Below are 54,966 nucleotides of genomic sequence, written 5' to 3'. Positions count from 1 at the left end.
GGCCGCTGGGGCCAGCCGCAGGACGTGGCCAACGCCTGCCTGTTCCTCAGCTCGGATCTGGCCAGCTATATCAGCGGCACGGTTCTGGCCGTGGATGGGGCACTTTATCAGCGCGGATCGGGCAAGTTCGGCCAGATGATGGGCGATATGCTGCGGAGTATGAAAAAGGGGTGAGCCGCAACTCACCCCTTGCAGTTCAGTTGGTAGTTTCCAGCCCAACCGGCTTTCCAACAACAGTGAAATGCAGGCCGTCCGGGTCCAACAGTTCGGATGCAACGCGGTTCACGTCTTCCAGTGTGACCGCGTTCACCTTGTCATTGCGGGTGGCGATATAATCGATGGGCAATCCTTCCATCTGCATCCCCACCATGATCCCGGCAATCTGCCCGTTGCCATCAAAGCGCAGCGGATAAGCGCCAGTCAGATAGGTCTTGGCATCGTCCAGTTCCTTCTGCGTCACCCCTTCGGTGGCAGCATGCGCCCATTCGTTGCGAATAACCTCTATCGCCTCGGCAATGCGGTCATTGGCCGATGACACCGACCCCAGGTAAACCGAGGCCAGATCCTTGGGCACAAGATAGGTTCCAACCCCATAGGTCAGGCCACGCTTTTCGCGCACCTCCTGCATCAGACGGCTTTCGAACCCGCCACCGCCCAGGATGTGGTTCAGGATATAGGCGGCAAAGAAATCAGGATCGTCCCGATCTATTCCGGCATGGCCAAACAGCGCCACGGATTGCGGGGTGTCAAACTCGACAACACTGATCCCGCCGGGGATGGTCACGTTGGCCTTGCCCGGGATGGGCTTGCCCGTTTCCGGCAGGTCGGCGAGCAATGTGTCAAGCAATGCGCCCAGTTCTTCGGCCGTGATATCGCCGACGGCCCCCACATAAAGACGATCCTTGGCAAAAACGCTTTCATACGCCGTTACCACATCATCCCGTGTCAGCGCCGAGACGCTTTCGATCGTGCCCTTGCCTTCGGAACCATAAGGGTGATCGCCATAGGCCATCTGGGCAAAGCTGCGGCCTGCAATCTCGTTCGGGTCGGTCTGATCTGATCGCAGCCCGGACAGGATTTGTGCGCGCACACGGTCAACCGCGTCCTGATCAAAGCGTGGTTCGTGAATCGTCTCACGCAGCAGGTCGGCAACCTCATCCCGGTTTTCGGTCAGAAAACGTGCGGAAATCGAAACCGTGTCGTCACCGGCGTTATAGCGGAACGATGCGGCCAGCGCCTCAAGCTCGCGCGCATAGGTCCGCGCGTCCATTTCACCGGACCCTTCCTCGATCAGCCCGCTCATCAGATAGACGGCGCCGCGCTTGTCCGGGTCGTCCAGCGACGTACCGCCACGAAAGCGCAGCTCGAGCGCGGTGAAAGGGATCGAGTGATCCTCGACCAGCCATGCGGTGATCCCGCCGGGTGAGGTCACTTCTTCAATCTCGATCTCGGCCAAGGCAGGCAGAGCAACCAGACAGGCAATCAGCGTTGCGAGAAACCGTTTCATTGCGTTACCTCATCATCGCGCATCAGCCAGCCGGTGACCGACGCCTCGGGTTGCAGAACATCGCGGGCGGCGGCGATGATTTCGTCGCCGGTCACAGCCTGAAGAATATCAGGCCATGCCTGCACGTCCTGTATTGTCAGGCCGCTGGTCAGGGCGCGCCCATAGCGGTTGCCGATCCCGTCCACATTGTCGCGCGCATAGGTCTGCGCGGCCCGCAACTGCATCTTGATGCGGTTCAGATCGTCCTCGTCGACACCTTCGGCAATGAAATCGGCCACGGCCTGGTCCATGGCATCTTCGGCCTCTTGCAGGGAAACCCCTTCGGCGGGAACGACCAGCAGATCGAATGTTGTGTCATCCAGCGACACGTCACGGTAGAACGCCCCGGTATAAACAGCCATTTTCTGATCAAATTGCAGCTTTTCGTTCAGGTAAGAGGTCGTGCTGCCCCCTAGAAGTTCCGCCAACAGAAACAGGGCTGCCGCCTTTTCCTGATCGCCCGGATCGCGTTCCGGCGCCAGGTAACTGCGCTGGATGTAGGGCTGCGCCACGCGAGGGTCCTTGAAAGTCAGACGACGTTCGGCGGTTTGCGGGGGTTCCTGCGACCGGACCCGTTCCGGCAAATCCGCATTGGCGGGAATCACACCGTAATACTGATCGGCCAGAGTGCGAACCTCGGCGGGATCAACGTCTCCGGTGACAACCAGAATGGCGTTATTGGGCGCGTAGTGGGTCTGGTAGAAAGACAGCGCGTCTTCCAGTTCCAGTTCTTCCATCTCGTGCTTCCAGCCGATGATCGGCACGCCATAACGGTGATTGAGGTATTGTGCCGCGCTCATCTGTTCGCCGAACAGGGCGCGCGGGTTGTTTTCGGTGCGCTGGTTGCGTTCCTCAAGGATCACATCGCGCTCGGTCACGATATCCTCATCGCTCAGGCGTATGTTCCGCATACGGTCCGATTCCATGCGCATCATCAACTCAAGCCGGTCGGCGGCGACGCGCTGGAAATAGGCAGTGTAATCATACGAGGTGAACGCGTTATCGTTGCCGCCATTGGCCGCGACGGTAGCCGAGAACTCACCTGGCGCCAAAGTATCTGTGCCCTTGAACAACAGGTGTTCAAGAAAATGCGCGACACCCGACGATCCGATCGGCTCATCCGCCGATCCGGCGCGGTACCAGACCATGTGCTGCACGACAGGCGCGCGATGGTTTTCGACCACGACGACATTCATGCCGTTGTCCAAAGTGAATGTGGTGACCGCTTCTTTCCCGCCCCCGGCAAAAGCCGGGGTGGTGGCGATCAGGGCAGCCGACAAGGCCAGGGCCCGAACCATGGGGCATCCTCCGTTTCGTTTTATAGTATTCAAACTACGGTGGTGCGGCCCGGGTTCAAGCCCGATGACGGAAAGTTAAGAATTATTCATTCGGGGGCGAGGTCGGGGTTTCGACCCCGGCCCGGCGGGCGGCATCGGTTTCCGAATACGGATCGATCGACTGGCGTTCGTAGACCTGATTATAGCGGTCGACGGGGAACAGGCGCAGACCGGTCCAGCGGCCCCGGCGTTTGCGGAACGCGGCATCCTCGGCTTCGACCACTTGCCGTGCATCGGCTGGCACGCCATAACGGCTGGACGCCGTCACAAGCGCTGCATCCGACGACGGCACACCGGCATTGGGGTTCAGGGCGGCGGCATTACCGCCCAGCGCGATCACCGCATCGGCCTGAGGGGTCGGGTCTGTCAGATTTCCACCACCCGGCGTCGGTGCCGGCAGGAACGCGTAATCCTGAGGCTGGGTCAGCGGCTTGACCGGCAATACCGAAAACTCATCCGGACCCTGTCCCGGAGGCGCCAGATCCCGCAGTCCGGGATTCGAACATGCCGCAACCGCAGCGGCAACTGTCAGAACAAATATGGCGCGCGGCATCCGCATTGGTGTCTCCAGCCTGTTTCAGGCGCTTTTATCGCATATCATTCCGCGCGTCACGAGGGCTTTTTGCCGTCAAACAAAACCAGCCCCAGCGCTCCGGCGAATATGAACACATCCGCCAAGTTGAACACAAACGGGTTGTTGATGCCACAGCAGGACATGTTCAGGAAATCCAGAACAAACCCATAAAGAAGCCGGTCGACCACATTCCCAAGCGCTCCGCCGATCAGCATGCCGCCACAGAACAACATGAATTTCGAACGCGTCGAACGACCAAGCCAGACAAGCACACCGATGCAGATCACCACGGACACACCGATCAAAAACCAGCGCGCAGCCTCAGAGTCGCCCTGAAACAGGCCGAAATTGATGCCCCGATTCTCGCCGTATTTGAACACCAGCAGCGGTGGCAGAACATCGATACCGTCGGGCCGTTCAGCCACGCGCAGGACGTGAACGACCAGATATTTGCTGATCTGGTCGATCGCGAAGGCGGCCAAGGCCGCCCAGAGAAGCAGGCGTGACCGCATCAGTGACGGAAATGACGCATACCGGTGAAGACCATCGCCAGACCAGCCTCATCCGCTGCGGCGATCACTTCATCGTCGCGCATGGACCCTCCCGGCTGAATGACGCAGGTCGCGCCCGCTTCGGCGGCTTCCATCAACCCGTCGGGGAAGGGGAAAAACGCATCCGATGCCACGGCGGAACCGATGGTCAGCGGTTGCGGCAAGCCCAGCGTTTCGGCCATACGTTCGGCTTTCTTGGCCGCGATCAGGGCCGAATCCACTCGGCTCATCTGCCCCGCGCCAACACCCACGGTCGCGCCATCCTTGACGTAGACGATGGCGTTGGATTTGACGTGCTTGGCCACTTTCCACGCGAACAACAGGTCACGCATCTGCGCGTCGGTCGGGGCTTTCTTGGTCACGACCTTGAGGTCGTCCATGCCGACAAAGCCGTTATCCTTGTCCTGCACCAACAGCCCGCCGGCCACCTGACGGACGGTTTTGCCACCTTCGGTTACATCCGGCAGCGCCTCGGTCGTAAGCAGGCGCAGGTTTTTCTTGGCGGCAAAAATCGCCTTGGCCTCGTCCGAGGCACCGGGGGCGATTACAACCTCGGTGAAGATGCCCGTAATCTCTTGCGCTGTTTCTTCATCCAGCGGCTGGTTCAGCGCAACAATGCCACCAAAAGCCGAGGTGCGGTCGCAGTCAAATGCCGCCTTGTACGCCTCAAGAAGGGTTGAACCTGTGGCTACACCGCAAGGGTTGGCGTGTTTGATGATGGCGCAAGCCGCGCCTTTCGCCGGATCAAACTCGGCCACCAGCTCAAAAGCCGCATCTGTGTCGTTGATGTTGTTATAGCTCAGTTCCTTGCCCTGATGCTGAACGGCGGTGGCGACGCCGGGGCGGTTGGTGCCGTCCGTATAGAACGCTGCCTGCTGGTGGCTGTTTTCGCCATACCGCAGGGTCTGCTTCAACTCACCGGCAAATGCGCGGCGCTTTGGGGCGTCCAGTTGCAGCGCATCGGCCATCCAGTTCGACACGGCGGCGTCATAAGCCGCTGTTCGTGCATAGGCCTTTTGCGCCAGCCACTGGCGGAAGCCATAGGATGTCTTGCCATAGTTTTCTTCCAGCTGATCCAGCAGGGAGGAATAATCCTCGACATCCACCACCACGTTCACGAAGGCATGGTTTTTGGAGGCCGCGCGGATCATCGCCGGGCCGCCGATGTCGATATTCTCGATACATTCGTCATAACCCGCGCCCTTGGCGACGGTTGCCTCGAACGGGTAGAGGTTCACGACCAGCAGGTCGATGGCACCGATGCCATGTTCCTCCATCGCCGCGACGTGGGTGTCATTGTCGCGCAGCGCCAGCAACCCGCCATGCACCATCGGGTGCAGCGTCTTGACCCGGCCATCCATCATCTCGGGGAACCCGGTAATTTCGCTGACATCGCGCACCTCAAGCCCTGCATCGCGCAGCGCCTTGGCAGTGCCGCCAGTCGACAGCAGTTCGATCCCGCGCTCGGACAGCGCCTTGCCCAGCTCGATCAGCCCGGTCTTGTCGGAAACGGAAAGCAACGCGCGGCGCACGGGGTGAAGGTCGGTCATGGGTCCAAAGGTCCTTTTGGCGTCAGTCAAACTTGGGCTCGTCCCGGTGCGTATCGCGCACGGCATAGGCTGTATCCTGCGCCTTGCTCAGCGTCCACCGGATGCGCGTCGCATACTCCATTGCGCGGCCAGATAGAACGATCTGTTTTGTCGCGCGTGGCTTTAAACGTCCTTTTTCAAGGTAAACACTTGGTTCGACAGATAATTTTCCCACGCCATCATGGCGGAAAACCCAGATCTCGCCGCTTTTGAGCGCCATCGACACTGCCGCCCCGCCCAGATCCAGCGCAGCATCAACGTCAGGATGCAGATGAAAACGGATGTCATAGCCAATGCCCTTGAGGCCCGAGGCGTCCATCGCCCTGTCGAACTGACGCTTGGCCTTGTCGGTTGCGGTCAGCAGAATATCCTCGACCGTCAGCTCACGCCCGTCAAAACGCAATTCGAATGTGCGCGCGTGGGTCAGCCCGAAGACTTTGACATACCCATCATGCCCGGCCATGAAACGGATGCCTTCGAACGCATCTTCAAAATCGACCGGAACGTCCCGCGGCGCGTCGACCAGCGCCTGACTTTCGCGGCCCGGCAACGGGTTGGCCAATCGCGCGCTCGAGAACCCGTCCAGACACAGGGTTGAGTGAGAAGGCGTCGCACGCCCGGCACGGCGCCAATCCAGCCCAAAACTGGCCCCCGATCCACAATTCACGATCAAAGGGCGCCGCCCCGAGGTCAGCTCGAACGCCAGCGTGGATGCGTGCGCGTTGAATGAAGCCGCTCCGGACGGCGGCGCGCTGGCATCCACGATCACTGTGGTGCGCGCTGCGGACAGGCAGGCATAGCCCATTGGCAATTCGGTCGCCGCCTTGTGCTTGACGCCACTTTGCGCAAGCGCCTGTTCCAGCCGCCCTTCGACCCCGCGCCCGCCACCGTGAAACCGCGCCAGCACGCCATCCGCATGGCGCAGACTGCGCAAGGTCGGTGCGATCCGCTTGATCGCATTGGCCTGCGCAACGGGTGTGCCGCGTCCAAGGTCGCTGAGCGCCGCCGACGTCCAGCTGAGCAGCATGAACACTTCAAGCAGCTCTTCCGGGTTGCGTGTTGGAATACCGCCCTGTGCGTCCACCTGCCGGTCACACTCGCCAGCCAAAGCCCGCAGGGCCGGATCGGCCATCTGCTCCAACCCCTCCAGCGCCAATCCGGCTTGCACAAGACCGGCCAGCGCCTCGAAACGCGGCAACCCGGGCGTCGCGGCCTGCCAGCGTTTGGACAGGAACCATGTTTGCTGCGCCAAAGATCGAAAGAACAGTTTGCTTTGCTTTTCATCTGCCCCGCGCAGCAGAAAAAGCGCATGGTTGATCCAGCGCATCACCCGCCGCCCGGTCAGGTCAGGTACCCAGCCGGGGCCCTGCCCGCGGCCATGCGCCTCGATCCAGCCCCAGACCCAGCGCTGCGCTTTTTCTCGTGCGCGCATATCACCGACAGCGGCCAGATCATCCAGCCATGCAAAACCATGGCGTTCCTCGTCAAAGCCAGCGCTGGGGGCAATGACATCCCACAACGCTGTATCGTCTGCCTCGACCAAATAGCCGGCGAACAAGAGATTCCCCGCAACCAGCTGCCGCCCGCGCGCAAACGAACCAACGGTGCGCGGCTGAGGCTGCGCAACAAACCCCGTGGCGGCCTTTTGCCGTTGGCTGAGACGCGCGTAGAAACGGTTCTGCAACCGCATCCACCGACTGGCCATGGTGTCCGAATTTGACATGCGCGTGTTACTCTGCCCCTTGCGCTCTGCTGGCGCTTGAGACCCAACGATAGACCGCGCCGATCGTCAAGTCATCGAAAAGCGTGCACTCAGGCGGATTTGTTCAGGCAGGCGATATAGAACCCGTCCATACCCCCGCGATCGGGCCAGTAGTTGGGCCGTAGACGCAGGCCGCCTTCCTCGGTGATCCAGCTGTCTTCGATGCCGGAGAGCTTCAGTGCCTCGCGATCAACACGCATGTCCGGATACATGCCCAGCGCGTCTTCGATCTGAACCTCGCCCTCATCCGGCAAAAGCGAACAGGTGCAATAGACCAGCCGCCCGCCAGGTTTCAGCAGCGTCCATGCGTGGGCCAGCATCTGCGTCTGCAATTCGATCAATCCGCCAAATTCCGAGCCATCCTTGGCAAAGGGCAAGTCAGGATGCCTGCGGATCGTACCCGTGGCCGAGCAGGGCGCGTCCAGCAAAATCGCGTCGTACCGACCCTGATGGTCCAGCGCGTCACCCACGATGACTTCTGCCGTCAATCCGGTTCGTTCTAGGTTTTCGCGCACGCGTTCCGTGCGCGCCGCGGATACATCCAGCGCCGTCACATCCGAGCCCGCCGCAGCCAGTTGCATGGTTTTACCGCCCGGTGCCGCGCAAAGGTCCAACACCTTTTCACCCGCCTTCGGTGCCAGAACACGTACCGGCAGCGCGGCTGCCGCGTCCTGCACCCACCAATCCCCAGCCTTGTATCCCGGCAAGGCCGAGACCTGACCCGCATCCAGAATACGCACAGACCCGGTAGGCAGCTTTTCGCCCGAAGGGCTTTCCGCCCCCGGCTTCAGGGTAAGGTCCAGTGGTGCGCCCGCGAAATGCGCCTGTTCCATTCCGGCCACCGCTTCGGCACCCCACGCCGCGATCAGCGGGTCTCGCAACCACTCCGGCAGACGCGGGACACGCATTTTCGGCCATGCTTCGGGACCCTCGGACGCGACCTTGCGCAAAACGGCATTCACCAAGCCTTTCAGACGCCCGTGCTTGCGCGAGCGGCTGATGATTTCAACCATGGAGTTCACCACCCCATGCGCAGCTTCCCCGTTGCACAGCTCGACCGCGCCCAGCCGCAGCGCGTTGTGTACGGTCAGGGCGGGTGTTCGGTTCAGGTGGTTGTCCAGCAGACGGTCGGCGCGCTCCAGCCCGCGCAGGGTTTCCGACGCCAACCGCTGCGCGCGCGCGCGATCCTCTGGCCCCAACCGATCCAAAGCGCCCGCGGCCAGGCATTCAGACAACAGGCGGCCTTCGCCCAGAACCTGATCCAACAGATAGATTGCGCTGCGCCGTGCTGCTGTCGCGCTGTTTGTCATGATACCGCCTTCATGTGACCTGTGCCCGCATTGCCATTGGCGGACGCGGGCGTATATCAAGGCTATGCACGGAAAGGAACCCGATGTCATGAGTGACGACCGCAAAGACCTGCCCCCCGCCGCCCAACGCGCACTGGCCGAAGCGGAAGAACGCCGCCAAAAAGCCCGGGCCGAGGCCAGGGAAATGCCCAAGGAACTGGGCGGGCGCGATGGGCTGGACCCCGCCCGTTACGGTGATTGGGAAAAGAAAGGCATCGCCATCGATTTCTAGGCCCTCAGCCGCGCAGCGCCTTCAGAAAATCATCGATCAGGGCGCGCTGTTTTCTGGACTGCGCCCGATCTTCGGGCCATGTCAGCCAATACCCGTCCTTGGTCTGCAGCTCTGGCAGCTCTAACCTGCGCAACCGGCCATCCTTTAGATCACCGGACGCCAGCGGAACCGAGCCCAGCACAATCCCCATTCCGCGCCTTGCCGCCGAAACAGCATGTTCCATCGAATCGAAACTGACATGTGATGGCGCGACGTCCCCGTGCCCGTATTTCCGGTTCCACTCGCGCCAGCCAGGACGCTCGCCGCGCAGATCGATCAGGGGGGCACCCCATTCAACGCCCGGCGCGGCCATCGGCACCAGCACCTCATGCGCGATCAATGCCGCGTCGCGCCCGGCCCACACCCCCCTGCCATAGCGGATTTGCAGCCAGGTGCGTTCCTCGTCCAGCGACGACCGGCGCGCAACCGAGTCGGTCATCACCCGCACCTCGGGGCGCAGATTTCGGAACACAGGCAGGGCTGGTACAACAAGGGCGTGAATGTTTGATGACAACCCGGCGACCCTGAGTTCGCGTGGCGATTTTCCAAACAGATCCTCAGTGTTGCGTTCCAACGCCAGCAGGCTGTCCTGCACGAGCGGCAGATAGCTTTCACCTTCGACCGTCAGCGACACGCCGCGCGCCTCGCGCACAAACAGGGACCGGCCCAGCCACGCCTCAAGATTGCCGATCCTTTGGCTGACAGCGGCCTGCGTCAACCCGAACTCTTTCGCCGCGGCCGAGAACCCGCCAAGCCGCCCGGCGGCTTCGAACACGCGCAACCAATCCAGCGGCGGTAATCCGGTCTTATTCTTAGCCATTAGTTTTTCCAAGCCTCAGCCGAAATAAGGATTAATTGTCGTAATGCCACGAACGGCGTATCTGCTCAACCAAAGCCCGCGCCGAACAGGAGACCCCCAATGCTGCGCACCGCCACCCACGACACCTCGATTGTTACAGTCGCGTTTGATACCGGGACCAAGGCCCGTTTCCACGCCATCTGGCTGCGCGACAACGCGCTGGACGCTGATACCCGCGCACCGGGCAACGGTCAGCGCCTGATTACTATCGGCGATATTCCTGCCGACATTTCGGTCAGTTCAGTCGAGGTGGTCGCGGGTGACCTGCAAGTCACGTTCCAGCCTGAGGGCAAAACCGTTACCTTCCCGGCGGACTGGTTGGCCGAAAACGGCTATGACCGCGATCATGACATTGCGCTGGGTCGCATCGCCCCCGGCATCACGACCTGGGAAAGTGGCATCGCCGCGCCCAGCGGCGATTGGAACGAGGTCCATGCCAGCCCGGCGGCCAAGCGCAATTGGCTGGCCGCTGTGGCCGAGTTCGGCTTTGCCAAGCTGACCGGCGGCCCGACCGAGCCTGAATCGCTGCTGAAGGTCGCTGACCTGTTCGGCTATGTCCGCGAAACCAATTATGGCCCCTATTTCGAGGTGCGGACCGAGGTGAACCCGACAAACCTTGCCTATACCGGGCTTGGCCTTCAGGCGCATACCGACAACCCCTATCGCGACCCGGTGCCGACCTTGCAAATCCTCTATTGTCTGGAAAACTCGGCTGAAGGTGGGGAGTCCATCGTTGTTGACGGCTTCCGCGCCATCGAAAAACTGCGTTACGCAAACCCCGAAGGCTTTGCCCTGCTGGCCGGATATCCGGCGCGGTTCGAATACAAGGGCTCGGACGGGGTCTGTCTGCGGTCGCGCCGCCCGATGATCGAGTTGTCGCCGGATGGCGAGCTGATCGGCATCCGCTTCAACAACCGCTCTTCCGCCCCCTTTGTGGATGTGCCGTTTGACAAGATGGAGGCTTATTACGCCGCCTATCGCCAATTGGGGGATATCATCGACGACCCGGCCATGGGCGTGTCGTTCAAACTGGAACCGGGGGAAAGCTTTATCGTCGACAACACCCGCGTCCTGCACGCGCGGCTTGGCTATTCCGGGGCCGGATCGCGCTGGTTGCAGGGATGTTACGCCGACAAGGACGGGTTGCTGTCCACACTGGCGGCGATGGAGATGGCGCATCCGGAGGCGGCGGAATGAAACCCGATTTCTCGACACTGAACCGGGACAATATCGTTGCCTTCATCGGTGACATCTTTGCGCGCCGCGGCGGTGAAGAATATCTGGGCGAGCCTGTCACCATGGCCCAGCACATGCTGCAAGGCGCCACCATTGCCGAGCAGAACGGGATGCCCGAGGAAATTATCGTGGGCGCCTTGCTGCACGACATCGGCCATTTCACATCCGAGTTCGGCACCTACCACCCGGATGACACCGAAGACCGTCATCATGAGGACGCGGGCGCCGAGGTGTTGGAGCAGTTCTTCCCCTCGGTCATCACCGATTGCTGCCGCTACCACGTGGCGGCCAAGCGGTATCTTTGTGCCACCAAGCCCGAGTATTTCAATCGCCTGTCCGCGGCGTCGGTTCACACGTTGGAACTGCAAGGTGGTCCGATGAGCGCCGAAGAAGTTGCCGTGTTCGAAGCCAACCCGAACCTGAAAGAGATTATTCAGGTCCGCTATCTGGATGAGGCCGGGAAACGCGCCGACATGGAAACACCTGACTTTGCACATTTTGCGCCGATGGTGCAGCGTATGGTCGACAAGCACATGGAGGCCGCATGAACGCCCCGGAATACATCTTTGAAGCCAGCACCAAACCCTCGCTGCCCTGGCACGAGGTTCCCCTGATCCGCGCGACGGACGCCTCGGTCAAAGGCTTTGGGTGTCTGGTCGATGATCCCGAAGGGTTCGAGATCGAGATCACCCGCTGGCCACAGCAGGGCTGGCGGCCGATCGACGAAGGCACCGGCGATGAAGGCGGCTGGGTCGAAGGCACCTTTCGCGGTGAGTGGAAGGGTGACGTGCTTTATGGCGAGAACGAAGCGGTCAATGGTCACTATGTCCTCGGCTGGTCCACCGATCCGCAGCAGGCACAGACAAGCCGCCAAACAGCGCCCCGCGATCAGGTGCTGCTGTGGCACATGAACTATCACCCGGATGGCGGGCAGATGTTCTGGCCGCTCGACAACAAGCCCTTCATCATTCCTGCCGCGTTGCCCGGCGACAACCTGACACCAGAAAAGGTGGTGGCGTTCTGGTGCGACGGTTCGCGCGGGCTGTATATCCATCCCGGTATCTGGCACGAGGGGATATTTCCGGTTGAAGACAACCAGCGGTTCCTCGATCGGCAGGGTGCGGTGCACGCCCGCGTCAGCGCTGATATCGGTCAGGAATTTGGCGTCTACCTCGCCTGCCCGCTGCGCGCCGACAAGATCAGGGCTTTGTGATCAGAGCCCCCCGATGAGCAGATCGGCTACGCGCGATCCAAATCTGCGTAGCCAGCAGGTACGGTACGAAGAATGCGAAGTTCTGAACCTGATCGAAAGGGCCCGAGAAATCAGGCTCTGACCCCAACCCGCCGGTCAACAGATACCAACCCGTATAATGCACACGGTAGAGCCACGACCCCAGCGCCAGCCAGAACAGCCGCAGACCCCATGCCCAATGGCCAGCACGATCCGCGATTACAGCCATGCGCGCCACCATCAGAGCCGCAGTGAACAGGCAGAGCCCATACAAGAAAAACGCTGCAGACATCGTCGGTCCACCGATCGTTCCCCGCAGGGGGATATAGGTCATTCCTGCCAGTCCGGTGATCAAAGCCGACGCAATCAGAGCCACACCCAAGCCGCGGTGAAACCGATTGTATTTCAGCCGAAGCCCTTTCAGCAGCTGCAGCGGCACAAGAGCCACCAACACCGTTCCGGCAAGGATATGCAACATCATCGCCGCATTAGCGACACTCTGGTCATAGGCAAACAAGTAGCTTTTCTGTGCCGCGCTCTCAGACAGCCCGACGCCGATCATGTCAAACCCCTGCGCGACGAAGGGCAGCAGGGTCAGATAGAACAGGACCAGCACCAATCCGGTCATCACACGTGATGTCAGGTTCCCCATACGCCCGAGTGTAACGCCGTCGAGCGGCCCGTCTATGGCTTACAGCCCAAGCACATCCACCATGTCATATTGACCGGGGGATTTGCCCTGCCCCCACAGCGCCGCTTTCAACGCGCCGCGGGCAAAGATGGCGCGGTCGGTGGCCAGATGGCGCAGGACGATGCGTTCTCCGGGGGCGGCGAACAGGACATCATGTTCCCCCACGATGTCGCCGCCGCGAATAGCGTGAAAGCCGATATCACCGCGCTTGCGCGCGCCGGTGATGCCGTCCCGACCCCGGTCGGACACGTCCGACAACTCAACGCCACGCCCTTCGGCTGCGGCCTCTCCCAGCATCAAGGCGGTGCCCGAAGGTGCATCTACCTTGTGATGGTGGTGACCTTCGATGATCTCGATATCGAAATCCTCATCCAGCGCAGCTGCGACCTTTTTGGTCAATTGCACCAGAAGGTTGACGCCAAGGCTCATGTTTCCGGCTCGTACGATCACCGCATGGCGCGACGCGGGTTCCAGTGCTGCGATCTGTTCGTCGGACATGCCGGTGGTGCCGATCACATGCACACAGCGCGCCTGCGCCGCCAGCGCAGCGAATTCCAGTGTCGCTTCGGGCGCGGTGAAGTCGATCACTGCCTGCGCCTGCGCAAAGGCCTCCAGCGGGTCGTCGGTGACGGTAACGCCCAGCGCCTGCCCGCCCATGACCGTGCCCACATCCTGACCGATCCAGTCATGGCCCTTGCGTTCGACCACGCCGACCAGACGCGCCTGATCGCTGTCCGTCACGGTCTTGATCAGCATCTGCCCCATACGGCCCGAAGCCCCTGTGATGACGATCCCCGGAATATGGGTCATTGCGCTGGTCCTTTTCGTTAAGTCGGCTCAAAGCCTCCTACCCGGTTCGCGCCCGCTTGGCAAAGCCCCGCTTTGCGCTTAGATCGGGGATTATGGCAAAGAACAAATTCCATGATGGCCCCGGCCCGTCCCAACGGCAGCTGCGTGTCGGCGAACTGATCCGCCGCACCCTGTCGGAAGTTCTGGCGCGCGGAGATGTCCACGACCCCGACCTGAATCGCATGTCGATCACCGTGGGTGAGGTGCGCACCTCGCCCGATCTGAAGATCGCCACCGCCTATGTGCTGCCCCTTGGCGGCAGAGGGCAGGAGGACGTGATCGAACTTCTGGCCCGCAACAAGGGTGAGCTGCGGCGCATGGTCGGCAAGAAAGTCGGCCTGAAATTCGCGCCCGATCTGCGCTTTCGGCTGGATGACACGTTCGACCGTCTGGACGACACCCGCCGCATGTTCGAACAGGACGCGGTGCGCCGCGATCTGGACGAGTGATCCGCACGTTTGTCACATTGGCGACGCTTCTTTGGGCCGCGCAGGCAGGAGCGGTCACTTGTGAAAAGCTGACCCATGAGGACAAACGTTATACGGTTTGCAACGTCGATGCCGCCAATGAAGATCTGAGGCTGTTTCTTAACGGCGAAGACGGTCAGGTATTGGGGCATTTTTCGTCGGTCAACGAAGTGCTGGCCCCGGAAGGCGAACGGCTGGCCTTTGCGATGAACGCGGGCATGTATCACGACGACCGTTCACCCGTTGGCCATTATGTCGAGGACGGCCAGGAGCAGATGCGTGTGATCACCAACCCCGGCCCCGGCAACTTCGGTTTGCTGCCCAATGGCGTGTTCTGCATCCGCGAAGGCCGGGCGGATGTGTTTGAAACGCTTGAATACGTGGATCAGGCGCCCACCTGCCGCTTTGCCACCCAATCCGGTCCCATGCTGGTGATCGACGGAGAACTGCACCCGCGCTTCCTGCCTGATTCGACCTCGCTTTATGTTCGAAATGGGGTCGGCACCAGTTCCGATGGTACACGGGCGGTGTTTGCGATCTCGGAAGATTACGTCACCTTCCACGAGTTCGGACGTTTGTTCCGCGATGTGCTTGGCACGCCAAACGCGCTGTTTTTCGACGGCAATATCTCGCGGATGTATGAGCGTGCCAGCAACCGCTCGGATTTGGGATTCTCGCTGGGGCCGATTGTCGGTGTGGTCGAAGAAACGCCCGCAAATTGACAGCGGCAGAGTGATCCGCTAACTCGCGCGCCTCAGCAAGATTCAAGGTGCATGATGGGACGCAAACGCAAGGGCCGCGACATTTCCGGCTGGCTGGTGGTGGACAAGCCTGCGGGCATGACCTCGACCGCCGTGGTCAACAAGGTGCGTTGGGCGATGGATGCCAAAAAGGCGGGCCATGCGGGCACGCTGGATCCCGAGGCGACCGGCGTTCTGGCAATTGCCTTGGGCGAGGCGACCAAGACCGTTCCCTATATCACCGATGCCTTAAAAGCCTATACCTTTACCGTGCGACTGGGGCAGGCCACCAACACGGACGATGCCGAGGGCGAAGTGATCGCGCAAAGCGATGCGCGCCCCTCGGATGACGATATCAAACAGGCGCTGACCCCGTTTCTGGGCGATATCATGCAGGTGCCGCCCAAATTCTCGGCGGTGAAGATCGACGGCCAACGCGCCTATAAACTGGCCCGTGATGGGGAGGATGTGGAGCTGAACGCTCGCCCCCTCTGGGTCGAGGAACTGATCCTTGTCGACCGCCCCGACGAAGATCACGTGGTGCTGGAGATGACCTGCGGCAAAGGCGGCTATGTGCGGTCTATCGCCCGCGACCTGGGCGATGCGCTGGGCTGTCACGCCCACGTCAAGGAACTGCGCCGCATCTGGTCCGGCCCGTTCGAGGCCGAGGACGGGTTGAGCATCGAACAGATCGACGAAATGGCGAAAACAGCCGCGTTGGACGAATATCTGCACCCGTTGGAAACCGGCCTGTCCGACCTGCCCGAGCTGAAATGCACCGCCGAGGGGGCAACCCGTCTGCGCAATGGCAATCCGGGCATGGTGCTGGCCTCAGACATTGAATACGGCGACGAGGCCTGGGCATCATTCGACGGCAAGGCCGTGGCCGTTGGCATCTATAAATCCGGTGAATTGCACCCCAGCCGGGTGTTCGTCGACTGAGAGCCGTGTTAGGCGAAGGGCATGATCACCCGTTCCCATACCAAGGGCGACGCGCCCTCGACCGCCATCTATTCCGATTGCGAGAAATACCGCTATAGCCTGACCCGCATCTGGGACCCTGAAGGTCGCAAGGCGCTGTTTGTGATGCTGAACCCGTCAACCGCGACCGAGGTGCAGAACGATCCGACGGTGGAACGCTGTGAACGGCGCGCACGCGCGCTTGGGTTCGGCGCGTTTCAGGTCACGAACATCTTTGCGTGGCGCGACACCGACCCGCGCAAGATGCGGGCTGCCACCGATCCGGTCGGGCCCGAGAATGACGCGGCCATTCTGGACGGTGTGCAATGGGCCGATCAGGTCATCGCGGCCTGGGGCACGCATGGCGCGCATCTGGGGCGCGGCCCTTCGGTGGAAACCCTGTTGCGCGGAACCGGCCAATCGCTGTTCCATCTGGGCCTGACCAAGGACGGTCACCCCAAACATCCGCTTTATATCGCCTATACGCAGCAGCCTGAGCTCTGGTGACAAAGGGTTAACCATTTCAAAGGTTTACCTTTGACCCTGTGACGGGCGATATGGGATATTCCACCCTCGGAGCATCATGCTTTCGGAGGGGTTCCATGTTTCTGGCCGGATTGCTTGGACTGGCCGCCATTGGCGGCGCTGCTTACGCGATGAGCGATTTTCTGATCGAAGAGGACGACACGCCGGATGAAAACCCCGAAGGTGAACCATCAGCCGAGGATGATACCGGTGAGTTTCTGGTCATCGGCGAGGGTGTCGAAGATCCGGAAAGCACCGACACCGAACCTTCGCCGGACAGCGACGAGGCACCCTCCACCGGGACTGTGATCTCGGAATTTGAAGGCGATCTGGTGATTGCCGGTGGCGATGGTTCGGACGTGATTACCGGTCAGGACGGTGTCGATCAGATCAACGGCTATGGCGGGGACGACACGATAAACGGTGCCAAGGGCAACGACGTTCTGCACGGGGGCGACGGCGCGGATGAGATATCGGGCGGGCAGGGAAATGACATCCTGCACGGTGAGGCGGATGACGACCTCTTGTTCGGAGATGACGGGGAGGACGCCCTTTACGGTCACTTTGGTGACGACACACTGGATGGCGGTGCGGGTGAGGACGAACTGTTTGGCGGTCAGGGCGACGACAGGCTGGACGGTGGCGCAGGGGATGATGCGTTGCAGGGCGGGTTCGGGGACGATGTTCTGAACGGGGGCGAAGGTGAGGATACCGTCTTTGGCGGGGATGGAGACGACTTTGTTTTCGGGATCGAAGAGGGGGCCGCCGAAAGGGATTTCCTGAACGGCGGTGCGGGTGACGATACCATTCTGGCAGGCGGCAAAGACGTGGTAACGGGCGGAGACGGGGCCGATGATATCGTGTTGAACCCAGGCGACGATCAGGTGACCGTGATGGGGTTTCAACCCGGCGAAGACAAGCTGCTGGTGACGTGGGAGGATGAGACCGACCCGGCAATCGAGGTTGAGGCCGACGCCGAAAACGCCAACCTGACAAGGGTTTTCATAGATGGCCAGGAAGTTGCGCAGGTATATGGTGCCGAAGGGATGACAGCGGCCGATATTCAGCTGATCACCGAAGCCCAGTTGGCGCAATACGGGCAGATGGCCTGAGCCCGCAGAAACCCTTTGCCATTTGGGTCAATTGCGCTTATACGCGCCCATCCGCATCGGAATCGGTGCGGTTTTCTCCATGGGCCTGTGCTGGACGACATCCCGGCCTGCGCCATCAACTCTAACCTTTCAAAGGAGACCCCGATGTCGATCACTGCCGCTGAAAAAGCACGCGTCATGCAAGAATTCGCAACCAAAGAAGGCGACACCGGTTCGCCTGAAGTACAGGTTGCTATTCTGACCTCGCGTATCAACACCCTGACCGAGCACTTCAAGACCCACAAGAAAGACAACCACGGTCGTCGTGGTCTGCTGAAAATGGTTGCTCAGCGCCGTAAGCTGCTGGACTACCTGAAGGGCAAGGAAGAGGCGCGTTACCAGGACCTGATTAAAAAGCTGGGCATCCGCCGCTAAACGTATTTGTTACGTTTTGTACCGGTTCTGAACCCCGGTTTGTAAGATTTGTACGCCCGCCCAATTGGCGGGCGTCTTTGATTTCGGGTCAGATTGCCTGCCACTTTTTGTAGGTATCGACCGCCAAGGCGGTGTCGATCACGAACATCGCAACTGCGGTTACCATCGCCAGCATCGACAGCCAGAACGACCCGCTTGCCGAGGCGACGGCCAGTGTCATGCCACCGACGCAGGTGGCAATCGCGGCGGCTTTTTCCAGGCCGCTCATGTCGGTCAGAACGATGCCCGCAAGTTTGGTGAACCCGACGGAAGCCTTGGCGACGCCCAGCATTGCCTTCATCATGGCCAGATCGCTGCCCGCCGTTCCGGCCTTGGCGATTGCACCGGCGTGGCGGCTGATCGGACCGCTGCATTTGACAGCAATCCCGGCCCCTGCGCGCGTGACCGTCTTGGTTCCGAGCGCCTGATAAACCCCCAGCGCGGCCATGGCCATCGTGATGATATCGGCAAACGCCTTGGCGGCGGCCCCGATAAAGGTGTTCAGCGCGGCTTTCTTGCGCTTTTTCCTGCTGGTGCCCAGCGGTGCCCCCAAAAGCGGCGTGTCCCCCTGCATCAGGATCAGGCTGTCCGCGGTTTCCTGCACCGAGAACGGCGCGGCATCGACGGGAACCGTAGCGGCTTCGGCCTCGGGTATCGGGTCGGGGGACAGGAACCGCGCCTTGATCTGCGCCTGTTGGTCGGCCGGAAGCGCGCGGATATCGGCCCCTTCGTCTGAGGCATAAAGCTCTTCCCATGCGCTTTCCATGATCGCGGCCACGTCCGCCGCACTTGGTTCGGCGGCGGGGGTTGTCATCAGCGGCATCTTCGGGCCTGCATCAAGGTCGATGTCCTCGACCGCGTCCTCGGGGAGGTTGTCAAGCATCTCGATAAATGACTCGTCGAACACATCAGGGTTGAATGAAATGCCAGAGGCGGAATGGAGCTTCATGGGTAAACCTACTTTCATTAACTTTGACACAATAAGCCTGCACAATAGACGAGTTTTGAAATCTCTCTGTGGTGAACATCACACTTGAACAACCGGTCGCCGCCAACCGGGGGGCGCGGCGTTTCGTGGCCGCAGCAGAACGCGTGTCTGTAGATCAGCCGTTATTCGGGAAGACCGGCCTTTTTCCACCCTTCGCGCCAGCTTTCGGAACAGGTGGGAACGGTAAAGATTGGCAAACTGGTCTGATCCGAGGAAGCGGTGATATCGGGGCGCAACGCTTGCAGGTCGCTTATCGCCGCCTGCGCCGCTGCGGCATCAGACATCTGACCCAAGGCGGCAATAAGCATCAGGTGGCTCATGACAAATCCTGACCGAACGGCCAGAGCTTCACGCGCTGCGGCGGCGGCCTCGTCATACCAGCGCAGTTGAAAAAGCGCCACTTGCCCGGGCGATATGCGCCGCATGGCGCATCGGGTCTTTCGGGCTGAGTTCAATGGCATGTGTTGCGTGTTCCAATGCCTCGTCCGACCGGTTCAACATGCACAGGTTGATGGAGGCGAGCATGTGGACGCTTGCAGCATTGGGGTTTTCGGCCAGTGCCTGTTTGAACGCCGCCCGCGCGCGCGGCAGGTCGCGGGCCAGCATCGAGATTGAATGCGCCGCATAAGCCATGGCAATGCCGTCGGCGCGGTCGCTCATGAGAACGCGTTCTGCCGCGCTGATGGCGGCCCTGGGCCCTTCGCCGATGGGATCGAGCCCCTGAACAAGCCGCTGAATGTGCAGCCAGGCCAGCAACCCTGCGGCAGCGGCGTAATCCGGGTCGCGGTCCAGCGCCAGCGTCGTCAGCCGGATGGCTTCGCGATTGGCGTCATCTGTCAGCAGATGAAAATGCGACTGCGCCTGAAGATAGAGTTCATAGGCTTCGAGGTTTTCGGTCGGCTTGGCGCGGGATCGGTTCGTTTCGGCTTGGCGCAGCGAAGGTTCGATCGCCGTGACGACCTCTTGCGTGACCTTGTCCTGAAGCTCGAAGATATCGTCCAGCACCCCGTCAAAGCGATCGGCCCACAGGTGGCTGCCATTTTCCGCATCGATCAACTGCCCGGTGATCCGGACACGCTGTCCCGCGCGGCGGACGGACCCTTCCAGCACATGCCGAACCCCGAGCGTCAGGCCGACCTGGCGGATATCTGTCGTTTTTCCCTTGAAGATGAAGGACGAGTTGCGGGCCACGACCATAAGCCAGCGAAAGCGCGACAGTTCCGTGATGATGTCTTCGGTTATGCCGTCGGCAAAGAACTCTTGCTCGGGGTCGCCGGACATGTTGTCGAAGGCAGGACGGCGATCCCCGGGCGGGTGTCGGCGGGTGTTGCAAGATTGGCGGTTGAGCCCTTTGGCCAACACCAGACACCAACGCGGCGCGTGATGTTCTTTAGCTCGGCCTGCCCGCCGCCGCCGAACAGGCCCGCATCACCCCGGTCAAGGCTGTGATGCGCCGTGTCCGAGATCAGGATCTGGTCGGGTTTGGCCAGAGCCTCGAGCCGGGCAGCGACATTGATGCCATCACCGAAGATGTCTTCGCCTTCCGCAATGACCTCGCCCGTGTGAATACCGATGCGCAGCCGCAGCCCTTCGGGCTTGTCGCAGGATTGCAGGGCAATCGCAAAATCCGACGCGTCGGACGTTGACTGGAATTCAGCGATCCAGCCATCCCCCATGCTTTTGATCAATGTGCCGTTGTGGGATTCCAGCAGGGCAGTGAGCGTGTCGTCACGGAACGATTTCAGCGCTGCAAGTGTACCCTGCCGGTCCTGATCCATAAGCGCTGAGTACCCGACAACGTCAGCCGCCAGCACTGTCGTAAGCCGTCTTTTCATTCGCACCCCCGATGAAAGTGAGGTTAGCGCAGTGATCCGGTTCTGTCAGGCCATTTCCCGGACGGGGGCAATGGCACGCAGCGCGCCATCATGCGGCCCCTGTGCCTTGCGACGCGCTGCGAGAGGTCAGGACCTGCCTCAGCATGATCCGGCCAGCTTTTTCGGTTTCGCTTTCCTTCCAACGCATTCTCATGTATGCGCGCGGTATCTGAGACGTTGTGCCCTGACCCCGGCACTCGAACGGAAGATAAATGGGGTCGGCGGCAATGGGGCCGCCATGCAAAACCGGAGACCCGCAGGGGCGGGAGTGCTCCGTTCTAGGATACGCATATGTTTGATGTAACGAAGAAATCGATGCAGTGGGGCGAGGAAACGCTGACACTGGAAACCGGCAAGGTTGCCCGTCAGGCCGACGGCACCGTGATTGCCACGCTGGGCGAAACCAGCGTCATGGCCAACGTGACCTTTGCCAAGAGCCAAAAACCTGGTCAGGACTTTTTCCCGCTGACCGTACATTACCAAGAGAAATATTACGCCGCCGGTAAGGTTCCGGGTGGCTTCTTCAAGCGCGAAGCGCGCCCGACCGAGAAAGAGACGCTGACCGCGCGTCTGATCGACCGTCCGATCCGCCCGCTGTTCGTTGACGGTTTCAAAAACGAAGTGCTGGTGATGTGCACCGTGCTGAGCCACGATCTGGTCAATGATCCCGACATCGTTGCAATGATCGCCGCGTCGGCTGCGCTGACCATTTCCGGCGCGCCGTTCATGGGCCCGATCGCCGGTGCCCGCGTTGGATTCGTGGATGGCGAATACGTCCTGAACCCGACCGTGGATGACATGCAGGACCTGCGCCTGAACCCTGAACAGCGTCTGGATCTGGTTGTTGCCGGTACCAAAGACGCCGTGATGATGGTGGAATCGGAAGCCTATGAGCTGTCCGAGGCCGAAATGCTGGGTGCCGTGACCTTTGCGCATGAGCAGATCCAGCCGGTCATCGACCTGATCATTTCGCTGGCCGAAGACGCCGCGAAAGAGCCGTTCGAATTCGTCGCACCCGATTACTCGGAGCTTTATGCCGCCGTTTCGGCTGCCGGTGAAGAGCAGATGCGCGCCGCGTTCGCGATCACCGACAAGCAGGAGCGCACCGCCGCTGTTGCCGCTGCCCGTGAAGCGATCAAGGAAGCGCTGAGCGAGGAACAGCTGGAAGACGCCAACCTTGGCTCGGCGATGAAAAAGCTGGAAGCCGGTATTCTGCGCGGTGACGTCGTCAAGGGCGGCAAGCGCATCGACGGTCGTTCGACCACCGATGTGCGTGCCATCGAAGCCGAAACCTCGCTGCTGCCGCGCACACACGGCTCTGCCCTGTTCACCCGCGGTGAAACTCAGGCGCTGGCCGTGACCACGCTGGGCACCGGCGACGATGAGCAGTTCATCGACGCGCTGCACGGCAACTTCAAATCGAACTTCCTGCTGCATTACAACTTCCCCCCCTATTCGGTTGGTGAAGTGGGCCGTGTGGGTTCGCCCGGCCGTCGCGAAATCGGTCACGGTAAGCTGGCATGGCGCGCACTTCAGGCGGTTCTGCCTGCGCCGACCGACTTCCCCTATACCATCCGCGTGGTGTCCGAGATCACTGAATCCAACGGCTCCAGCTCGATGGCGTCTGTCTGCGGCGGGTCGTTGTCGATGATGGATGCGGGTGTTCCGCTGAAAGCTCCGGTTGCCGGTGTGGCCATGGGTCTGATCCTGGAAGATGACGGGTCTTACGCAGTTCTGACCGACATCCTGGGTGACGAAGACCACCTGGGCGATATGGACTTCAAGGTTGCGGGTACTGCAAACGGCATCACCTCGCTTCAGATGGACATCAAGGTCGCGGGCATCACGCCTCAGATCATGGAAACCGCCCTGGCACAGGCCAAGGACGGCCGGATGCACATCCTGGGCGAGATGGGCAAAGCCCTGTCCGAGACCAACGAGTTCTCGGTCCACGCACCGCGCATCGAGACCATGAACATCCCGACCGACAAGATCCGTGAAGTGATCGGTTCGGGCGGCAAGGTCATCCGCGAGATCGTCGAGGTTTCGGGTGCCAAGGTCGACATCAACGACGATGGCGTCATCAAGATCGCATCGCCCGATGGGGAATCGATCAAGAAAGCCTATGACATGATCTGGTCGATCGTGGCCGAGCCGGAAGAAGGTCAGGTCTATACCGGCAAGGTGGTCAAGATTGTCGATTTCGGTGCCTTCGTGAACTTCTTTGGTAAGCGTGACGGTCTGGTCCACGTGTCCCAGATCGAAAACCGCCGCCTGAACCATCCGTCGGATGTTCTGAAGGAAGGTCAGGAAGTGAAGGTCAAGCTGCTGGGCTTTGACGATCGCGGCAAGGTTCGCCTGTCGATGAAAGTGGTCGATCAGGAAACCGGGGAAGAGATCGTTCCCGAGAAGAAAGAAAAGAAAGAGGAAAGCGCAGAGTAATCTGCTTCTTACTTGATATTTTTATGGGGCTCCGGTGGAATTACCGGAGCCTTTGTGTATTCTGAGAGCAAATTCTGAGGTGAACATGAAGTTTAATCCGTTTGTACCGTTCGGGATCGCTTTTCCTGGAATGTTCATTGGACGGTTCGATGAGATTGAGGCGATTGAACAGGCTCTTTTTCAGACAAAGAATAACAACCCTCAGCACCTCCTCATTTCCGGCGAGCGTGGCATAGGAAAATCATCATTATTGAATTATGCAGATCTAATAGCCCGCGGAGAGATCAACGTCGAAGCTTTAGAATTCAATTTCTTGACTGTTTCTACCGACTTAGCAGGCGTTCAAACGCAGGGTGGAATCGTTAAGCAAATTGGACGTGAACTAAAATCCAAGCTCCGTTCGCACGAGAACCTTAAAGAAAAAGCAAAGCTGGTTTGGGAGTTTCTTTCCAATTGGGAAATATTGGGCGTCGCCTATAGAGGAAAAGAGGAAGAGATCGACCCCGACGAAGCACTTGATGATCTGGTTTCCCTCTTCGTCGACATCTCGGAGACACGCAACTTTGACGGAATCGCAGTGCTTCTGGATGAGGCAGACACACCTCCGGTGGAAGCTGGCCTGGGAGAATTTTTAAAAATTGTAACGGAACGCTTGGCGAAGCGAGGTTGCAACGACGTATTGTTCTTGCTCGCTGGTCAGTCGATTCTTGTTCAAAAGCTTCGGGATTCTCACGAGTCATCTCTTAGAGTTTTTCAGGTTTTGACCATGCAACCACTTGAACCGAAAGAGAGAAAGAATGTAGTCCGTGTAGGCATCGCTAGAGCAAATGAAGAAAACGAACGCAAAACAAAAATTGATGAAGAAGCAACTGACCTGTTGAGCGATCTTTCTGAAGGATACCCACACTTCCTTCAGCAGTTTTGTTACTGTGCTTTTGACACCGACACGGATGACGCGATTGATTTGAAAGATGTACTTCATGGTGCTTCGGCAGAGAACGGCGCGATAGATCAACTCGGTGCGAAGTACTTCAGCGAGATGTACTATTCAAAGATTTGGTCTGACGATTATAGACGAGTTTTGGATTTTATGGCTGAACACGGCGACGGTTGGGTTGCACGCAAGTCAATTATTGAAGGCTGTGAAGTATCCGCTTCTAATGTGGATAATGCTCTTGCGGCTTTAAAAAAGCGCGAGATTATCTTAGCTGATGAAGCGCGCAAAGGGTTTTATCGGTTACCTACAAGGTCTTTTGCAACTTGGATAACTGTCGTTTCCAGCACTCATTCTGAAAATGTTTTGCAATAATGTTTCACTACCGTCCACTAACCTCCGCTACCTTCCACTAACCTCCGCTACCTTCCGCTAACCTCCGCTACCTTCCGCTAACCTCCGCTACCTTCCACTAACCTCCGCTACCTTCCACTAACCTCCGCTACCTTCCGCTAACCTCCGCTACCTTCCACTAACCTCCGCTTCTACCACCCACATATCCGCATATGTGAAATGCCGGGGCTAGGTTGGTTTTGCTTAAAGAGGAAAGCGCAGAGTAATCTGCCCACCCTCTGATTGAATGCGAAAGGCCCCGGTTTCGACCGGGGCTATTTTTGTCCGCGCGGTCAGGAGTGTCGGGCGTCCCGTGGCTTGGTAAATCAATTATTAACACTTCATGCGTGTATTTACTCAACCATAAGGATGATCATGTTGCATTCAGGGATGCTTTTCGACCGTGGCCTCGATAACCGTTTTCGAAATCAGCGCAGACCCCTACAGCAATAAAAGCGTCGATATTACTGCCGCTTATTCCGTTGATATCACCGACAATGACGCCCTGTTGCAGGATCCCGACCCTGACAGCGCGCAGCTTGATCTGTCGGCCCTGCCCGGTTTTTCCGGGACAAGCCAGAATTTCAGCACTTTCGAAAGCTATTCGGGGACGGTGAACGGGGCGCCTGTCACCTTCATTCTGGTTCAGTTCTCGAACCCGCGCTACATCATCGTCACCTCGGGTCAGGCGCAGCTGAACGATACGATCACGGGGACCAGCTTTGGCGGGACGGCAGCGCCAACTACTTATCAGACCCTGCCGTCTTTCGTGTGCTTTACCGCCGGGTCCCTGATCCGGACACCCGCCGGGCTGCGCCGGGTCGAAACCCTGAACCCCGGCGACCCGGTTGTCACTGCCAAGGGCCATATCCGCCCGGTGCGCTGGGTCGGCAGGCGTCGCTTGTCAGCGCAGGAGTTGCAACAGGACCCTCATCTCTGTCCGGTTCGGATCATGGCGGGATGTTTCGGGCCAAACAGCCCCAACCGTGATCTGGTCGTCTCGCCACAACACCGGATCGCCGTCACCTCGGCGATGATGGAGCTGATGCATTGCGAGACCGCGATGCTGGCCCCGGCCAAGGGGCTGATCAACGGGCGGACAATCGTTCAGGAGCTGCCCGCGCAAGGGGTCGAGTATGTCCATATCCTTTTTGACCGGCATGAGTTGGTGAATGTCGAAGGGGTCTGGTCCGAATCCTTCTATCCCGGCGACACGACACTGGGCGCGATGGCTCCCGCCACAAGGCGCGAGCTGTTCACCCTGTTCCCGGATCTGGCCTGCGGTGCCGGTGGCTATGGGTCAACCGCGTTGCCGGTGCTGAAACCCTTTGAGGTTCGGGTGCTGAAGGCGGATCTGACGCTGCCCTGCTGGTCATCGGTCCCGAACACATCTGCGCACGCCGCCTGACAGGGGTGCCGATCAGTGAGCAACCCCGCCGGGCCCATGTTTCAGAAGATGCCACTGGCCATAGCTGTCCTTCAGGTCCAGCTTTATCGCGGCATCAGAGCGGGTCGAGGCGCTGCCAATCTCGGCAATGGAAAACTCGATCCCGCCGGGGATATCGATGCGCACCCGATGCGCGCCGCCGCCATGCGGGGCCTGAATCGGCTGTCCGGTGGATTTCAGAACATCACCAACGGTAACGCTGGCCGTGCGTTCTTCGAGGTCCATCTCGAATTCGATCGGCAGGTAAAGCGTGTCATGAACCGTCTCGCACATTGCCCTGAACACATACCAATGCGTCGCCATCTCTTCGGTTTCTTCACCGTGAAAGACCTTTTCCAGCGCGTCGCGCTGTGCCGGGGTTGCTGCGGGATCAACGATCACCTGCATCTCGCCGCCGCCCTCAAAGATCGGCCCCGGCCAGGCATAGATCAGCGCGGCTTTGGTCCCGCTGAGGTCGGTGTCACCGAAATGCCCTTTGGTCACCTCCAGCACTTCGAACCCCCGGCAATCGCCATGGGTCGGCAACTCTTCGAACTGGCAGGGGCAGGCATAGCCGCAGTTGCAGTTCCCGAAACTCTCTCCTTCAACATACCAATCTGTAAAAGCCATGGTCTTCTCCTGCTTTGAACAGTCCGAAAGCCCGAGGTGATTGGTCGCATGCCTGAGTTTTGCCCCTAAGCACCCTATCACAATTCGGCGCGAACCAGAACCTGAGGGGCCCGAAGAAGCCGATGAACAGCGCTGCCCCAGCCCCGGATCTATTCACTCACGCGCGTCCAAAAACCTGTGAAACGAAGTGATAACCCCGCGCCTTTCCTTTCCGTCAAACCCGCCCACATCGAGGCCAAGCAGAGTTTTGGAGCAACGGAGACAATCATGTTCAAGCACATTTTACTTACCTCAACGGCCCTCGCCGCCAGCGCGACGGCGCTTGCCGCGCAGAGCCTGGGCGACGGCACCTATGTTCAGGGTTTTGTCGGGTACAGCCAGCTGCAGGACAGCGATTTCGCAGGCACGATCGGCGGCACGCCCCAATCCGTTGAAACGGAGTTCGACGCGGGATTCGGCCTGGGCGTGGCCATCGGCAAGGAAATCCCGCAATGGTCAAATGACAGGTTCGGCACGCGGATTGAGCTGGAGCTGTCTTACCGCGACAGCGACGTGGATGGTGTGAACTTCTCGGGCAACGGGCCGGGGGCCGAGGGCAATATCTCGGGCGATGTCACGCAGACCTCATTGTTTGCCAATGTGCTGTTCGATTTCAAACAGGCGGGTGCGCTGACGCCCTATGCCGGGTTTGGTCTGGGGGCCACCTATTCGGATCTGGATTTTGCCTATGGGCCCGGTGTGGCGCTGGATGACAGCGACACCACCTTTGCCGCGCAGCTGATCGCCGGTGTGGCTTACGAGATCAACCCGTCAACCGCCTTTACCGTCGACGCCCGCTATGCCCGCGCCTTTGACGTCTCGTCGCGGCGACTGGCCCCGAACGGCGCGTTGACCGGCACCGTCGAAGACGATCTGGATACGTTCAGTGTCAATTTCGGGCTTCGGTACAAGTTCTGAGGTCCAGGGGCAGGTCTCCCTTCGGTTACCCTGCCCCCGCCTGCTTCATCTGGCCCCAAATATCCTCGGGGGGAAATCGTGCCGGCAGGCACGATGGGGGGCAGACAGCCCCCCTGACCCGGCACCCGCCTTAAGACGGCGCTTTGGTCTTGCGCAGATAGGGAAAGATCGTCTCGAACGCGCCGAATTTGGCCTTGGCGTCTTCGTTCGACACTGAGGGCGGGATGATCACGTCTTCACCCGGCATCCAGTTGGCAGGCGTTGCGACACCTTTAGACGACATCTGCAACCCGTCCAGCGCGCGCAGGATTTCGGCAAAGTTGCGGCCCACGGTCATCGGATAGGTCATCGACAGTTTCAGCTGCTTGTCCGGGCCGATGATAAAGACCGACCGCACGGTGGCGCTGTCAGCCGGGGTGCGGCCATCGGGCAGGTAGGCTTCGGCAGGCAGCATGTCGAAGGCTTTCGACACCGCCAGACCCTCATCAGCGATGATCGGGAAACTGGGATTGGCCTTGCCGTATTCCTCGATGTCCTTCTTCCATTTCTTGTGGTCTTCAACACCGTCAACCGACACGCCGATCACCTTGGTGTTGCGCGCGGCCCATTCGTCGTTCAGCTGCGCGACGGCCGAGAATTCGGTGGTGCAGACAGGCGTGAAATCCTTGGGGTGCGAGAACAGAATGGCCCAGCTGTCGCCAATCCAGTCGTGCAACTGAATGGTGCCCTGATCTGTTTCTGCGGTGAAGTTCGGGACCGTATCGTTGATGCGCAAACCCATGGCTACTTCCTTTCCTGTTGAAAATCCGAGTCGATTGCCTGAAACCTAATCACTTTGTGCGAAGGTTAAACCTTTCATCGTGGTCGCGGCCAAGGAATTCGCCGGTTTCACTGGAAAAATAATTTGATCAAATTATCTATTGCCCCCTCTTCGCTTGGGTGACAGAGTGTCGGCGAACAGCCGGATTCTAGCTGAACCGACAGGAGGGCTCAGGATGATCGAGAAACGGAATTTCTATATCAATGGTCAATGGGTCGCGCCGTCGCAACCCAATGATTTCGAGGTCATCAACCCCTCGACCGAGGAGCCGTGCGCGGTGATCTCACTGGGTGGGCAGGCCGACACGGATGCGGCAGTTGCCGCCGCCAAGGCCGCCCTGCCGGGCTGGATGGCAACGCCGGTGGAGACCCGCATCGCACTGGTCGAGAAGCTGATCGACATCTACCAGACCCGCGCGGAAGATCTGGCGCAGGCCATGTCGCTGGAAATGGGCGCGCCGATTGACATGTCGCGCAGCCAGCAGGTTGGTGCAGGCACATGGCATTTGCAGAACTTCATCCGCGCGGCCAAGGCGTTTCAGTTTGAACGCCCTCTGGGGGATCACGCCCCGAATGACCGGATCATCTATGAGGCGGTTGGCGTGGCCGCATTGATCACGCCCTGGAACTGGCCGATGAACCAGGTCACGCTCAAGGTCGGTGCGGCGGCGATTGCGGGCTGCACGATGGTTCTGAAACCATCCGAGCAAAGCCCGCTGAACGCGATGATCTTTGCCGAGATGATGGACGAGGCAGGGTTCCCGCCCGGTGTATTCAATCTGGTGAACGGCGATGGCCCGGGCGTTGGCTCGCAGCTGTCGGGTCATCCCGACGTGGATATGGTCAGCTTTACCGGCTCAACCCGTGCGGGTACGGCAATTTCGAAGAACGCGGCGGAAACGCTCAAGAAAGTGCATCTGGAGCTGGGCGGCAAAGGCGCCAATGTGGTCTTTGCCGATGCCGATGAAAAGGCTGTCAAACGCGGCGTCCTGCATATGATGAACAACACCGGCCAAAGCTGTAATGCCCCCAGCCGGATGCTGGTGCAGCGCCCGATCTATGATCAGGCCGTTGAGATCGCGGCCGAGGTCGCCAGCAAGGTCACGGTGGGCAATGCCGCAGACGAGGGCCGCCATATCGGACCCGTCGTGAATGAGGTTCAATGGACCAAGATTCAGGACCTGATCCAGAAAGGTATCGACGAAGGGGCGCGGCTGGTCGCGGGCGGCACCGGACGCCCTGAGGGGCTGAACAAGGGCTATTATGTCCGCCCCACGGTCTTTGCCGATGCCAACAACCAGATGACCATCGCGCGCGAGGAAATCTTTGGCCCCGTCCTGACCATGATCCCGTTCGACACCGAGGAAGAGGCCATCGAGATCGCCAATGACACCCCTTATGGCCTGACCAATTATGTGCAGACGCAGGACAAGGCGCGCGCCAACCGCATGGCGCGGGTTCTGCGGTCGGGCATGGTCGAGATGAACGGCCAGTCGCGCAGCGCGGGCTCTCCGTTTGGTGGGATGAAGCAATCCGGCAACGGGCGCGAAGGTGGCGTTTGGGGGCTGGAAGACTTTCTGGAAGTCAAATCCGTCGGCGGCTGGGCGGCTGAATAATACACCCAGCGCAATGCAAGATGAGAGGGCGAGGCAACGCGGTTGCCTCGCCCGTGTTATGTCAGACAGGCCGCACCACTAGCTGGGGTTCCCCGTCGGACGTATGGCGACGGGAACGACCGTCCCAGCCAATCTCTCCTGTCACGCGCTGGCGATAGGCCGAGAAACTGTCGAACCGGACTACATCGACAGGCGTGTCGAACTGTAGGGTCACCCGGCGGTGTGCACCGTCCCCCAGCATGGTCAGACCACGAATTTCCGCCGTGAAGGGCTGGCCCAGGTATCGACCTTCGACCCGGTCGCCCACGCGCAAGCGCATCCGGTTGCCCGCCATCGCGTGCAATGTGTTCCAGTCGCGCACCCCATGTTGATGAGCCACCAGTTCCAGGGCCTGACCGTGCGACAGCTGAACGCCGGTGTCGTGCAGTTTCCGTCGCAGGCGTTTGGCCTGCTCTTTCAGCTCCTCCAGCGGAGCGATGTCTTGTGACAGTGTCATGTTTTGCCTCGTTTCCTTGAACGGGCGCGAGTTTAGGACGGGGTTCGCATTACCATCCGCGCGCCGGGAAAGGGCAACAGATGTTTGTTCAACCGGGTTTCACCAAAGCCTATGGCCGCGAACGGCAGGGGACCCGAACCTGCGTTGCTTTTTGGCAGCGGTCGGGCCTTCTGTCAATCAGGCGTCGGCCTGCGCCGCCTCATAGGCCAGCATGGCCCGTTTGACCGGCAGACCCCAGTGATAGCCGCCCAACCCCCCTGATTTGCGCAGGGCGCGGTGACACGGGATCAGCCAACTGACCGGGTTTCGCCCGACCGCCGTGCCCACGGCGCGCACGGCCTGCGGCGAACCCACGCGCTGCGCGATCTCGGAATAGGTCGTCACCTGCCCCGACGGGATGTGCATCAGTGCTTCCCATACCTTGATCTGCAAGGGCGAGCCGATCAGGTAGAGCGGCGTCGGCTCTAACCGGTCGCGGGCCGTGCCGAAAGCGCTGAGAACCCAGGGGCGCAGGCGCATGGTATCTTCGACATAATCCGCGTTGGGCCAGCGCGAGACCATATCCTCCATCGCCGCCTTCTCTCCGGTTTCGGCCCCGAAGGCGATGCCGCAGATCCCCTTGTCGGTGCCCATGACCAGCGCGGGACCAAAGGGGCATTCGAACCAGCCCCAGTAGATCGTCAGACCCGTGCCCTTGCGGGCGTATTCGCCGGGGCTCATGGATTCCCATTTCAGGAACAGATCATGCAGGCGGCCACTGCCGGACAGGCCGACATTATGGGCGGTTTCAAGCGTGGTGAACCGTTCGCGCAGCAGCGCCTTTGCATGGCCCAGCGTCAGGTATTGCTGATACCGTTTTGGCGACACACCAGTCCAACGCGAGAACAGGCGCTGGAAATGCGCCGGGCTCATATCCATCTGGCGGGCCAACTCATCGAGGCTGAGGGTTTCACCGCCCTGATCAATCAGGTCGATTGCCCGGCGCATGACGTTATAGTGGTATCCGCTTTCGGGGGTCTGGACGTTCATGGTTGCACCTCATTGTCTGGCACAAACCATAGCGCGCGCGACACGCTGCCGCGACCCGGAACTTGCGCATTGGCTTTGGGCTTGTGTCGCGGCCCCTCGGGCGGCATTAAGGCCCGGATGGCAAAGCAACTCGACTATCATACGATCCGCGAGATCTTTACGCGCTTTCAGGAGGCCGACCCCGAACCCAAGGGTGAGCTTGAGCATGTGAATGTCTACACGCTGGTCGTGGCCGTGGCGCTGTCGGCGCAGGCAACCGATGCGGGGGTCAACAAGGCCACGAACGAATTGTTCAAGATCGCCGATACGCCGCAAAAGATGCTGGATCTGGGCGAGGAGGGCCTGATCGAGCATATCAAGACCATCGGACTGTTCCGCCAGAAGGCCAAGAACGTCATCAAGCTGAGCCGTATTCTGGTCGAAGACTATGGCGGTGAAGTCCCAAATTCCCGTGCAGCGCTGCAATCGCTGCCGGGTGTCGGGCGCAAGACCGCCAACGTTGTGCTGAACATGTGGTGGCGGCAGCCGGCGCAGGCTGTGGACACGCATATCTTTCGCGTCGGCAACCGCACCGGCATCTGCCCCGGCAAGGACGTGGACGCGGTCGAGCGCGCCATCGAAGACAATATCCCCGCCGATTTTCAACTCCATGCGCATCACTGGCTGATCCTGCATGGCCGGTACCATTGCAAGGCGCGCAAGCCGCAATGCCCGACCTGCATCATCCGTGATCTCTGTCAATTCGAGGACAAGACATTATGAAAACCTACCAGCTGACCGGTATCGGAAATGCCGTTGTGGACGTGATCTCGCAGGCCGATGACAGTTTCCTGGAACTGATGGGCATTGAAAAGGGCATCATGCAGCTGATCGAGCAGGAGCGCGGCGAGCTGCTGTATGCCTCGATGGAGGGTCGGGTACAGACACCGGGCGGGTCTGTTGCCAACACGATTGCGGGCGCAGGTGCATTGGGGCTGGATGCTGCTTTTATCGGGCGGGTGCATGACGATGCGCTGGGCCGGTTCTATGCGGATGCGATGAACGAAGATGGCGTCGATTTCGTCAACCCGCCGGTTCCGGGCGGGGAATTGCCGACCTCGCGCTCGATGATCTTTGTCTCGCCCGATGGCGAGCGGTCGATGAACACCTATCTGGGCATCTCCTCGGAACTGTCGTCGCATGACGTGCCCGATGAGGTCGCCGGAAGCAGCCAGATCATGTTCCTTGAGGGCTATCTGTTCGACAAGGAAAAGGGAAAGGCCGCGTTTCTTGAGGCCGCGCGCGCCTGCCACAAGGGCGGCGGCAAGACCGGGATCGCCATTTCCGACCCGTTTTGCGTGGAACGGCACCGGGTCGATTTCCTGCTGCTGATCGAGAATGAGCTGGATTTCGTCATCGGCAACGAGGCTGAAATCAAATCGCTGTTTGAAACCGACGATCTGGAAGAGGCGCTGATCAAGACCGCCGAGATTTGCCCGCTGGTGGTTTGCACGCGCTCGGGTGATGGCGTGACCGTCCTGAACGGAGGCGCGCGCATCGACGTGCCGGTCAAGAGGATCGTGCCGGTAGACGCAACCGGTGCCGGTGACCAGTTCGCCGCGGGGTTCCTGTATGGAATGGCCACAGGGCGCGATTACGAGACCTGCGCCAGGATCGGCAACGTCTGCGCCCGCGAGGTCATCAGCCATATCGGCCCAAGACCCGAGGCTGATATGCTGGAATTGTTGCGGGAAGAAGGGCTGCTTTGAGCCCATTTTGTTGAAAAACCCCTCCTTTATCGAGGGCTGAACGGCCAATCCGCATGTTGCGGGCCGGGTATTGCGTTGTGAGCCGGTTCGCGCGGTGGTTCTGTGAAGTGGTGCAACTGGCTTGAAGTCATTCGGACTATGGTTGCCCACTCATAGAAGCGTGCTGCCTTTTTGAGCGTCCAATCTTTCTCACCCTTAAGGGTGTTTGCTTGCTTTAACCTCTGTCTGCGCGCAAGTGCCTTGGATTTTGGTCTTCGTTGCCCCAAGTTTGCGCCGGAGCACACAACGCGGACCCAGAAACACGTGCGGCGTGCCAGTGTCGATTGGCGCGTGGACGAGAGGCATATCCTGGTCGGTGGCAAAAGCGGGACCCATCAACGCATGCAACAGTCCCGCAATGCCGGTGTATCCGTAGAAGTCTGAACGTCAATGAACGCTTTGTTTTTTAGCCGAGTTGTTTGGTCCACAAAACAACGCGTTCGATCTCTTGGATCAGGCAATCCTGAAAATCCCTGTCTATCTGTGAAGCGTTGATGCCAATTGGTTCAACGACCGCAAACCGATAGAGAGGAAGGCCCTCTACGATCCGCGGCCGTCCTTTGTTCCCTTGCAACCAATGAAAAGCCGTAAAAGCATCCACGAGAGGCAACCCACCGCAGGATTTGCTAAGAGTAAGTGCCGCTAAAGATGTTTCGACAGTCACCGGTGGGCGCTCACCCTCTAGCAAGTCACTTAGCGACAAAGCACTCTCAACTTCGTTGCGCAGCCCGATGATCTGATAGGGCGCCATCTGTTCCAGTATCAGCGCCCCCTGACCTGCGGCTAAAGGGTGACCTTCGGGAACAAAACAAATATGTGGTAAGCTTCCCTCAAACAGGACGTTCATTTGCTTCAGAGAGCGCGAAACATAGGCGAAGCCTGTTCTCATCGCGCCGAAACGGGCATAGTCCAGTATCCAGTTTGAAGATCGTACCCGCCAATCGATCCGGATGTTCTTTTCCGCTATGTTCAGCCGTCTCAGGGCCTGAGGCACGAGGTCTAATGAGGCGGCGGTTATTGTGGCAATTGACAAGGACCCGCGATCCTTCCGAGCGATCTGAGAGGCGATCTCGTTCAAGTTCGCAAGGGCCGAAAAATTGCGTTTAACCTCTTGATAGAATTCTTCCGCTTCGGGGAGCGGTGTCACACCCTTACTTCGGCGACGAAACAAAGGAACGCCAAACTCCCGCTCCAGATCCGACAAAAGCCGGCTGACGCTGGGTTGTGACAGATTCAACCTGCGACCAGCAGCGGAAACCGACCCGGTTTGCATGATCGCAGAGAAGACGTTGAGTTGGTTATGGGTGAACATAGGTATTCGATTAACAAATATCAGTCGAAACAGATAGTATTATTTCAAATGTAAGCGCTGTGGTACTGTCCCGTTGTTTCGGAGGGCAGCGCCAAGAATGAAGAAAAATGTCATTTTGATTATGACGGACCAGCAACGCGCGAACAGTCTGGGCTGCACCGGAAACAAGCATGTCAGGACACCGAATATAGACGCACTGGCCCAGCGGGGCGCCGTCTTTACCAAGCATTTCACACCGCACCAGATCTGCTCTCCAAGCCGGTCCACTTTGTTCAGCGGTCAGTATGCAAGGTCGCACGGCCTGACGCGCAACGGGGTTGCCCTGCCTGAGGATCTGAAACTGATCACCCATGACTTTCAGGCCATGGGGTACAAGACCCATGGGGTTGGGAAATTCCACTTCCAACCTATTCTGGCCGGGCCAGAGCATCTTATGCCGGATTCAAACGCCTTTTGGGACTTACCGGAAAGTGAGGGATGGTGCGGCCCCTTTTACGGGTTCGACGCGGTCGACATTCTGATTGGAGAATCCGTTAGTGCCACAAAGGGTGGGCATTATGCCCGTTGGCTGGAATCTGTCGCGCCGGGAGCGGCCGAGCTCTATCTCCCGGAAAACGCGCTTGAACCGCAATGTGGGGATATTGACGAAGTTTGGAAATCGGCCATCCCTTTCGACTTGCATTACAACTCTTGGATCACAGATCGGGCCTGCGAGTTCCTGACTGAAAATGACGGGTCAGACCCGTTCTTTCTGTTTGTTTCCTTTCCCGATCCGCACCATCCTTTTTCCCCCCCTGCGCCATGGTGCGACATGTACGATCCGGCGGACATGCCAATGCCCTCATATGTGCCTGATGAGCTGTCAGCGATGCCGTCTTTCCTGCGCGAAGGCGATGAAGAGGAAAAAGGTAAAAGCTATGTGGACTTCCTGCGCGATCCGGGGCCACCGCGAGAACAGGGTTTTTTACAGACAACATCGAACTTCTCGGACGATTCAATTCGCCGTGCGATCGCATATACCAATGGAATGATTTCGATGATTGACGCTTGCGTCGGGCGGATCATGGCACAGGCGGAGCATCAGGGTCTCCTTGAAGACACCGTTGTCATTTTCACCTCGGATCATGGCGAGTTGTTGGGTGATCACGGGCTTATCCGAAAAGGCCCCAGCCCCTACAGATCGCTTTTGCACGTACCGCTGATCGCTGCAGGTCCGGGGATCGAGCCTGGCGAACGTCACGGGACAACAAGTCATCTGGATCTGCGCGCGACCCTGCAGGATTTTTTGGAGCTGGAGCATCAGCCGACCGAAGGGGTCTCTTTCGCTCACCTGATGACGCAGGCAGATGGCCCGGGGCGTCGCGAGCTTTTTGCCGAATATCACCCACGCACGCGCATGGACACTTACAACCAGACGGTAATGACAGACGAATGGCGTGTCACAATCTATCCTCAAAACGCAGACTGGGGAGAGATGTTCGATCTTCGCAACGATCCGGGTGAACACGTCAATCTCTTCTTCAAAGAAGAATACCGCAGCACGCGTGACGAGATCATTGAAGAATTGTCACGACACTTTCCGCCAGCTGCGGATGCAGGCGGAGTGTCACTTGCAACCTACTAATCAAATCTGAGCTCTCAAACGACAACGGGGAAGTCACCATGAACGAACATATCAAATATCTGGCAAAACAGGCAGCGCTTGGCAAAATGCCCCGCCGTGAATTTCTTGGGAAGGCGTCCGCCTTGGGGCTGGCTGCTGCAACAGCCAATCTGGCGATGTCGTCAGCGGTCAAAGCCGCTGGTCCACAAAAAGGTGGCACCATTCGCGTTGGCATCCAGGGCGGCGGCACAACTGACAGCCTTGATCCTGCGACCGCCGCAAACTCAACCGCTAATATGGTCGCCCGCCTTTGGGGTGAGACGCTCTTGACGCTTGCACCTGATGGCGGCCTTGAGCCAAAGGTCGCAGAAAGCTTTGAGGCTTCTGCCGACGCAAAAACGTGGACGTTCAAGATACGAGACGGCATCACCTTCTCAAACGGTCAGCCCGTCACTGCCGAGGATGTTCTACAGACCATTGACCGACACTCGAACGAAGAGACCAAATCCGGGGCGTTGGGCTTGTTGCGTGGTATCGCAAATATGCGAACGGATGGCGACCTGTTCATCGTCGAGCTGGAAGCGCCCAATGCGGACCTTCCATATCTGCTTTCGGATTATCACCTCGTCATTCAGCCTGGTGGCGGTAAAGAGGACCCAGCTGCTGCAATTGGCACCGGTCCTTATGTTTTGAAAGCCGCCGATATGGGTGTGCGTTTCGTGGCTGAACACAACCCCAACCATTGGGATGACACGATTGGTCATGCCGGCACGATCGAAGTGATTGTCATCAACGACAACACCGCACGAGTCGCGGCGCTGCAATCTGGTCAGGTCGACATGATTGACCGTGTGCCGCCCCGTACTGCACGTCTTGTTGACCGCGCGCCCGGTATCACGGTGCGCTCTACGTCTGGCGCAGGTCATTACGTGTTTATCATGCACGTCAATACCGCGCCGTTCGACAACCATGATCTGCGTATGGCCTTGAAATACGCCATTAATCGTCAGGAAATGGTGGACAAGATCCTCTTCGGCTACGGCTCTGTGGGCAATGACACACCCATCAACAGCTCTTATCCCCTCGCAACTGAGTTCGAACAGCGCGAATACGACGCGGACAAGGCGGCGTTCCACTTCAAGAAATCGGGTCATAGCGGGCCGGTCACGCTTCGGTCGTCCGAGAACTCGTTCCCCGGCGCATTGGATGCGGCCGCGTTGTTCCAGCAGTCCGCAGCTGCCGCGGGCATAACGCTGGATGTGAAGCGCGAGCCCAATGACGGCTACTGGTCTGAAGTTTGGAACAAGCAACCTTTCTGCACCAGTTACTGGGGTGGCCGTCCGGTTCAGGACCAAATGCTGTCCACAGCATATTTGTCCACAGCGGATTGGAACGACACCCGGTTCTTCAACGAGCGTTTCGATCAAATCGTCATCGCAGCGCGCGCCGAACTCGATGATGCGAAGCGCAAGGAAATGTACGCAGAAGCCTCAGCGTTGATCCGTGATGATGGTGGTCTGATCTGTCCGATGTTCAACGACTTTGTCGGTGCGACTTCAGATCGGATCAGCGGTTGGGTTGACGATCACAAGGGCTTTGACCTGATGGATTTCCGCGCACCGTTGAAGATGTGGGTCGCCGCTTAAACGCGCGGTTTTAGGGTTTGACCATGGACAGGCGCAGTTCTTATCCCGAACTGCGCCTGTTCAATTGCGACTCGAACCAGCGTTTCAAAAGAAATGGCACGTGTCGGGCATTGATTGGCATCCCATGCCCTGGCGAGAGGAACTACGACTTGAATAGAGCCGCTGCGGGTCTGATCCGATCCGCGCTGGTAAGGAGGGCTCAAGGATCACTTACTGTGAGTGCCAACCCGCAGCGACTGAGCGCATGTAAGAGTTGCAAACTGACACGTAAGGGGGAAGAAAACGCCGTCTGACGTCACTTTTTGAGCGATTAGTCGAAAAATCAATTCGCTGCTTACGTTTGCGTAAACTTCTTAATGACCACAACAACTGAATCGACGTTGCGTCAATAAAACGATACGCGAAAAGCGCGAGAAGATACTCACCGCGACAACTGTTTATCACGAAGTCAGGCCAACTCCTGCTCGGTTGGTTTGGCACTGCTGCGCCGCTCATATTTCTCCACTGCCAACGGTTGTCTTTGGCATCTTTCTCGCCGTGGCTCCGCTTGGCTCCGGGTTTCTGTCTCATCTCCACGCCTTGGTGGCTACGATGTGCCAGAAACCCTCTCTTATCATATCGACCTAAATTGTCCCATTGGCGCTGACGTTAGACAGTCGTGTTCGATATGCATTTCATCGCGCATCATTCGGCCCCGCGTATTTGATGGTGGACGCTGATGAACTCGTCGCGTTGGGGCGTAGTTCCCGGTACAAACGCTGAACAATGTGTTCTACAATCCGCGTCGAAAGCACTCAGCACTGAGCTGGAAAAGCCCGGTCGCCTTCGAACGGAAAGTGGCTTAAACGAACACTTGGAGCGGCACGAAAACGTGACAGGTCCATCTCGGTGGTGGCCCTATGTTTTGCGCTTCACTAAAAAGCTTTGCTTTGAGTTTACAGTTAAAGGGGCGGGAAGTGTGAATTCGCTGCGATCTCAACGAAGGTCCGGTTCGCTCTTTTCGACGGTATTTGGCAAGGTAAACGCGGAAAGAGTAGTCTCCTTTATGCCACTTCGAGGAACACTCTTCCCAAGGTGTCTTCCGAAACGGCTCCGGGCGCACCGATCGCGACCAGACGAGTTTCCGGCTTGCGCGTTCCCCACTTCTCGTCCCGGGCAATGTCGATACGCTTGCCGACGACTTGCACGACAATACGGTGCTCCGGGTCTTCCTCGCTATAGACAAACCCTTTCACCCGGTAGACCTCACCGGGCAGTCCCTTGATTGCGTCTCGCAGGCCGGAGAGATTAACGGGAAGATCCGAGCGTAGCATCGTGGTCGAGAACTTCGACGCGTGGTTATGGTGATGCTCATGTTCGGGGCAACCGCAGCCTGGGCCATGGGCGTGTTCTGACGGTTCCGCATCCAGTTGTTCGGCGGCAAAGCGTCCGACCGAGAGCAGGATATCGAGTGGCACCTCCGCGTTGACTGCTTCCACCAGCCTGTAGCGACGGAAGCGCGATCCCAGCCAGTCATGGACTTTCTGGACCGTCTCGCGCTCCACAAGGTCAACCTTGTTCAGGATCACCATGTCCGAGAATGCGAGGAGCATGCGGTCTTTGTGAACAAACCGGATTCCGAATTGCTGTGAACGGAATCGTTGTCTGGGAAATTGCAAGACCAGAGACACGAGGTGATCCCATCTTCAATGGAACAATAGACATGGATCGGGACATGTTGCGTGTGTGCCAAGAAAACTCACTGGAAACGCTTGGTGTTGAAATCCCGTTCGAACAAGATTTTTTCACTGCACACACACGCATTGTGGTCTGCCAAACCCAAAGCTACTGATCGCTGGCGGACTTCTTAGTTTCGACAGAAGACCAGCGGAACATCCGAAACCAGCCTTTCAACTGAAAACGGCCAATGGCAGCAAAGTCCGCAATCTGTGAGTTCGACGAGGCCCGGAGTTCGCGCTTGCGGCGAATGTCCGGAAAGCGGGCTGCAACCGCAGAATTCAGAACTAAGGTCGAACGGCAGGATTGGGCCGGTGCCGATGCCATTCTATTCGTGAGTGTGCGTTTTGTTGGGGTCATAAATAGGTTTGGACACAATTGCGGCGCTAGTGTTGAGACCATTTGCCGAGACGCTCAGCGTGGTCCCGATTGAAAGTCCGGGCTGAACATGGGCGACGGCAAGAGATTTGCCCATCCGGTGCGAATAGCAGGGGCTGTTGATGGTGCCGACGCGTCGACCGTCTAGCATCAGGGCTTCACCGCCTTCGACCATGTCCGGGTGGTCGATGTCGAGGCAAACGTTGTTGACCTTCTCAGCGCCTTTCGCCGCCATGACCGCCGATTTGCCGCGGAAATCACCCTTGGTGCTGCTCACCGTGAAGCCCAGACCAACCTCCCACGGGGTGTTGTCCTCGGTCATGTCGTAGCCGTAGAACAGCAGGCCCGCTTCGATGCGCACCTTGTCGAGCGCAGTGAAGGAACAGGGCATTACACCTGCCTCGACCAGTTTGTCCCAGATGTCGGTGATCACCGAGCCACCCGCGAAAATCTCGTAACCGCGTTCACCAGAGTATCCGGTGCGTGAGATGCGGCAAGAATGGCCGAAGAGCGTTGCTGGCGCGTGCTCGAAATAGGACAGAGTGCTCAGGTCGATATCCGTATGCGCGTTTAGAATATCCAGCGACGCAGGTCCCTGAACCGACAGATCATGCAGATCATCGGTGAACTGCACCTCAACATCGCGCCCTTCCGCCGAAGCCTGCAAGAGCGCCATCGTGTCGCCCGAACCATGCACGATCATCCATTCGTCGCCGCCGTTGTTTGACACGATCGCGTCGTCGGCGATCCCGCCCTGATCAGTCAGAACGCATAGATAGGCCGCCTTTCCCGGTTTGACCTTTGACAGATCGCGTGAAGTCAGGTGATCGAGTACCGCCTGAGCGTGAGGACCACGCACGAAGACCTTTTTCAAGGGTGACATATCAAACATGCCCGCGCGCTCGCGGACCGCATCGTGTTCGTCGCCCGGATCGGTGTTGTAGGTCCAGGCGGTGCCCATCCCATTCCAATCCTCCAGCCCCGAGCCGAGTGCCGTGTGGCGGGAAGCAAGGGCGGATGTGCGGCTGAGTTCTTCGGTCATGGGTGTTCCTTTCTAGTACCATTCGTCCGGCATCTGTGCCTTGCGCTCGGATACGAAGTCCTCAAGCGCGACTCGGATGTCGGGTTTCATTTCGGGTTGTTGATAGTCGTCCAACATCTTTTGCCATCGCGAGGTGGCGCGTTGATCAGCGGTCAGCGCGCCATTTTCAGACCAGGTCTCGAATGGGCCGGCGTCAGATATCTGTGGCTCAAAATTCGCCGTCGTGTAGTGGCGCAGGGTGTGACTGGTCGACAGAAAGTTCTCGCCCAGATCCGTCTCATAGTAGGCATCCCGGCCAAAGGCCTCGTTATCGGTATCGAAACCTTGCAAGAGCTTCAGCATCGCACCGCAATGATCGAGGTCCATGATGAATTTCTCATAAGACATCACAAGCCCGCCCTCGAGCCAGCCCGCTGCATGCCAGACCTGATGCGCACCAGAGAGCAGCGTGGACCACATCGCGCCGGTGCTGTCCTGCATCGCCTGCCCGTCGGGTGCGTTGGACGCGGTGATCTGCCCCCCGCCAGAGCGCACCGGCACGCCCAGCCTTCGACCCAGTTGCGAAAGCGCCATGGTGGTCATGTTCGCCTCGGGCGAGCCAAATGTCAGCGCGCCGGTGCGCAGATTCATTGTCGAGTGGAACGAACCGAAGACCACAGGACAACCGGGGCGCACAAGTTGCGCAAGAGCGATGCCAACCATGGCTTCGGCCAGCGTCTGTGCCGCCACCGCAGCCGGGGAAAGTGGCCCCATGGCACCGGCAAAAATCGCGGGCGACACACAAACGCATTGGCCGGCTTCTGCATAGATGCGCAGGGCCGAAGACATGGTGTCATCATAGATCAGCGGCGAGTTGGCGTTGATATTGGCCTGCATCACTGCGTGGTGTTCCATGGCGTCGCGGCCGAAGACGAGGCGGGCCATTTCGATACTGTCGCGCGCGCGCTCAGGTGCAGTGACAGAGCCCATGAAGGGCTTGGTCGACAGCGTCAGATGCGCCAGCATCATGTCCAGATGCCGCTTGTTCACCGGAACATCTGTCGGCTCGACAACCGTGCCCCCCGAATGGTGCATGGTGGGCGCAAGATAGGCCAGTTTCACGAAATTGCGGAAATCCTCCAGCGTCGCATAGCGCCGACCCTTTGCCAGGTCGCTGACAAACGGCGAGCCATATCCGGGCATCAGCACAACTTTGTCGCCGCCAAGTGTCACGGTCTTGGCCGGATCGCGGGCATGTAGCTGAAACTCAGCCGGAGCCGTGGCACACAGCGCGCGAACATGGCCCGGCTCAAACCTTACACGTTCAAATTCGACCCGCGCGCCCGCTTTTGCGAAGAGATCCAGCGCCGTTTGGTCCCCACGGAACTCGACACCGATCTTGTCCAATATCCAGTCGGCCTGATCTTCGATGCGGGCCAATGCCGTTTCATCTAGCAATTCGTATGCAGGTATCTTGCGGCCAGTGAACGGCGGGCTCTCGCATGGCGCGTTGTGACGGGACAGACGACCCCTGCGCGCGCTGCTGCGGCGACCCTGAGGTGCTGACATGCCTGATGTTGCGTTTAAAGGTTCCAACGCGATCTCTTCGCTTTGTAAGACTGATTGAAGTTTTTGGGTTTAAAAATATGTTTGAAAATCGAAATTTTCTGTCCGCTACGTACAAATAATTTATACTCATCTTTATGACTGCCCGCTTTCATCACCATGATCTGCTGAGGCTTTTTGCCGAGATCGCACGTCATTCCAGCTTTTCGATGGCGGCTGTGGCACTTAATATGACGAAAGGCGCGATCAGCTATCAGATCAAAACGCTTGAGGCCGATCTGGGGATGAGCCTGTTCCAGCGCACTCCGCGCGGCGTCACTCTGACCGGAGAAGGGTTGAAGCTATTGGCGATCTGCCAGAGCCGATACGAAGAGATCGAAACCGAAATTCAGGTCTTGAAGGGGGTCTCGACCCTCTCTCTGACAGTTGGTGTTTCGACCTATTTCGCGGCGCGCTGGCTGTCGCCACGTCTGATGACCTTCATGCAAAGCCACCCTGATGTGCAGCTTCGCATTCAGCCGATGATCGAATTCTCGGCACATGAATTGCAGGGAGTGGGTCTGACAATCCGATGGGGCAACGGGAACTGGAAAGACGGCATCGTGACACCGTTCATGTCCATGCCGCCCTTTCCAGTGGGCAATCGGGCCGTCGCAGACCTGGTCAACAGGCTGGGCATGCAAGCCGCGATACCGCATCTGACCCTGCTTAGAGATCGCGATGACAGCACCGCCTGGTCCGATTGGCTGAACGCCGCAGATCTGCCCACGCAATCACGGCGGGATGTGTTGATCGTGCCGGACCCGAATGTCCGAATTCAGGCCGTCATCGACGGGCAAGGGATCGCTTTGATGGATGATCTGGTTCGGGATGACCTTAAGGCGGAACGGCTTTTTCGATTGTCCGAGATCGATTTGTCCGATTACGGATATTTTCTGGTTCAACCCCACAGCGCCGCTTCGAGTGAAGCAGTGAAGGCTTTCTCGAACTGGCTTCTCGGCGAAGCCTGAAAAGACCCTCTCTTGAGTATTCTACCAGAAATTATTATACGATGTATAAATACACTGCAGGAGACTCCGAATTTGCCCACAGGACATATCATGATGGCGATGAGCCTGGACGGCTTTGTCGCGCGGCCCGATCACCGGTTGGATTGGTTAGAAAAGCAACCGACCGAGGATGAAGATCACGGCTTTGTTGCCTTTCAGGACAGTGTCGATGTGATCGTAATGGGCTCGGGCTCTTATCGGACGGTGCGCGGTTTCGGAGCCTGGCCCTATGCCAAACCGGTTGTGGTTCTCAGTCGGACGATGAACGCCGACGACATCCCAGACGATCTGCGCGACAAAGTGGAGGTGTCAGACATGGCACCCGAAGACTTGATGGCAAGCTTTGAGGCAAGAGGTTTCAACCGCGTCTATGTGGATGGCGGCGCGATCATTCGCTCGTTCCTGAAGGCCGGGCTGGTGGAAGACATGCGGATCACCCTTGTTCCCATCCTGATCGGTGAGGTCATCCGGATATTTGGCGAGACCAAGGGCGACGTCGATCTGGAACTGGTGTCGGTCAACAGCTTTCCCTCGGGTCTGGTGGACCTCGATTACAGGCTGAAAGCCGCGTGACAAAGGCGTCTTTACCCGGGCGGCCGCCGAAGGCCGCTCAGCGTCTTTCGAAACAACTGATCGTGAAGACTGCCTTGCCGATCGTCCAGGACAAGGGGGTTGACGCGCTGTCGTTTCGCATGCTTGCGGATCGCCTTGGGGTCACCCCGATGGCGGTGGCCTATCACGCCGGCAGCAAGAAACAGCTTCTGTCCGATCTGGTGGAATACGCATTCGCCGGCGTCCTGGATGGCGTGAAGGGGGGCACGCCGGTCGAGCGGGCCCGAAGCATCATGGCGACCTACTATGGGTATGCCTTGAAGAACGCCAACCTTTTGCGCGCGATCCTTGAGGATGTTAAGCTGATGAGCGCGGATTTGACAGACGTGGCGGCGGACCTGAAGGCCAGCACGGACCAGCTTGAATACAGCGATGGCGGCGATGTTCTTGTTCACTTGCTGATCGACTATGCGCACGGGTTTGTGCTCTCCGCATCCAGCGGAGCAAACAATCCCCTAACAATTGAAGACTATCTCCACGGTATCGACTGGATTCTTAGTCGAGCGGCTGGAGGCCGTGAGACCATTAAATGAAAAGCACGCGCCTCAGAGGTGCGATCCACGGATATTATGTCGACGTGAACACCATATTGGGCTTTGTCTTCGTGTCTGTAGGTGGGATTGTCGGCTTAGGGGGCTGATCTAACCCAGCAGACGTTGACCTCGGAGCAACCTCATAATTTGCGCCCACAATTGATAGCAAACCTAAGGCTCGGAGCCTTCCCCAGGCAAAAATGGTGCGAGTTTCAGGGTTGGGTGTTCAGCCGCCCTTCGATAAACCATGCATGGTTCCACGATGTTAGTTTTCTTATGCCACGCGCCTCCTGAATAACGGGATGCCCTTGGATAAAGTTTCGTTCCTGCTAGGTCATGCCACCCTGCAGCAGACCCAGAAATATGCGAAGTATGCCAGGCGCCCCGCTGCCGATGAGGCTAGGGCGATGCTTAATCAAAACACGGCCTGAAAATATCGCTGGCCCCGGATTTGGCCTCCATATGGAGTTACTATACTTTAAGTGGAGGCCAGATGCCTTACAGGATGTTGTTTTTATTGACAAAAGTGGTGAGCCGTGCAGGATTCGAACCTGCGACCCACTGATTAAAAGTCAGTTGCTCTACCAACTGAGCTAACGGCCCACTCTTTTATTGGATCTTCTCGATCCGTGGCGCTCTTTACGGCAATTTCCCAACCGGGTTCAAGCCCTTAATTTGCGCCTCGTTTCGCTGAAACAACCTGTGTTTCCGGCGACCCGATAGGCGGCCTACTTAGGCAGGTGGCGCAGGGGGGTCAACCCCTTTTTTCACGATTCGACGCGACAGGGTGGATTCATGTTCCGACCGACGCTATATCGCCGCCATGCAACAGAAACTCGATACCGGATTGCCCTTTGTTAAGATGCATGGGCTGGGAAATGACTTCGTCGTCGTTGACGCGCGCATGCAGGATGTTTCGATTACCCCGGCTCTGGCCCGAGGAATCGGGCATCGGCATTTTGGTGTGGGATTCGATCAGCTGGCCGTAATCGAAAACGGTGCGGCGGACGCGCATCTGGTGTTTTATAATTCGGATGGATCAACTTCGGCGGCGTGTGGCAACGCCACAAGATGCATCGCACGAATGTTGATGGATGAGACGGGCAAAACCCAGCTGACGTTGACAACCGAACGTGGAACACTTTTTGCGCAGGACGCAGGTGATGGGCTGACCTCGGTCAATATGGGTCTTCCTCAGTTGGAATGGCACGAAATTCCGCTGGCTGAAGAGATGGACACGCTGGAACTGCCCATCGAGGGCGCCCCGACAGCGACGGGTATGGGCAATCCGCACTGCACGTTCTTTGTTGAAAACGCCGAGGCGATTCCGTTGGCCGAGTTCGGCGCGCGCTATGAACACCATCCTTTGTATCCCGAGCGCACCAATGTGCAGGTGGCTCAGGTTGTGGGTCCGGATCACATCCGCATGCGGGTGTGGGAACGGGGCGTGGGCATCACCCTGGCATCAGGGTCGTCATCCTGTGCAACCGCGGTGGCTGCGGCGCGGCGTGGGCTGACGGGGCGAAAGGTGCAGATTGATCTGGATGGGGGAACCCTGTGGGTTGACTGGCGCGAGGATGGTGTCTGGATGACCGGGTCAACCTGTCACGTCTTCTCGGGCACGTTGTCGCCCGAGTTCTTAGGGACGCTGGGATGAACCCGCCTAAATTCACCACATTGGGTTGCCGCCTGAACGCCTATGAAACCGAGGCGATGAAAGAGCTGTCGCAACAAGCCGGACTGACGGATGCCGTGGTGATAAACACCTGTGCCGTCACAGCTGAGGCTGTGCGCAAAGCGCGACAGGAGATCCGGAAACTGCGTCGTGAAAATCCGAACGCCCGGCTGATTGTTACCGGGTGCGCCGCCCAGACAGAACCCGACACCTTCGCGCAGATGGCTGAGGTCGATGCGGTAATCGGCAACACGGAAAAGATGCGACCAGAAACCTGGAAAGGCATGGCCGCCGACTTTATCGGCGAGACCGAGGCCGTTCAGGTCGATGACATCATGTCTGTCACCGAAACGGCCGGGCACCTGATCGACGGGTTCGGCACACGCTCACGCGCTTATGTGCAGGTTCAGAACGGGTGTGACCATCGCTGCACCTTCTGCATCATTCCCTATGGCCGGGGCAATTCGCGCAGCGTGCCTGCCGGTGTTGTGGTGGATCAGATCAAGCGGCTGGTGGATCGGGGCTATCATGAGGTGGTGCTAACCGGCGTTGACCTGACCTCATGGGGGGCCGATCTGCCTGCACAGCCCAAACTGGGCGATCTGGTGATGCGCATCCTGAAACTGGTGCCGGATTTGGCCCGCCTGCGGATCAGTTCGATCGACTCGATCGAAGTGGACGAGAATCTGATGCAGGCCATAGCAACCGAACCACGCCTGATGCCGCATCTACACCTGTCGCTTCAGCATGGCGACAACCTGATCCTGAAGCGCATGAAACGTCGCCACCTGCGCGACGATGCCATTCGATTTACCGAAGAGGCCCGGAAACTGCGCCCCGACATGACCTTTGGTGCCGACATCATCGCAGGTTTCCCGACCGAGACCGAAGCGCATTTCGAGAACTCGCTGAAACTGGTTACCGATTGCGAACTGACCTGGCTGCATGTCTTCCCATATTCGAAACGCGAAGGCACTCCAGCAGCCCGCATCCCGCAGCAGGTGAACGGGAATCTAATCAAGGATCGCGCCGCCCGCCTGCGTGCGGCTGGGGACGTTCAGGTCAGGAAACACCTGTCAGAACAGATCGGCAAAACCCATCGGATCCTGATGGAGAACCCGCATATGGGGCGAACCGAACAATTCACCGAGGTTTCGTTCAATGCACCCCAGCCCGAAGGCCAGATCGTAACCGCCCGAGCCATTGGGGCGAATGATCACAGTTTGGTTGTCTGAAGGTCTGCAGCCTCACCATCTGCGACAAGCAATTCTTCCATGAATACGCTTATCAGCTGCGCTCGCCCGTCAACCCCGGCTTTGGCATAGATCGAGGCGGTCTGCGCGCGCACGGTTCCTACGGCCCGCCCCCGGATGCGCGCGATGTTTTCGTTATCCAGCCCTTTCAGAACCAATAGACCCACATCACGCTCGGCGGTGGTAAGTCCCCAACGGTCGAAGAACGTGTTGATGACGACGCTCATTTCACCCTGCGCGGCCTGTAGGCCAAGCTTGGTCTGTTCCACCCTTGCCAGCAGGCGTCGAAGTTCAATCATGAAAAAAACAACTCCGGCAAGCAAAACAAATGCGACAAAAGCCTCAAGACTTACATGAGAAGGCCCCTCGCCTTCCTTCAAATCCAGAGCAACGTCGCCAAGGTAAAACACCACGCAAAGTACCTGAACAACGATCATTATCGACATAAGTACAGCCCGGTGAGCGTCTGCATCGCCGGGCCGCCAATGGCTGCTGATCCATTTGATCATTTGGTTGACCAATCCTCAGGTATATTCTTCCGCCCTGTTATCATAGCTTTTGCCAAAGCGACACCTGTTCGCCTCTGATCAATGACAACCCCGGCAACATGCAGCAGAACAGACAGCATCAGCCAGTTGAAGGCCAGTTCGTGCAGATCTTCGACCCATTCGATGCCAAAGAACCGAACCGTCCCCATCATGAACCCTGTCACACACAAAGCCAGCAGTGTCGCCCAGAGGTTATAGACCATTAAGGCCCCCAGAGGGTTGTGTGAAAGGTGCACGCTTTGGTCACCACGCCCCATGTCGCGCAGGTGGTTGAGTGCCGAACGGGGGCTGAAAGGGAAGGCTGCAAACCTGGCAAAAGCCGGACCCGTTAACCCCCAAAGCAACCGCAACAAGACCAAAGCCAGCACGACATAGCCCACATATTCGTGGAACGCGCCCTCGGGATTTGATATCCCCGCATTGATCAGAACGCACAAGACTACGACCCAGTGAACCAGCCGGACCAAAGGATCCCAGACCTGAACGTCGTGGGCGCCTGTGCGCCCACGATGCATCAATTCTGTTTCAGACATTCTGGTTACTGATCCTCAATCTTGACGACTTTACCGCTTGCGGGATCAACGTAAACCTCGGCCAGTTTACCATCCTTGACGACATAGGCTTCGATCTTGCCGTCTTCCGTCTCGATTTTGCGGACATCGAATCCCATGCCTGTCAGAGTTTGCCGAATTTCGGCTTCGGATTTTCCAAGCTCGGCATCGGGTGCGAGATCCAGTGCCAATACCGGCGTTGCAAATAGAATTGAGGCAAAAAGAATAGGAAGTTTCATTGTCGTGACTCCGTGTTTCAGACAAACGGCAGTTGATCAGCCGTTGTGGCTGATGTGCGCCTGTGAAGCTGTCCAATCCATTGACCCGGCGCTTATTTCGGTCAAATAAGCGCGCGCTGATGGAGGCTTGGAAAAAGAAAACCCCCGCAACCTGACGGCGCGGGGGCTGATTTAGTAAAATCCGGTAGGACGGATCGGATCAATCTTCCTTGCGGAGTTTGCCCTTGTGCGGTGCCCAGAGGCGCTTGTTGACCAGGTACAGCAGCACCGACAGAACGGTCAGGAAGATGACACCGACAAAGCCTGCGTTCTTGCGGTCTGTCAGCTTTGGCTCGGCCGCCCACATCAGGAATGCGGCAACGTCCTCGGCCATATGCTCAACCGTGTTCGAGTGCCCGTCCGCGAATTCGACCTGCTCGTCAGCCAGCGGAGGCGCCATCGAAATCCAGCCGCCGGGGAAGGCGGTGTTTTCGTAGAGCACTGCACCCGCTTCTTCTTTTTCGTGGCCAGTGTAGCCGTGTAGCAGCGAGGCGATGTATTCCGGGCCACCCATGCCTTTGACCAGCTGGTTGATGCCCAGGCCATAAGGCCCGTGGAAGCCAGCCCGCGCCTTTGCCATCAAGCTCAGGTCCGGAGCGCCGACGCCGGTATTGGCCGGGAAGTGATCGGTGGGGATCGCCGGGCGGAAATCGTCCAGCTCGGGGTCGAAGACTTCGAAGTTGCCAGCAGCGTATGCGATGACTTCTTCTTCCGAGTAACCCAGCGCTTCCAGATCGCGCAGCGGCACGTATTGCAGACCGTGGCAAGCCGCGCAGACCTCGGTATAGATCTGCAGGCCGCGTTGCAGCTGATGCTGATCCCAGGTGCCGAACGGGCCTTCGAACGAGAAGGCGAAATCTTCGATATGCTGCTCACCACCACCTGCTGCAATGGAAGCAGCAGGGGTCAGGGCCAGAGCAAACGCGGCGCCGATTGCAAGTTTCTTGAACATGTTTCCGGTCCCTCTTCTTACTCGGCCGGCGTGGCGTCGGCGTCAGCCTTGCCATAATGCGCGTTGAAGTCTTCTTCGATGGTCTCGGGCTGGGCCAGAGGTTTCTCGATCACACCAAGGATCGGCAGGATCACGAAGAAATAGGCGAACCAGTAGGCCGATGCGATCAGCGAGAAGGTCGCATAGGGTTCTTCCGCAGGCATCGCACCCAGCCACATCAGGGCGAAGAAGTCGATGATCAGCAGGTAGAACCACCATTTCAACATCGGACGGTACTTGCCCGAACGCACGCTCGACGTGTCCAGCCAGGGCGCCAGCGCCATGGCCAGGATCGCACCAAACATCGCCAGAACACCGAAGAACTTGGCGTCAACGATACCACCGGTGATGAAGCTGGCGAACTGAACAACCCAGACTTCACCGGTAAAGGCACGCAGGATCGCGTAGAACGGCAGGAAGTACCATTCAGGCACGATATGTGCGGGTGTCGCCAGCGGGTTGGCTTCGATATAGTTGTCCGGGTGGCCCAGATAGTTCGGCATGAAACCGACAACGGCCCAGAACACGACCAGGATCACGGCCAGCGCGAACAGGTCCTTGATCACGAAATACGGCCAGAACGGCAGCGTGTCTTTCTTCGCCTCGTCCTTCGAGCCGCGACGCACTTCAACACCTGTGGGGTTGTTGTTGCCCGTGGTGTGGAAGGCCCAGATGTGTACCACGACCAAAGCCGCGATGATGAACGGCAGCAGGTAATGCAGCGAGAAGAAGCGGTTCAGCGTGGCGTTATCCACCGCGGGTCCGCCCAGCAGCCAGGTCTGGATCGCGTCACCCACAAACGGAATGGCACCAAACAGACCGGTGATCACAGTCGCACCCCAGAAGGACATCTGACCCCATGGCAGAACATAGCCCATGAAGGCCGTGCCCATCATCATCAGGTAGATCAGCATGCCGACGATCCACGTGATCTCGCGCGGGGCTTTGTATGAGCCATAGAACAAGCCGCGGAAGATGTGGATGTAGACCGCAACAAAGAACAGCGATGCGCCATTCATGTGCAGGTAGCGGATGAAGTAACCGCCATTTACGTTGCGCATTATGTGTTCGATGCTGGCAAATGCCATGTCGACATGCGGCGTATAGTGCATCACCAGAATGATACCGGTGACAATTTGCAGCGCCAGGCAGAACGCCAGAACGATGCCCCAGATCCACCACCAGTTCAGGTTCTTGGGGGTCGGGATCATGAGGGTGTCATACAGCAGGCCAACAATCGGCAGGCGGCTGTTCAGCCATTTCTCGCCGTTTGTCTTCGGCTCGTAATGATCGTGGGGAATTCCGGACATAAGTTTGGGTCTCCCTTAGCCGAGTTTGATTGTGCCGTTGTCCACCCACTCTGCGGGCGGAATGGGCAGGTTCTCAGGCGCGGGGCCTTTGCGGATACGACCAGCAAGGTCGTAGTGTGAACCGTGGCAGGGGCAGAACCAGCCACCAAAGTCGCCTGCATCACCCAGAGGCACACAGCCGAGGTGGGTACAAACACCCATCTGGACGACCCATGCACCCGGCGCTTCGCCTTCCGGCGACGGCATCACACGGTTTGCGTCGGTCGCAGGGGCATCGGCGCTCAGGTTAAAGTTGCGGGCCAGCGGATCGGGCAGCGCATCAACACCTTCGGCGTCCTGTTTCTGAGCTTCCTGAATCTCGGCACCGGTGCGGTGACGGACAAAGACGGGTTTTCCCAACCATTTGACGGTCAGCTGCGTACCCGGCTCAACACCGCTCACATCCACACGGATCGAGGACAGCGCCTGAACGTCTGCCGATGGGTTCATTTGGTTGATCAGGGGCCATACGGCTGCACCCGTTGCAACGACACCTGCGCCGCCAGCGACGTAGTACAGGAAATCTCTGCGGGTGCCTTCGTGGTCTTCTGCGTGGGACACGAGGTTATCTCCGATTGTCTGGCGCCCGCGGACGGGCAAATAGCTCGCGCACCGCACGAATGCGGTGTCTTAACCGCGCTTACTATCGGGGAGAATAGTGTTCGTCCAGCGTTCATAAACGCGCAATACGCCGCATGTGTCGTTTCCAGCAGCTGCGGAGAGTGTTTTTTGGTGAATCTCGCGTGCGACTTTGTCGGCAACTTCGATTCATGCGTCATTGATTCGCTTTCGCACCCCGCCTTCCGCCACCCGGGTTGGGTATTTGAAGCCTGTCCTGGGTGCCGCTGATTTGCGCCCAAAAGGTCCATAATCAAGACTTCGAAACGGAGATTGTTTTCAGCAAAAACATACTCGCTAAATAGATGATTTAAATTACAAATTGCACGCGCCTCACCTGTTGCACTTTCCGCGCGAATAAAGGACAGCGCAAAAGGCGTGCGAACTCCTGCAAGGAGACCCCAATGTCAAAGATCATTCTGGCCGCTGCCTTGTGCACAATGGCCCTGCCCTCTCAGACCCTTGCCGCGGGCGACCCCGCGAAAGGTGAGGCGATATATAACCGTTGTTCTTCGTGTCATGCGATCATCAAGGATGGTGAAGTTCTGGTCAAAGGTGGAATCACCGGCCCGAATCTGTATGGCGTCGTCGGTCGCGTGGCCGGGTCCGAAAACGATTATCGCTATGGCAGCGAGCGCCTGCCGATCGGCATGTTCACGGATGACATGATCCGTGCCGGCGAAGCGGGTCTGGTCTGGACCGAGGAAAACATCGTTGCTTATGCGCAGGATCCGATCGGCTTCATCAAGGAATTTCTGGATGACGAAACTGCCCGTCCGAACATGAGCGTCAAACTCAAGACCGGTGCAGACGATATTGCCGCTTATCTGGCTACCTTCAGCCCCCAGTAAACCCGGCGCCTGATGCTGGTTAAGCCTTGTGCATCAAGGCGGCCAGCCGGGCGATTTCACTGCCAAAGCCAGAGGACACCTGATCAGCGGCAGCATTTCGCGCACCTTCGGGTTTGTTCTGACCAAGCTTCCACGTGCCCTGAATATCTTCAACCTGCATGCGGCACGGAACGATCATGCGCATCATCTTGTTCAGCGCGTCCGAGGACATTTTTCCCGTGACCCATGGGGCCTTGGGCAGCAGCCGCTTTTCATAGAATGCAGATTGGCGGTCAAGTACGTCACGCAACTCGTCCTGCGGGCGTAGCTCAAGCTTTCCGATCAGGTGTACGGCGACATAATTCCATGTCGGAACCTGATCTTCGACCCCGTACCAATCGGGCGAAATATATGCATCCGGCCCCTGCACCGCGATCTTTGCGCGCTGCGGTTCGTGCAGCGCACGCACGACAGGATTCGAGCGCACAAGATGCAGGTCAGCCATTGATCCGTCTTCGGACAACAAAAACGGGACATGACTTAATAACGGGCCCTCTTCCGCAGAGAGTGCCAGAACGCCAAACGCCCGGTCGCGGGCGAATTCAATATGACGCGCACGATCCTCGGCGCGAAAAACGGGGTTAGGGTGCATGAGTGTCCTCCTGTCAAATCTCTTGCAGCGTCGGACAGTTCTTGGCAAGGTCCGCCTCGTTCTCAGGGCGGGGTGGAATTCCCCACCGGCGGTATGCGGGCCACGGCCCGTAAGCCCGCGAGCGGCCCCGGCTTTCGGGGTGTCAGCAGATCTGGTGAGATACCAGAGCCGACGGTTACAGTCCGGATGAAAGAGAACGTGCAAGCCGCGCCGGTAATACGGCGCGCCTGCTCGTGATCGCCTTGGGTGACGTGTCATGACGGGCTGGCAGCGAAAAGTGGGAACCGGTTCTCGCGACTGCCAGCAGGCCACCAAACTGAAAGGAGATCATGATGACACACACCCGCTATGCTTTTGTAAAAGCCAACTGGCATTCCGATATTGTTGACCGCGCGCTCGACGGCTTCGTCGAACTCGTCCCCTCGGAACAAGTCGATGTCTACGACGTTCCCGGCGCGTTCGAGATGCCCCTGCTGGCCCGTGATCTGGCCCGGACCGGGCGCTATGCCGCCGTCGCCTGCGCTGCCTTTGTCGTTGATGGCGGCATCTACAGGCACGATTTCGTTGCGCAGGCCGTGGTCGATGGTCTGATGCGCGCCGGGCTTGATACAGGGGTTCCTGTCCTTTCGGTCTCACTGACCCCGCACCAATATCAGGAAACTGATCATCACAATGCGATCTACCGCGACCATTTCGTACAAAAAGGGCGCGAAGCGGCTCAGGCCGCGCTGATGATCTCGGAAACCCGTGCGAAAGTCGCGCAGGCCGTCTGATCTTCATCTTTTCGAAAATACTCAAAAATGCGCCGCCCGACGGGCGGCGTTCAAACCGTCAACGGCCAAATCCGCTTGAGGCCGGGGGCCTTGCCCGCTAATCACGATCCGCAAAGGAGCACGCCCCATGTCGATGAACAGCTTTGGCCATCTTTTCCGCGTCACCACCTGGGGTGAAAGCCATGGGCCCGCCTTGGGCGCCACTGTCGACGGTTGCCCGCCGGGCGTTGCGATTGACGAGGCGATGATCCAGCACTGGCTGGACAAGCGCAAACCGGGGCAAAACAAGTTCACAACGCAGCGGCGCGAACCGGATCAGGTCAAGATCCTTTCTGGCGTGTTCGAAGGCCAAACTACAGGCACGCCCGTGCAACTGATGATCGAAAACACCGATCAGCGCTCGAAAGACTACGGCGACATCATGGACAAGTTCCGTCCGGGCCATGCCGATATCACCTACTGGCAGAAATACGGCATCCGCGATTATCGCGGGGGTGGGCGCAGTTCAGCCCGGGAAAC

General features: G+C 58.7%; 57 protein-coding genes, 1 tRNA gene, 2 pseudogenes and 1 riboswitch (1 of these 61 only partly in view). Of the genes and pseudogenes, 30 read left to right on the top strand and 30 right to left on the bottom strand.

All coding sequences use genetic code 11. The annotated features are described in order from the left end of the window. Nucleotides 1-174 carry the 3' end of an SDR family oxidoreductase gene (locus ACR0DY_RS18005; RefSeq protein WP_480538540.1) on the top strand. The gene continues 636 nt to the left of window position 1, outside the view, so 174 of the gene's 810 nt are visible here — the last part of the coding sequence; the start codon falls outside the window, past its left edge; the stop codon is at nt 172-174. Nucleotides 175-196: 22 nt separating this feature from the next. On the opposite strand, the gene ACR0DY_RS18000 is transcribed toward ACR0DY_RS18005, so the two are convergent. The 7 genes from ACR0DY_RS18000 to ACR0DY_RS17970 all read right to left on the bottom strand — a co-directional run bounded on the left by ACR0DY_RS18000 (nt 197) and on the right by ACR0DY_RS17970 (nt 8,669). After that, nucleotides 197-1,507 carry a M16 family metallopeptidase gene (locus ACR0DY_RS18000; protein ID WP_480538538.1) on the bottom strand — a complete coding sequence of 437 codons (1,311 nt, stop codon included), beginning with the start codon at nt 1,505-1,507 and terminating at the stop codon, nt 197-199. Further along, nucleotides 1,504-2,844 carry a M16 family metallopeptidase gene (locus ACR0DY_RS17995; protein ID WP_480898858.1) on the bottom strand — a complete coding sequence of 447 codons (1,341 nt, stop codon included), beginning with the start codon at nt 2,842-2,844 and terminating at the stop codon, nt 1,504-1,506. The genes ACR0DY_RS18000 and ACR0DY_RS17995 overlap by 4 nt, the downstream gene beginning before the upstream one ends. A gap of 82 nt (nt 2,845-2,926) precedes the next feature. Further along, nucleotides 2,927-3,442, bottom strand: coding sequence for a DUF3035 domain-containing protein (locus ACR0DY_RS17990; RefSeq protein WP_480482853.1), 516 nt, complete (start codon nt 3,440-3,442; stop codon nt 2,927-2,929). 50 nt (nt 3,443-3,492) lie between these two features. Then, nucleotides 3,493-3,969 carry a signal peptidase II gene (lspA, locus tag ACR0DY_RS17985; protein WP_480487777.1) on the bottom strand — a complete coding sequence of 159 codons (477 nt, stop codon included), beginning with the start codon at nt 3,967-3,969 and terminating at the stop codon, nt 3,493-3,495. Then, nucleotides 3,969-5,558 (bottom strand): bifunctional phosphoribosylaminoimidazolecarboxamide formyltransferase/IMP cyclohydrolase, encoded by a 1,590-nt coding sequence (purH, locus tag ACR0DY_RS17980; protein WP_480547401.1) that lies wholly within the window; start codon nt 5,556-5,558, stop codon nt 3,969-3,971. The genes lspA and purH overlap by 1 nt, the downstream gene beginning before the upstream one ends. A 22-nt stretch (nt 5,559-5,580) precedes the next feature. Further along, a complete protein-coding gene (locus tag ACR0DY_RS17975; RefSeq protein ID WP_480547399.1) occupies nt 5,581-7,320 on the bottom strand; it encodes a heparinase II/III family protein in 1,740 nt (579 codons plus the stop codon). An 89-nt stretch (nt 7,321-7,409) separates the two neighbouring features. Further along, nucleotides 7,410-8,669 carry an RsmB/NOP family class I SAM-dependent RNA methyltransferase gene (locus ACR0DY_RS17970; RefSeq protein WP_480547397.1) on the bottom strand — a complete coding sequence of 420 codons (1,260 nt, stop codon included), beginning with the start codon at nt 8,667-8,669 and terminating at the stop codon, nt 7,410-7,412. Nucleotides 8,670-8,757: 88 nt separating this feature from the next. Here ACR0DY_RS17970 and ACR0DY_RS17965 point away from each other — a divergent pair, with 88 nt between their 5' ends. Further along, on the top strand, nt 8,758-8,940 hold the full coding sequence (locus tag ACR0DY_RS17965) for a DUF1674 domain-containing protein (RefSeq protein ID WP_480474237.1): 183 nt from the start codon (nt 8,758-8,760) through the stop codon (nt 8,938-8,940). A gap of 4 nt (nt 8,941-8,944) precedes the next feature. Here ACR0DY_RS17965 and ACR0DY_RS17960 read toward each other — a convergent pair whose 3' ends face one another. Then, entirely contained in the window at nt 8,945-9,799 is an 855-nt protein-coding gene (locus ACR0DY_RS17960) for a LysR family transcriptional regulator (RefSeq protein WP_480622587.1), read from the bottom strand. A 99-nt stretch (nt 9,800-9,898) separates the two neighbouring features. On the opposite strand from ACR0DY_RS17960, the gene tmpA reads away from it, so the two are divergent. The 3 genes from tmpA to ACR0DY_RS17945 are packed head-to-tail and all read left to right on the top strand — an operon-like array spanning nt 9,899 to nt 12,287. Then, nucleotides 9,899-11,035 (top strand): 2-trimethylaminoethylphosphonate dioxygenase, encoded by a 1,137-nt coding sequence (tmpA, locus tag ACR0DY_RS17955; protein ID WP_480622588.1) that lies wholly within the window; start codon nt 9,899-9,901, stop codon nt 11,033-11,035. Continuing rightward, nucleotides 11,032-11,622: a (R)-1-hydroxy-2-trimethylaminoethylphosphonate oxygenase gene (tmpB, locus tag ACR0DY_RS17950; protein ID WP_480482839.1), complete on the top strand. Its 591-nt coding sequence runs from the start codon at nt 11,032-11,034 to the stop codon at nt 11,620-11,622. Before tmpA ends, tmpB begins: the two co-directional genes overlap by 4 nt. Next, on the top strand, nt 11,619-12,287 hold the full coding sequence (locus ACR0DY_RS17945) for an ureidoglycolate lyase (protein ID WP_480547393.1): 669 nt from the start codon (nt 11,619-11,621) through the stop codon (nt 12,285-12,287). Before tmpB ends, ACR0DY_RS17945 begins: the two co-directional genes overlap by 4 nt. Here ACR0DY_RS17945 and ACR0DY_RS17940 read toward each other — a convergent pair. Then, a complete protein-coding gene (locus tag ACR0DY_RS17940) occupies nt 12,274-12,933 on the bottom strand; it encodes a DUF2306 domain-containing protein (protein ID WP_480898851.1) in 660 nt (219 codons plus the stop codon). The two genes, ACR0DY_RS17945 and ACR0DY_RS17940, sit on opposite strands and share 14 nt — an antisense overlap. A gap of 63 nt (nt 12,934-12,996) precedes the next feature. Continuing rightward, complete coding sequence (gene dapB, locus ACR0DY_RS17935) at nt 12,997-13,806, bottom strand: 4-hydroxy-tetrahydrodipicolinate reductase (protein ID WP_480547389.1); 810 nt, start codon at nt 13,804-13,806, stop codon at nt 12,997-12,999. Nucleotides 13,807-13,898: 92 nt separating this feature from the next. Between dapB and rbfA the strand changes: the two genes are divergently transcribed. The 6 genes from rbfA (at nt 13,899) to rpsO (ending at nt 18,063) form a co-directional block, all read left to right on the top strand. Further along, a complete protein-coding gene (rbfA, locus tag ACR0DY_RS17930) occupies nt 13,899-14,294 on the top strand; it encodes a 30S ribosome-binding factor RbfA (RefSeq protein ID WP_209505090.1) in 396 nt (131 codons plus the stop codon). After that, on the top strand, nt 14,291-15,034 hold the full coding sequence (locus ACR0DY_RS17925) for a phosphodiester glycosidase family protein (RefSeq protein ID WP_480547387.1): 744 nt from the start codon (nt 14,291-14,293) through the stop codon (nt 15,032-15,034). Before rbfA ends, ACR0DY_RS17925 begins: the two co-directional genes overlap by 4 nt. A 54-nt stretch (nt 15,035-15,088) precedes the next feature. Then, nucleotides 15,089-15,994, top strand: coding sequence for a tRNA pseudouridine(55) synthase TruB (gene truB / locus ACR0DY_RS17920; protein WP_480547409.1), 906 nt, complete (start codon nt 15,089-15,091; stop codon nt 15,992-15,994). Nucleotides 15,995-16,015: 21 nt separating this feature from the next. Then, on the top strand, nt 16,016-16,519 hold the full coding sequence (locus tag ACR0DY_RS17915; RefSeq protein ID WP_480547385.1) for a DUF1643 domain-containing protein: 504 nt from the start codon (nt 16,016-16,018) through the stop codon (nt 16,517-16,519). A gap of 95 nt (nt 16,520-16,614) precedes the next feature. Continuing rightward, the gene (locus tag ACR0DY_RS17910; protein WP_480547383.1) at nt 16,615-17,649 is read left to right on the top strand and encodes a calcium-binding protein; all 1,035 of its coding nucleotides are present in this window, start codon (nt 16,615-16,617) and stop codon (nt 17,647-17,649) included. A gap of 144 nt (nt 17,650-17,793) precedes the next feature. Further along, complete coding sequence (gene rpsO, locus ACR0DY_RS17905; RefSeq protein ID WP_170329634.1) at nt 17,794-18,063, top strand: 30S ribosomal protein S15; 270 nt, start codon at nt 17,794-17,796, stop codon at nt 18,061-18,063. A gap of 88 nt (nt 18,064-18,151) precedes the next feature. On the opposite strand, the gene ACR0DY_RS17900 is transcribed toward rpsO, so the two are convergent. From ACR0DY_RS17900 to ACR0DY_RS17885, 4 genes are all read right to left on the bottom strand, one after another. Beyond that, a complete protein-coding gene (locus ACR0DY_RS17900) occupies nt 18,152-19,051 on the bottom strand; it encodes a hypothetical protein (RefSeq protein ID WP_480547381.1) in 900 nt (299 codons plus the stop codon). Nucleotides 19,052-19,212: 161 nt separating this feature from the next. Continuing rightward, nucleotides 19,213-19,491, bottom strand: coding sequence for a hypothetical protein (locus ACR0DY_RS17895; RefSeq protein WP_480547379.1), 279 nt, complete (start codon nt 19,489-19,491; stop codon nt 19,213-19,215). Next, nucleotides 19,463-20,371 carry a hypothetical protein gene (locus ACR0DY_RS17890; RefSeq protein ID WP_480547377.1) on the bottom strand — a complete coding sequence of 303 codons (909 nt, stop codon included), beginning with the start codon at nt 20,369-20,371 and terminating at the stop codon, nt 19,463-19,465. The genes ACR0DY_RS17895 and ACR0DY_RS17890 overlap by 29 nt, the downstream gene beginning before the upstream one ends. Beyond that, nucleotides 20,329-20,925 (bottom strand): adenylate/guanylate cyclase domain-containing protein, encoded by a 597-nt coding sequence (locus ACR0DY_RS17885; protein WP_480547375.1) that lies wholly within the window; start codon nt 20,923-20,925, stop codon nt 20,329-20,331. The genes ACR0DY_RS17890 and ACR0DY_RS17885 overlap by 43 nt, the downstream gene beginning before the upstream one ends. A 330-nt stretch (nt 20,926-21,255) precedes the next feature. Here ACR0DY_RS17885 and pnp point away from each other — a divergent pair, with 330 nt between their 5' ends. From pnp to ACR0DY_RS17870, 3 genes are all read left to right on the top strand, one after another. Beyond that, complete coding sequence (gene pnp, locus ACR0DY_RS17880) at nt 21,256-23,406, top strand: polyribonucleotide nucleotidyltransferase (RefSeq protein WP_480482820.1); 2,151 nt, start codon at nt 21,256-21,258, stop codon at nt 23,404-23,406. 85 nt (nt 23,407-23,491) lie between these two features. Further along, complete coding sequence (locus ACR0DY_RS17875) at nt 23,492-24,715, top strand: AAA family ATPase (RefSeq protein WP_480898844.1); 1,224 nt, start codon at nt 23,492-23,494, stop codon at nt 24,713-24,715. A 421-nt stretch (nt 24,716-25,136) separates the two neighbouring features. Next, a complete protein-coding gene (locus ACR0DY_RS17870; RefSeq protein WP_480482815.1) occupies nt 25,137-26,141 on the top strand; it encodes a Hint domain-containing protein in 1,005 nt (334 codons plus the stop codon). A 12-nt stretch (nt 26,142-26,153) separates the two neighbouring features. Here ACR0DY_RS17870 and ACR0DY_RS17865 read toward each other — a convergent pair whose 3' ends face one another. After that, nucleotides 26,154-26,789 (bottom strand): DUF1326 domain-containing protein, encoded by a 636-nt coding sequence (locus tag ACR0DY_RS17865; RefSeq protein ID WP_480482813.1) that lies wholly within the window; start codon nt 26,787-26,789, stop codon nt 26,154-26,156. 267 nt (nt 26,790-27,056) lie between these two features. Between ACR0DY_RS17865 and ACR0DY_RS17860 the strand changes: the two genes are divergently transcribed. Continuing rightward, on the top strand, nt 27,057-27,746 hold the full coding sequence (locus ACR0DY_RS17860) for an outer membrane protein (RefSeq protein ID WP_480898841.1): 690 nt from the start codon (nt 27,057-27,059) through the stop codon (nt 27,744-27,746). 130 nt (nt 27,747-27,876) lie between these two features. On the opposite strand, the gene ACR0DY_RS17855 is transcribed toward ACR0DY_RS17860, so the two are convergent. Then, nucleotides 27,877-28,527, bottom strand: coding sequence for a peroxiredoxin (locus ACR0DY_RS17855; protein WP_480898838.1), 651 nt, complete (start codon nt 28,525-28,527; stop codon nt 27,877-27,879). Nucleotides 28,528-28,741: 214 nt separating this feature from the next. On the opposite strand from ACR0DY_RS17855, the gene ACR0DY_RS17850 reads away from it, so the two are divergent. Continuing rightward, nucleotides 28,742-30,181, top strand: coding sequence for an aldehyde dehydrogenase family protein (locus ACR0DY_RS17850; protein WP_480493952.1), 1,440 nt, complete (start codon nt 28,742-28,744; stop codon nt 30,179-30,181). A gap of 61 nt (nt 30,182-30,242) precedes the next feature. On the opposite strand, the gene ACR0DY_RS17845 is transcribed toward ACR0DY_RS17850, so the two are convergent. Both ACR0DY_RS17845 and ACR0DY_RS17840 read right to left on the bottom strand, forming a co-directional pair. After that, nucleotides 30,243-30,677, bottom strand: a complete 435-nt coding sequence (locus tag ACR0DY_RS17845) for a glyoxalase superfamily protein (protein WP_480474265.1) — start codon at nt 30,675-30,677, stop codon at nt 30,243-30,245. 177 nt (nt 30,678-30,854) lie between these two features. Further along, nucleotides 30,855-31,706 carry a bifunctional helix-turn-helix domain-containing protein/methylated-DNA--[protein]-cysteine S-methyltransferase gene (locus ACR0DY_RS17840; protein ID WP_480474266.1) on the bottom strand — a complete coding sequence of 284 codons (852 nt, stop codon included), beginning with the start codon at nt 31,704-31,706 and terminating at the stop codon, nt 30,855-30,857. Between the two features lie 117 nt (nt 31,707-31,823). Here ACR0DY_RS17840 and nth point away from each other — a divergent pair, with 117 nt between their 5' ends. The 3 genes and pseudogenes from nth to ACR0DY_RS17825 all read left to right on the top strand — a co-directional run. Continuing rightward, nucleotides 31,824-32,468 carry an endonuclease III gene (gene nth / locus ACR0DY_RS17835; protein WP_480493953.1) on the top strand — a complete coding sequence of 215 codons (645 nt, stop codon included), beginning with the start codon at nt 31,824-31,826 and terminating at the stop codon, nt 32,466-32,468. Beyond that, nucleotides 32,465-33,454, top strand: coding sequence for an adenosine kinase (locus tag ACR0DY_RS17830; RefSeq protein WP_480482801.1), 990 nt, complete (start codon nt 32,465-32,467; stop codon nt 33,452-33,454). The genes nth and ACR0DY_RS17830 overlap by 4 nt, the downstream gene beginning before the upstream one ends. Before the next feature lie 264 nt (nt 33,455-33,718). Next, nucleotides 33,719-33,817, top strand: a pseudogene (locus ACR0DY_RS17825) (IS6 family transposase); the annotation flags it as partial. A gap of 82 nt (nt 33,818-33,899) precedes the next feature. Here the strand turns inward: ACR0DY_RS17825 and ACR0DY_RS17820 are convergent. Then, complete coding sequence (locus ACR0DY_RS17820; protein WP_480898835.1) at nt 33,900-34,805, bottom strand: LysR family transcriptional regulator; 906 nt, start codon at nt 34,803-34,805, stop codon at nt 33,900-33,902. A gap of 97 nt (nt 34,806-34,902) precedes the next feature. Between ACR0DY_RS17820 and ACR0DY_RS17815 the strand changes: the two genes are divergently transcribed. Next, nucleotides 34,903-36,429, top strand: coding sequence for a sulfatase family protein (locus ACR0DY_RS17815; protein WP_480898832.1), 1,527 nt, complete (start codon nt 34,903-34,905; stop codon nt 36,427-36,429). 38 nt (nt 36,430-36,467) lie between these two features. After that, nucleotides 36,468-38,054, top strand: coding sequence for an ABC transporter substrate-binding protein (locus ACR0DY_RS17810; RefSeq protein WP_480482795.1), 1,587 nt, complete (start codon nt 36,468-36,470; stop codon nt 38,052-38,054). A gap of 1,043 nt (nt 38,055-39,097) precedes the next feature. On the opposite strand, the gene ACR0DY_RS17805 is transcribed toward ACR0DY_RS17810, so the two are convergent. From ACR0DY_RS17805 to ACR0DY_RS17795, 3 genes are all read right to left on the bottom strand, one after another. Then, nucleotides 39,098-39,646, bottom strand: a complete 549-nt coding sequence (locus ACR0DY_RS17805; protein WP_480482793.1) for a GTP-binding protein — start codon at nt 39,644-39,646, stop codon at nt 39,098-39,100. 452 nt (nt 39,647-40,098) lie between these two features. Further along, on the bottom strand, nt 40,099-41,190 hold the full coding sequence (locus ACR0DY_RS17800) for an aminomethyl transferase family protein (RefSeq protein ID WP_480487815.1): 1,092 nt from the start codon (nt 41,188-41,190) through the stop codon (nt 40,099-40,101). A 12-nt stretch (nt 41,191-41,202) separates the two neighbouring features. After that, the gene (locus ACR0DY_RS17795; RefSeq protein ID WP_480482789.1) at nt 41,203-42,738 is read right to left on the bottom strand and encodes a trimethylamine methyltransferase family protein; all 1,536 of its coding nucleotides are present in this window, start codon (nt 42,736-42,738) and stop codon (nt 41,203-41,205) included. A 134-nt stretch (nt 42,739-42,872) separates the two neighbouring features. On the opposite strand from ACR0DY_RS17795, the gene ACR0DY_RS17790 reads away from it, so the two are divergent. The 4 genes and pseudogenes from ACR0DY_RS17790 to ACR0DY_RS17775 all read left to right on the top strand — a co-directional run. Then, nucleotides 42,873-43,745, top strand: a complete 873-nt coding sequence (locus ACR0DY_RS17790; RefSeq protein WP_480482787.1) for a LysR substrate-binding domain-containing protein — start codon at nt 42,873-42,875, stop codon at nt 43,743-43,745. A 90-nt stretch (nt 43,746-43,835) separates the two neighbouring features. Then, entirely contained in the window at nt 43,836-44,357 is a 522-nt protein-coding gene (locus ACR0DY_RS17785; RefSeq protein ID WP_480546943.1) for a dihydrofolate reductase family protein, read from the top strand. Beyond that, entirely contained in the window at nt 44,354-44,929 is a 576-nt protein-coding gene (locus tag ACR0DY_RS17780; RefSeq protein ID WP_480546941.1) for a TetR/AcrR family transcriptional regulator, read from the top strand. The genes ACR0DY_RS17785 and ACR0DY_RS17780 overlap by 4 nt, the downstream gene beginning before the upstream one ends. A gap of 284 nt (nt 44,930-45,213) precedes the next feature. Further along, a pseudogene (locus ACR0DY_RS17775) lies at nt 45,214-45,360 on the top strand (hypothetical protein); the annotation flags it as partial. 96 nt (nt 45,361-45,456) lie between these two features. Here ACR0DY_RS17775 and ACR0DY_RS17770 read toward each other — a convergent pair. Continuing rightward, nucleotides 45,457-45,532: transfer RNA gene (locus tag ACR0DY_RS17770), tRNA-Lys, on the bottom strand. 220 nt (nt 45,533-45,752) lie between these two features. Here ACR0DY_RS17770 and dapF point away from each other — a divergent pair. Then, on the top strand, nt 45,753-46,586 hold the full coding sequence (gene dapF, locus ACR0DY_RS17765) for a diaminopimelate epimerase (RefSeq protein ID WP_480546939.1): 834 nt from the start codon (nt 45,753-45,755) through the stop codon (nt 46,584-46,586). Then, nucleotides 46,583-47,839, top strand: a complete 1,257-nt coding sequence (gene mtaB, locus ACR0DY_RS17760) for a tRNA (N(6)-L-threonylcarbamoyladenosine(37)-C(2))-methylthiotransferase MtaB (RefSeq protein WP_480546937.1) — start codon at nt 46,583-46,585, stop codon at nt 47,837-47,839. The genes dapF and mtaB overlap by 4 nt, the downstream gene beginning before the upstream one ends. Here mtaB and ACR0DY_RS17755 read toward each other — a convergent pair. The 6 genes from ACR0DY_RS17755 to petA all read right to left on the bottom strand — a co-directional run bounded on the left by ACR0DY_RS17755 (nt 47,821) and on the right by petA (nt 52,135). Then, complete coding sequence (locus ACR0DY_RS17755) at nt 47,821-48,366, bottom strand: helix-turn-helix transcriptional regulator (RefSeq protein WP_480487822.1); 546 nt, start codon at nt 48,364-48,366, stop codon at nt 47,821-47,823. The two genes, mtaB and ACR0DY_RS17755, sit on opposite strands and share 19 nt — an antisense overlap. After that, a complete protein-coding gene (locus ACR0DY_RS17750) occupies nt 48,363-48,938 on the bottom strand; it encodes a cytochrome b/b6 domain-containing protein (protein WP_480482775.1) in 576 nt (191 codons plus the stop codon). Before ACR0DY_RS17750 ends, ACR0DY_RS17755 begins: the two co-directional genes overlap by 4 nt. 5 nt (nt 48,939-48,943) lie before the next feature. Continuing rightward, a complete protein-coding gene (locus ACR0DY_RS17745; RefSeq protein WP_480506915.1) occupies nt 48,944-49,195 on the bottom strand; it encodes a PepSY domain-containing protein in 252 nt (83 codons plus the stop codon). Nucleotides 49,196-49,394: 199 nt separating this feature from the next. Next, a complete protein-coding gene (locus tag ACR0DY_RS17740; RefSeq protein ID WP_480482771.1) occupies nt 49,395-50,186 on the bottom strand; it encodes a cytochrome c1 in 792 nt (263 codons plus the stop codon). A 17-nt stretch (nt 50,187-50,203) separates the two neighbouring features. Beyond that, complete coding sequence (gene petB / locus ACR0DY_RS17735; RefSeq protein WP_267363184.1) at nt 50,204-51,535, bottom strand: cytochrome b; 1,332 nt, start codon at nt 51,533-51,535, stop codon at nt 50,204-50,206. A gap of 15 nt (nt 51,536-51,550) precedes the next feature. Next, complete coding sequence (gene petA, locus ACR0DY_RS17730) at nt 51,551-52,135, bottom strand: ubiquinol-cytochrome c reductase iron-sulfur subunit (protein ID WP_267363183.1); 585 nt, start codon at nt 52,133-52,135, stop codon at nt 51,551-51,553. A 461-nt stretch (nt 52,136-52,596) separates the two neighbouring features. Here petA and ACR0DY_RS17725 point away from each other — a divergent pair, with 461 nt between their 5' ends. Continuing rightward, the gene (locus ACR0DY_RS17725) at nt 52,597-53,043 is read left to right on the top strand and encodes a c-type cytochrome (protein ID WP_480482769.1); all 447 of its coding nucleotides are present in this window, start codon (nt 52,597-52,599) and stop codon (nt 53,041-53,043) included. A 19-nt stretch (nt 53,044-53,062) separates the two neighbouring features. Here ACR0DY_RS17725 and ACR0DY_RS17720 read toward each other — a convergent pair whose 3' ends face one another. After that, complete coding sequence (locus ACR0DY_RS17720) at nt 53,063-53,674, bottom strand: FMN-binding negative transcriptional regulator (RefSeq protein ID WP_480546935.1); 612 nt, start codon at nt 53,672-53,674, stop codon at nt 53,063-53,065. Between the two features lie 54 nt (nt 53,675-53,728). Then, nucleotides 53,729-53,876, top strand: a riboswitch (FMN riboswitch). Between the two features lie 130 nt (nt 53,877-54,006). Here ACR0DY_RS17720 and ACR0DY_RS17715 point away from each other — a divergent pair. Both ACR0DY_RS17715 and ACR0DY_RS17710 read left to right on the top strand, forming a co-directional pair. Next, entirely contained in the window at nt 54,007-54,447 is a 441-nt protein-coding gene (locus tag ACR0DY_RS17715; protein WP_480546933.1) for a 6,7-dimethyl-8-ribityllumazine synthase, read from the top strand. 127 nt (nt 54,448-54,574) lie between these two features. Then, a partial coding sequence (locus ACR0DY_RS17710) for a chorismate synthase (protein ID WP_480898827.1) occupies nt 54,575-54,966 on the top strand: 392 nt, incomplete at its 3' end.

Source organism: Ruegeria sp. O6 (assembly GCF_056535045.1).
The sequence above is the reverse complement of the archived record's forward strand: the minus strand, read 5'-3'. Positions and strand labels throughout refer to the sequence as shown.

What these genes read in the sequence shown, in the direction of transcription:
- ACR0DY_RS17885 (WP_480547375.1), bottom strand. Translation starts at nt 20,925, where the DNA reads ATGAAAAGACGGCTTACGACAGTGCTGGCGGCTGACGTTGTCGGGTAC.
- ACR0DY_RS17990 (WP_480482853.1), bottom strand. Translation starts at nt 3,442, where the DNA reads ATGCGGATGCCGCGCGCCATATTTGTTCTGACAGTTGCCGCTGCGGTT.
- pnp (WP_480482820.1), top strand. Translation starts at nt 21,256, where the DNA reads ATGTTTGATGTAACGAAGAAATCGATGCAGTGGGGCGAGGAAACGCTG.
- ACR0DY_RS17745 (WP_480506915.1), bottom strand. Translation starts at nt 49,195, where the DNA reads ATGAAACTTCCTATTCTTTTTGCCTCAATTCTATTTGCAACGCCGGTA.
- ACR0DY_RS17940 (WP_480898851.1), bottom strand. Translation starts at nt 12,933, where the DNA reads ATGACCGGATTGGTGCTGGTCCTGTTCTATCTGACCCTGCTGCCCTTC.
- ACR0DY_RS17845 (WP_480474265.1), bottom strand. Translation starts at nt 30,677, where the DNA reads ATGACACTGTCACAAGACATCGCTCCGCTGGAGGAGCTGAAAGAGCAG.
- ACR0DY_RS17890 (WP_480547377.1), bottom strand. Translation starts at nt 20,371, where the DNA reads ATGTCCGGCGACCCCGAGCAAGAGTTCTTTGCCGACGGCATAACCGAA.
- ACR0DY_RS17740 (WP_480482771.1), bottom strand. Translation starts at nt 50,186, where the DNA reads ATGTTCAAGAAACTTGCAATCGGCGCCGCGTTTGCTCTGGCCCTGACC.
- ACR0DY_RS17800 (WP_480487815.1), bottom strand. Translation starts at nt 41,190, where the DNA reads ATGACCGAAGAACTCAGCCGCACATCCGCCCTTGCTTCCCGCCACACG.
- ACR0DY_RS17960 (WP_480622587.1), bottom strand. Translation starts at nt 9,799, where the DNA reads ATGGCTAAGAATAAGACCGGATTACCGCCGCTGGATTGGTTGCGCGTG.
- tmpB (WP_480482839.1), top strand. Translation starts at nt 11,032, where the DNA reads ATGAAACCCGATTTCTCGACACTGAACCGGGACAATATCGTTGCCTTC.
- ACR0DY_RS17720 (WP_480546935.1), bottom strand. Translation starts at nt 53,674, where the DNA reads ATGCACCCTAACCCCGTTTTTCGCGCCGAGGATCGTGCGCGTCATATT.
- rpsO (WP_170329634.1), top strand. Translation starts at nt 17,794, where the DNA reads ATGTCGATCACTGCCGCTGAAAAAGCACGCGTCATGCAAGAATTCGCA.
- purH (WP_480547401.1), bottom strand. Translation starts at nt 5,558, where the DNA reads ATGACCGACCTTCACCCCGTGCGCCGCGCGTTGCTTTCCGTTTCCGAC.
- ACR0DY_RS17815 (WP_480898832.1), top strand. Translation starts at nt 34,903, where the DNA reads ATGAAGAAAAATGTCATTTTGATTATGACGGACCAGCAACGCGCGAAC.
- petB (WP_267363184.1), bottom strand. Translation starts at nt 51,535, where the DNA reads ATGTCCGGAATTCCCCACGATCATTACGAGCCGAAGACAAACGGCGAG.
- ACR0DY_RS17970 (WP_480547397.1), bottom strand. Translation starts at nt 8,669, where the DNA reads ATGACAAACAGCGCGACAGCAGCACGGCGCAGCGCAATCTATCTGTTG.
- ACR0DY_RS17860 (WP_480898841.1), top strand. Translation starts at nt 27,057, where the DNA reads ATGTTCAAGCACATTTTACTTACCTCAACGGCCCTCGCCGCCAGCGCG.
- ACR0DY_RS17855 (WP_480898838.1), bottom strand. Translation starts at nt 28,527, where the DNA reads ATGGGTTTGCGCATCAACGATACGGTCCCGAACTTCACCGCAGAAACA.
- ACR0DY_RS17850 (WP_480493952.1), top strand. Translation starts at nt 28,742, where the DNA reads ATGATCGAGAAACGGAATTTCTATATCAATGGTCAATGGGTCGCGCCG.
- dapB (WP_480547389.1), bottom strand. Translation starts at nt 13,806, where the DNA reads ATGACCCATATTCCGGGGATCGTCATCACAGGGGCTTCGGGCCGTATG.
- nth (WP_480493953.1), top strand. Translation starts at nt 31,824, where the DNA reads ATGGCAAAGCAACTCGACTATCATACGATCCGCGAGATCTTTACGCGC.
- ACR0DY_RS17810 (WP_480482795.1), top strand. Translation starts at nt 36,468, where the DNA reads ATGAACGAACATATCAAATATCTGGCAAAACAGGCAGCGCTTGGCAAA.
- mtaB (WP_480546937.1), top strand. Translation starts at nt 46,583, where the DNA reads ATGAACCCGCCTAAATTCACCACATTGGGTTGCCGCCTGAACGCCTAT.
- ACR0DY_RS17875 (WP_480898844.1), top strand. Translation starts at nt 23,492, where the DNA reads ATGAAGTTTAATCCGTTTGTACCGTTCGGGATCGCTTTTCCTGGAATG.
- truB (WP_480547409.1), top strand. Translation starts at nt 15,089, where the DNA reads ATGGGACGCAAACGCAAGGGCCGCGACATTTCCGGCTGGCTGGTGGTG.
- ACR0DY_RS17820 (WP_480898835.1), bottom strand. Translation starts at nt 34,805, where the DNA reads ATGTTCACCCATAACCAACTCAACGTCTTCTCTGCGATCATGCAAACC.
- ACR0DY_RS17725 (WP_480482769.1), top strand. Translation starts at nt 52,597, where the DNA reads ATGTCAAAGATCATTCTGGCCGCTGCCTTGTGCACAATGGCCCTGCCC.
- rbfA (WP_209505090.1), top strand. Translation starts at nt 13,899, where the DNA reads ATGGCAAAGAACAAATTCCATGATGGCCCCGGCCCGTCCCAACGGCAG.
- ACR0DY_RS17840 (WP_480474266.1), bottom strand. Translation starts at nt 31,706, where the DNA reads ATGAACGTCCAGACCCCCGAAAGCGGATACCACTATAACGTCATGCGC.
- dapF (WP_480546939.1), top strand. Translation starts at nt 45,753, where the DNA reads ATGCAACAGAAACTCGATACCGGATTGCCCTTTGTTAAGATGCATGGG.
- ACR0DY_RS17900 (WP_480547381.1), bottom strand. Translation starts at nt 19,051, where the DNA reads ATGAAGCTCCATTCCGCCTCTGGCATTTCATTCAACCCTGATGTGTTC.
- ACR0DY_RS17915 (WP_480547385.1), top strand. Translation starts at nt 16,016, where the DNA reads ATGATCACCCGTTCCCATACCAAGGGCGACGCGCCCTCGACCGCCATC.
- ACR0DY_RS17715 (WP_480546933.1), top strand. Translation starts at nt 54,007, where the DNA reads ATGACACACACCCGCTATGCTTTTGTAAAAGCCAACTGGCATTCCGAT.
- ACR0DY_RS18000 (WP_480538538.1), bottom strand. Translation starts at nt 1,507, where the DNA reads ATGAAACGGTTTCTCGCAACGCTGATTGCCTGTCTGGTTGCTCTGCCT.
- ACR0DY_RS17995 (WP_480898858.1), bottom strand. Translation starts at nt 2,844, where the DNA reads ATGGTTCGGGCCCTGGCCTTGTCGGCTGCCCTGATCGCCACCACCCCG.
- tmpA (WP_480622588.1), top strand. Translation starts at nt 9,899, where the DNA reads ATGCTGCGCACCGCCACCCACGACACCTCGATTGTTACAGTCGCGTTT.
- ACR0DY_RS17785 (WP_480546943.1), top strand. Translation starts at nt 43,836, where the DNA reads ATGATGGCGATGAGCCTGGACGGCTTTGTCGCGCGGCCCGATCACCGG.
- ACR0DY_RS17795 (WP_480482789.1), bottom strand. Translation starts at nt 42,738, where the DNA reads ATGTCAGCACCTCAGGGTCGCCGCAGCAGCGCGCGCAGGGGTCGTCTG.
- ACR0DY_RS17830 (WP_480482801.1), top strand. Translation starts at nt 32,465, where the DNA reads ATGAAAACCTACCAGCTGACCGGTATCGGAAATGCCGTTGTGGACGTG.
- ACR0DY_RS17805 (WP_480482793.1), bottom strand. Translation starts at nt 39,646, where the DNA reads ATGCTCCTCGCATTCTCGGACATGGTGATCCTGAACAAGGTTGACCTT.
- ACR0DY_RS17865 (WP_480482813.1), bottom strand. Translation starts at nt 26,789, where the DNA reads ATGGCTTTTACAGATTGGTATGTTGAAGGAGAGAGTTTCGGGAACTGC.
- ACR0DY_RS17975 (WP_480547399.1), bottom strand. Translation starts at nt 7,320, where the DNA reads ATGTCAAATTCGGACACCATGGCCAGTCGGTGGATGCGGTTGCAGAAC.
- lspA (WP_480487777.1), bottom strand. Translation starts at nt 3,969, where the DNA reads ATGCGGTCACGCCTGCTTCTCTGGGCGGCCTTGGCCGCCTTCGCGATC.
- ACR0DY_RS17755 (WP_480487822.1), bottom strand. Translation starts at nt 48,366, where the DNA reads ATGATCAAATGGATCAGCAGCCATTGGCGGCCCGGCGATGCAGACGCT.
- ACR0DY_RS17945 (WP_480547393.1), top strand. Translation starts at nt 11,619, where the DNA reads ATGAACGCCCCGGAATACATCTTTGAAGCCAGCACCAAACCCTCGCTG.
- ACR0DY_RS17965 (WP_480474237.1), top strand. Translation starts at nt 8,758, where the DNA reads ATGAGTGACGACCGCAAAGACCTGCCCCCCGCCGCCCAACGCGCACTG.
- ACR0DY_RS17910 (WP_480547383.1), top strand. Translation starts at nt 16,615, where the DNA reads ATGTTTCTGGCCGGATTGCTTGGACTGGCCGCCATTGGCGGCGCTGCT.
- ACR0DY_RS17790 (WP_480482787.1), top strand. Translation starts at nt 42,873, where the DNA reads ATGACTGCCCGCTTTCATCACCATGATCTGCTGAGGCTTTTTGCCGAG.
- ACR0DY_RS17750 (WP_480482775.1), bottom strand. Translation starts at nt 48,938, where the DNA reads ATGTCTGAAACAGAATTGATGCATCGTGGGCGCACAGGCGCCCACGAC.